The 49295-nt window shown below is 46.1% G+C and carries 64 protein-coding genes; 43 read left to right on the forward strand and 21 right to left on the reverse strand.

All coding sequences use genetic code 11. From position 1 onward, the window contains the following. Nucleotides 1-120 precede the first annotated feature (120 nt). Nucleotides 121-939 (reverse strand): hypothetical protein, encoded by an 819-nt coding sequence (locus Q338_RS02935; protein ID WP_034291796.1) that lies wholly within the window; start codon nt 937-939, stop codon nt 121-123. 2 nt (nt 940-941) lie between these two features. Then, complete coding sequence (gene galT, locus Q338_RS02940) at nt 942-1979, reverse strand: galactose-1-phosphate uridylyltransferase (RefSeq protein WP_034291797.1); 1038 nt, start codon at nt 1977-1979, stop codon at nt 942-944. 311 nt (nt 1980-2290) lie between these two features. On the opposite strand from galT, the gene mglB reads away from it, so the two are divergent. From mglB to mglC, 3 genes are all read left to right on the forward strand, one after another. After that, nucleotides 2291-3343 carry a galactose/glucose ABC transporter substrate-binding protein MglB gene (gene mglB, locus Q338_RS02945; RefSeq protein WP_034291798.1) on the forward strand — a complete coding sequence of 351 codons (1053 nt, stop codon included), beginning with the start codon at nt 2291-2293 and terminating at the stop codon, nt 3341-3343. A 218-nt stretch (nt 3344-3561) separates the two neighbouring features. Beyond that, entirely contained in the window at nt 3562-5076 is a 1515-nt protein-coding gene (gene mglA / locus Q338_RS02950; protein WP_034291799.1) for a galactose/methyl galactoside ABC transporter ATP-binding protein MglA, read from the forward strand. Nucleotides 5077-5234: 158 nt separating this feature from the next. Next, nucleotides 5235-6245 carry a galactose/methyl galactoside ABC transporter permease MglC gene (gene mglC / locus Q338_RS02955; RefSeq protein WP_034291800.1) on the forward strand — a complete coding sequence of 337 codons (1011 nt, stop codon included), beginning with the start codon at nt 5235-5237 and terminating at the stop codon, nt 6243-6245. 234 nt (nt 6246-6479) lie between these two features. Here the strand turns inward: mglC and Q338_RS02960 are convergent, their stop codons facing one another. The 14 genes from Q338_RS02960 to Q338_RS03025 form a co-directional block, all read right to left on the reverse strand. Beyond that, on the reverse strand, nt 6480-6923 hold the full coding sequence (locus Q338_RS02960) for a phage virion morphogenesis protein (RefSeq protein WP_034291801.1): 444 nt from the start codon (nt 6921-6923) through the stop codon (nt 6480-6482). Continuing rightward, on the reverse strand, nt 6920-7831 hold the full coding sequence (locus tag Q338_RS02965; protein ID WP_034291802.1) for a phage head morphogenesis protein: 912 nt from the start codon (nt 7829-7831) through the stop codon (nt 6920-6922). Before Q338_RS02965 ends, Q338_RS02960 begins: the two co-directional genes overlap by 4 nt. Further along, nucleotides 7824-9284 (reverse strand): DUF935 domain-containing protein, encoded by a 1461-nt coding sequence (locus Q338_RS02970; RefSeq protein WP_342345610.1) that lies wholly within the window; start codon nt 9282-9284, stop codon nt 7824-7826. The genes Q338_RS02965 and Q338_RS02970 overlap by 8 nt, the downstream gene beginning before the upstream one ends. A 3-nt stretch (nt 9285-9287) precedes the next feature. Further along, nucleotides 9288-10802, reverse strand: a complete 1515-nt coding sequence (locus Q338_RS02975; RefSeq protein ID WP_034291804.1) for a terminase large subunit domain-containing protein — start codon at nt 10800-10802, stop codon at nt 9288-9290. Continuing rightward, nucleotides 10799-11353 (reverse strand): DUF3486 family protein, encoded by a 555-nt coding sequence (locus Q338_RS02980; RefSeq protein ID WP_034291805.1) that lies wholly within the window; start codon nt 11351-11353, stop codon nt 10799-10801. Before Q338_RS02980 ends, Q338_RS02975 begins: the two co-directional genes overlap by 4 nt. 1 nt (nt 11354) lies before the next feature. After that, nucleotides 11355-11672, reverse strand: coding sequence for a hypothetical protein (locus tag Q338_RS02985; protein ID WP_034291806.1), 318 nt, complete (start codon nt 11670-11672; stop codon nt 11355-11357). Next, entirely contained in the window at nt 11669-11989 is a 321-nt protein-coding gene (locus tag Q338_RS02990) for a hypothetical protein (RefSeq protein WP_034291807.1), read from the reverse strand. Before Q338_RS02990 ends, Q338_RS02985 begins: the two co-directional genes overlap by 4 nt. Next, complete coding sequence (locus Q338_RS02995) at nt 11982-12215, reverse strand: hypothetical protein (protein WP_051968446.1); 234 nt, start codon at nt 12213-12215, stop codon at nt 11982-11984. Before Q338_RS02995 ends, Q338_RS02990 begins: the two co-directional genes overlap by 8 nt. Then, entirely contained in the window at nt 12169-12564 is a 396-nt protein-coding gene (locus Q338_RS03000) for a hypothetical protein (protein WP_147293700.1), read from the reverse strand. Before Q338_RS03000 ends, Q338_RS02995 begins: the two co-directional genes overlap by 47 nt. Beyond that, the gene (locus Q338_RS03005) at nt 12548-12826 is read right to left on the reverse strand and encodes a hypothetical protein (RefSeq protein ID WP_084693500.1); all 279 of its coding nucleotides are present in this window, start codon (nt 12824-12826) and stop codon (nt 12548-12550) included. The genes Q338_RS03000 and Q338_RS03005 overlap by 17 nt, the downstream gene beginning before the upstream one ends. Nucleotides 12827-12891: 65 nt before the next feature. Then, on the reverse strand, nt 12892-13083 hold the full coding sequence (locus Q338_RS03010) for a hypothetical protein (RefSeq protein WP_034291809.1): 192 nt from the start codon (nt 13081-13083) through the stop codon (nt 12892-12894). A 12-nt stretch (nt 13084-13095) separates the two neighbouring features. After that, the gene (locus Q338_RS03015; protein ID WP_084693497.1) at nt 13096-13761 is read right to left on the reverse strand and encodes a glycoside hydrolase family 19 protein; all 666 of its coding nucleotides are present in this window, start codon (nt 13759-13761) and stop codon (nt 13096-13098) included. 153 nt (nt 13762-13914) lie between these two features. Beyond that, nucleotides 13915-14172, reverse strand: coding sequence for an excalibur calcium-binding domain-containing protein (locus tag Q338_RS03020; RefSeq protein WP_034291810.1), 258 nt, complete (start codon nt 14170-14172; stop codon nt 13915-13917). A gap of 31 nt (nt 14173-14203) precedes the next feature. After that, the gene (locus Q338_RS03025) at nt 14204-14890 is read right to left on the reverse strand and encodes a S24 family peptidase (protein ID WP_051968448.1); all 687 of its coding nucleotides are present in this window, start codon (nt 14888-14890) and stop codon (nt 14204-14206) included. A gap of 122 nt (nt 14891-15012) precedes the next feature. Between Q338_RS03025 and Q338_RS03030 the strand changes: the two genes are divergently transcribed. The 40 genes from Q338_RS03030 to galK all read left to right on the forward strand — a co-directional run bounded on the left by Q338_RS03030 (nt 15013) and on the right by galK (nt 43825). Further along, a complete protein-coding gene (locus Q338_RS03030; protein WP_034291873.1) occupies nt 15013-15204 on the forward strand; it encodes a DNA-binding protein in 192 nt (63 codons plus the stop codon). Continuing rightward, a complete protein-coding gene (locus Q338_RS03035) occupies nt 15191-15481 on the forward strand; it encodes a helix-turn-helix domain-containing protein (protein ID WP_034291811.1) in 291 nt (96 codons plus the stop codon). Before Q338_RS03030 ends, Q338_RS03035 begins: the two co-directional genes overlap by 14 nt. Nucleotides 15482-15526: 45 nt before the next feature. Continuing rightward, a complete protein-coding gene (locus Q338_RS03040) occupies nt 15527-16384 on the forward strand; it encodes a DUF3102 domain-containing protein (protein ID WP_051968450.1) in 858 nt (285 codons plus the stop codon). A 5-nt stretch (nt 16385-16389) separates the two neighbouring features. Further along, nucleotides 16390-18177, forward strand: a complete 1788-nt coding sequence (locus tag Q338_RS03045; RefSeq protein WP_172540023.1) for a DDE-type integrase/transposase/recombinase — start codon at nt 16390-16392, stop codon at nt 18175-18177. Nucleotides 18178-18182: 5 nt separating this feature from the next. Further along, entirely contained in the window at nt 18183-19301 is a 1119-nt protein-coding gene (locus tag Q338_RS03050) for an ExeA family protein (protein ID WP_084693502.1), read from the forward strand. Between the two features lie 3 nt (nt 19302-19304). Continuing rightward, on the forward strand, nt 19305-19466 hold the full coding sequence (locus Q338_RS14335) for a hypothetical protein (RefSeq protein ID WP_156961026.1): 162 nt from the start codon (nt 19305-19307) through the stop codon (nt 19464-19466). 55 nt (nt 19467-19521) lie between these two features. Next, nucleotides 19522-19692: a hypothetical protein gene (locus Q338_RS03055; protein ID WP_156961027.1), complete on the forward strand. Its 171-nt coding sequence runs from the start codon at nt 19522-19524 to the stop codon at nt 19690-19692. After that, nucleotides 19689-19859, forward strand: a complete 171-nt coding sequence (locus Q338_RS14340; protein ID WP_156961028.1) for a hypothetical protein — start codon at nt 19689-19691, stop codon at nt 19857-19859. Before Q338_RS03055 ends, Q338_RS14340 begins: the two co-directional genes overlap by 4 nt. Next, nucleotides 19856-20326, forward strand: a complete 471-nt coding sequence (locus tag Q338_RS03060; RefSeq protein WP_034291814.1) for a hypothetical protein — start codon at nt 19856-19858, stop codon at nt 20324-20326. Before Q338_RS14340 ends, Q338_RS03060 begins: the two co-directional genes overlap by 4 nt. After that, nucleotides 20323-20844, forward strand: a complete 522-nt coding sequence (locus tag Q338_RS03065) for a hypothetical protein (protein WP_174905285.1) — start codon at nt 20323-20325, stop codon at nt 20842-20844. The genes Q338_RS03060 and Q338_RS03065 overlap by 4 nt, the downstream gene beginning before the upstream one ends. Then, a complete protein-coding gene (locus tag Q338_RS03070) occupies nt 20841-21449 on the forward strand; it encodes a DUF3164 family protein (protein ID WP_034291815.1) in 609 nt (202 codons plus the stop codon). The genes Q338_RS03065 and Q338_RS03070 overlap by 4 nt, the downstream gene beginning before the upstream one ends. Before the next feature lie 2 nt (nt 21450-21451). Next, a complete protein-coding gene (locus Q338_RS03075; RefSeq protein WP_169815838.1) occupies nt 21452-21808 on the forward strand; it encodes a DUF1653 domain-containing protein in 357 nt (118 codons plus the stop codon). 76 nt (nt 21809-21884) lie between these two features. Continuing rightward, nucleotides 21885-22157 (forward strand): HU family DNA-binding protein, encoded by a 273-nt coding sequence (locus tag Q338_RS03080; RefSeq protein WP_034291817.1) that lies wholly within the window; start codon nt 21885-21887, stop codon nt 22155-22157. An 81-nt stretch (nt 22158-22238) separates the two neighbouring features. After that, nucleotides 22239-22670: a regulatory protein GemA gene (locus tag Q338_RS03085; RefSeq protein WP_034291819.1), complete on the forward strand. Its 432-nt coding sequence runs from the start codon at nt 22239-22241 to the stop codon at nt 22668-22670. A 110-nt stretch (nt 22671-22780) separates the two neighbouring features. Continuing rightward, on the forward strand, nt 22781-23128 hold the full coding sequence (locus Q338_RS03090; RefSeq protein WP_172540024.1) for a Mor transcription activator family protein: 348 nt from the start codon (nt 22781-22783) through the stop codon (nt 23126-23128). Nucleotides 23129-23350: 222 nt separating this feature from the next. Then, entirely contained in the window at nt 23351-24484 is a 1134-nt protein-coding gene (locus Q338_RS03095; protein WP_034291883.1) for a hypothetical protein, read from the forward strand. 22 nt (nt 24485-24506) lie between these two features. Continuing rightward, a complete protein-coding gene (locus Q338_RS03100) occupies nt 24507-25439 on the forward strand; it encodes a major capsid protein (RefSeq protein WP_034291821.1) in 933 nt (310 codons plus the stop codon). Nucleotides 25440-25493: 54 nt separating this feature from the next. After that, the gene (locus Q338_RS03105) at nt 25494-25826 is read left to right on the forward strand and encodes a DUF2190 family protein (RefSeq protein WP_034291823.1); all 333 of its coding nucleotides are present in this window, start codon (nt 25494-25496) and stop codon (nt 25824-25826) included. A gap of 3 nt (nt 25827-25829) precedes the next feature. Beyond that, nucleotides 25830-26114 carry a hypothetical protein gene (locus tag Q338_RS03110; protein ID WP_034291825.1) on the forward strand — a complete coding sequence of 95 codons (285 nt, stop codon included), beginning with the start codon at nt 25830-25832 and terminating at the stop codon, nt 26112-26114. A 3-nt stretch (nt 26115-26117) separates the two neighbouring features. After that, nucleotides 26118-26573, forward strand: coding sequence for a gp436 family protein (locus Q338_RS03115; RefSeq protein ID WP_034291827.1), 456 nt, complete (start codon nt 26118-26120; stop codon nt 26571-26573). After that, nucleotides 26570-27076 (forward strand): Gp37 family protein, encoded by a 507-nt coding sequence (locus tag Q338_RS03120; RefSeq protein ID WP_034291829.1) that lies wholly within the window; start codon nt 26570-26572, stop codon nt 27074-27076. The genes Q338_RS03115 and Q338_RS03120 overlap by 4 nt, the downstream gene beginning before the upstream one ends. After that, nucleotides 27073-28461: a phage tail sheath family protein gene (locus Q338_RS03125; protein ID WP_034291831.1), complete on the forward strand. Its 1389-nt coding sequence runs from the start codon at nt 27073-27075 to the stop codon at nt 28459-28461. The genes Q338_RS03120 and Q338_RS03125 overlap by 4 nt, the downstream gene beginning before the upstream one ends. A 5-nt stretch (nt 28462-28466) precedes the next feature. Next, nucleotides 28467-28985 (forward strand): phage major tail tube protein, encoded by a 519-nt coding sequence (locus tag Q338_RS03130; protein ID WP_034291833.1) that lies wholly within the window; start codon nt 28467-28469, stop codon nt 28983-28985. Between the two features lie 81 nt (nt 28986-29066). Then, on the forward strand, nt 29067-29390 hold the full coding sequence (locus Q338_RS03135) for a phage tail assembly protein (protein ID WP_034291835.1): 324 nt from the start codon (nt 29067-29069) through the stop codon (nt 29388-29390). Between the two features lie 19 nt (nt 29391-29409). Continuing rightward, a complete protein-coding gene (locus tag Q338_RS03140; RefSeq protein WP_034291837.1) occupies nt 29410-29547 on the forward strand; it encodes a GpE family phage tail protein in 138 nt (45 codons plus the stop codon). 162 nt (nt 29548-29709) lie between these two features. Then, nucleotides 29710-32298, forward strand: a complete 2589-nt coding sequence (locus Q338_RS03145; RefSeq protein WP_034291839.1) for a phage tail tape measure protein — start codon at nt 29710-29712, stop codon at nt 32296-32298. Continuing rightward, a complete protein-coding gene (locus Q338_RS03150; RefSeq protein WP_034291842.1) occupies nt 32298-33194 on the forward strand; it encodes a phage tail protein in 897 nt (298 codons plus the stop codon). Before Q338_RS03145 ends, Q338_RS03150 begins: the two co-directional genes overlap by 1 nt. Next, nucleotides 33194-33412 (forward strand): tail protein X, encoded by a 219-nt coding sequence (locus tag Q338_RS03155; RefSeq protein ID WP_172540025.1) that lies wholly within the window; start codon nt 33194-33196, stop codon nt 33410-33412. The genes Q338_RS03150 and Q338_RS03155 overlap by 1 nt, the downstream gene beginning before the upstream one ends. Then, nucleotides 33400-34509: a phage late control D family protein gene (locus tag Q338_RS03160; protein ID WP_034291846.1), complete on the forward strand. Its 1110-nt coding sequence runs from the start codon at nt 33400-33402 to the stop codon at nt 34507-34509. The genes Q338_RS03155 and Q338_RS03160 overlap by 13 nt, the downstream gene beginning before the upstream one ends. Continuing rightward, nucleotides 34472-35083, forward strand: coding sequence for a phage baseplate assembly protein V (locus Q338_RS03165; RefSeq protein ID WP_244773657.1), 612 nt, complete (start codon nt 34472-34474; stop codon nt 35081-35083). The genes Q338_RS03160 and Q338_RS03165 overlap by 38 nt, the downstream gene beginning before the upstream one ends. A 91-nt stretch (nt 35084-35174) precedes the next feature. Further along, nucleotides 35175-35540 carry a GPW/gp25 family protein gene (locus Q338_RS03170; RefSeq protein ID WP_034291850.1) on the forward strand — a complete coding sequence of 122 codons (366 nt, stop codon included), beginning with the start codon at nt 35175-35177 and terminating at the stop codon, nt 35538-35540. A 3-nt stretch (nt 35541-35543) separates the two neighbouring features. After that, on the forward strand, nt 35544-36680 hold the full coding sequence (locus Q338_RS03175) for a baseplate assembly protein (RefSeq protein ID WP_034291852.1): 1137 nt from the start codon (nt 35544-35546) through the stop codon (nt 36678-36680). Next, nucleotides 36673-37251 (forward strand): phage tail protein, encoded by a 579-nt coding sequence (locus Q338_RS03180; protein ID WP_034291854.1) that lies wholly within the window; start codon nt 36673-36675, stop codon nt 37249-37251. Before Q338_RS03175 ends, Q338_RS03180 begins: the two co-directional genes overlap by 8 nt. Beyond that, nucleotides 37252-39141 (forward strand): phage tail protein, encoded by a 1890-nt coding sequence (locus tag Q338_RS13670; protein WP_051968453.1) that lies wholly within the window; start codon nt 37252-37254, stop codon nt 39139-39141. A 20-nt stretch (nt 39142-39161) separates the two neighbouring features. Further along, nucleotides 39162-39944 carry a tail fiber assembly protein gene (locus tag Q338_RS03190; protein ID WP_051968454.1) on the forward strand — a complete coding sequence of 261 codons (783 nt, stop codon included), beginning with the start codon at nt 39162-39164 and terminating at the stop codon, nt 39942-39944. After that, the gene (locus Q338_RS03195) at nt 39941-40423 is read left to right on the forward strand and encodes a hypothetical protein (protein ID WP_034291855.1); all 483 of its coding nucleotides are present in this window, start codon (nt 39941-39943) and stop codon (nt 40421-40423) included. The genes Q338_RS03190 and Q338_RS03195 overlap by 4 nt, the downstream gene beginning before the upstream one ends. A gap of 138 nt (nt 40424-40561) precedes the next feature. After that, the gene (locus Q338_RS14750; RefSeq protein ID WP_169815839.1) at nt 40562-40711 is read left to right on the forward strand and encodes a hypothetical protein; all 150 of its coding nucleotides are present in this window, start codon (nt 40562-40564) and stop codon (nt 40709-40711) included. 80 nt (nt 40712-40791) lie between these two features. Further along, entirely contained in the window at nt 40792-41652 is an 861-nt protein-coding gene (locus Q338_RS03200; RefSeq protein WP_034291857.1) for an SAM-dependent methyltransferase, read from the forward strand. Between the two features lie 239 nt (nt 41653-41891). Next, the gene (locus tag Q338_RS03205; RefSeq protein ID WP_051968456.1) at nt 41892-42680 is read left to right on the forward strand and encodes a substrate-binding periplasmic protein; all 789 of its coding nucleotides are present in this window, start codon (nt 41892-41894) and stop codon (nt 42678-42680) included. 11 nt (nt 42681-42691) lie between these two features. Beyond that, nucleotides 42692-43825 carry a galactokinase gene (gene galK / locus Q338_RS03210; protein WP_051968458.1) on the forward strand — a complete coding sequence of 378 codons (1134 nt, stop codon included), beginning with the start codon at nt 42692-42694 and terminating at the stop codon, nt 43823-43825. Nucleotides 43826-43886: 61 nt separating this feature from the next. Here the strand turns inward: galK and pseG are convergent, their stop codons facing one another. The 5 genes from pseG to pseB all read right to left on the reverse strand — a co-directional run bounded on the left by pseG (nt 43887) and on the right by pseB (nt 49143). Beyond that, nucleotides 43887-45491 (reverse strand): UDP-2,4-diacetamido-2,4,6-trideoxy-beta-L-altropyranose hydrolase, encoded by a 1605-nt coding sequence (gene pseG, locus Q338_RS03215; protein WP_034291859.1) that lies wholly within the window; start codon nt 45489-45491, stop codon nt 43887-43889. Beyond that, nucleotides 45488-46051, reverse strand: coding sequence for an STM3941 family protein (locus Q338_RS13675; RefSeq protein WP_051968459.1), 564 nt, complete (start codon nt 46049-46051; stop codon nt 45488-45490). The genes pseG and Q338_RS13675 overlap by 4 nt, the downstream gene beginning before the upstream one ends. 13 nt (nt 46052-46064) lie before the next feature. After that, entirely contained in the window at nt 46065-46757 is a 693-nt protein-coding gene (gene pseF / locus Q338_RS03225; protein ID WP_034291861.1) for a pseudaminic acid cytidylyltransferase, read from the reverse strand. Between the two features lie 2 nt (nt 46758-46759). Beyond that, the gene (gene pseC, locus Q338_RS03230; RefSeq protein WP_034291862.1) at nt 46760-48073 is read right to left on the reverse strand and encodes a UDP-4-amino-4,6-dideoxy-N-acetyl-beta-L-altrosamine transaminase; all 1314 of its coding nucleotides are present in this window, start codon (nt 48071-48073) and stop codon (nt 46760-46762) included. Nucleotides 48074-48144: 71 nt separating this feature from the next. Beyond that, on the reverse strand, nt 48145-49143 hold the full coding sequence (gene pseB, locus Q338_RS03235) for a UDP-N-acetylglucosamine 4,6-dehydratase (inverting) (RefSeq protein ID WP_034291864.1): 999 nt from the start codon (nt 49141-49143) through the stop codon (nt 48145-48147). Nucleotides 49144-49295 lie beyond the last annotated feature (152 nt).

The following is a 49295-nucleotide window of genomic DNA, read 5'->3' on the forward strand; positions in this document are numbered from 1 at the left end:
CATATTGGATTAGTCGTGAGAAAATTAATACGATACCACTGAATTGATGCGGACTTATTTTTTTATTGTACTTTTTTTGTCGTGTACTGAAAGGCAGCCTGAAACTGCCTTTTTGCCATTTTATCGTTGTTTCAAAGGGGTTTCTTGCAAAATGGGTAAACCTGTGGCTTGGGCAATTTTTTGCGTGAGATTTTCCAAAGGATTGAAACTTGAAATTAGGTGATGGGCATGAAATTGCTTGTCAATCAATTGTATGCAATAAACTTGCTTTTCAGGCTGCCACACCGTACACACGCCCACTTGGTTGCGTAAATCAAATTGCTTACTTTGCCAAATTTTTTCACTATCCCTTTGTTCTAAAATTAAAATATCTTGTAAATGATGGTAGTGTAAACGCATTGCCTGATTTCGCATATTCCGATACAAGGCACTCATCGCAAGAGAAAAAATGAATATTTGATAAATATTAATCAAATCATATATAATCAATAATAAAAATAGAAATATTGTAAAAATAATCAAAGATTTATTATTTAAAATATGTTCTATTTTTTCCTGCCAGATTTGCGCTTGCGGACGTGCCCAAAACGTTTGCCATGAAAATGAATTTTGTGGCAACTGGCGTGTCGGTATGGGCATAATCGCTATTTCCTGCTTGATTTTGGGTAAATTTTGCCCATTTTTGGCTAAACGCCATGCGCGATACAAAGCATATCCACCATAACTCGCCATGGCTGCAAAAACAAAAAACATCAAAATCAAACCACTTATATTTGGATAATCTTCTTGTTCCTGCAAAAGCCACACAAAACCCAACGCAATCAACACCGAAATCAGCAACACAAAAATTGCCCACACGCCATACAACAGCAAAAATAGCCAAGACGCCGTTTCAGGCAGCCTGCGATGATAAGGGCTTGAAATTATAGGATTCATCATTTTCAGGCTGCCTGTTTGTAATGCACATCAGGCAAAGCCGCCAAGCGTTCCGCCGCCTGTTCGGGCGTTAAATCGCGCTGGCTTTCCGCCAACATTTCGTAGCCAACCATGAATTTTCGCACGGTTGCCGAACGCAAAAGCGGCGGATAAAAATGCGCGTGGAGCTGCCATTCGGGGTGGTCTTTGCCGTCAAAAGGCGCACCGTGAAAACCCATGGAATACGGAAAACTGATTTGAAATAAGTTGTCGTATTTAATGGTTAATTTTTTCAGGCAGGCTGCCAAATCTTGCGCTTGTTCGGCGGTCAAATCGGTCATGCGCTGCACGGCAATTTTCGGTAGCAGCAAAGTTTCAAACGGCCAAGCCGCCCAATACGGTACCACCGCCATAAAAAATTCTGTTTCACAAACAAGGCGTTCGCGCTTTGTCAATTCGGCTTGCGCGTAATCCAGCAACATGGCGCGACCGTGTTGCGTGAAATATTTTTTCTGCGCCAAATCCGCGCGTTGCGGTAAATCGGGCAGGAAATCGCTAGCCCAAATCTGACCGTGTGGGTGCGGATTGGAACAGCCCATCACCGCGCCCTTGTTTTCAAAAATTTGCACCCATTGGTATTTTTCGCCCAGCTCAACACATTGATTTTGCCACAATTTAATCACGGCAGCGATTTCATCTACCGACAATTCAGGCAGCGTTTTGGCGTGGTCGGGCGAAAAACAAATCACGCGACTGACACCGCGCACGCTTTCGCTTTGAAACAAGGGATTATCGTGATTTTGGTATTCGGGCGTGTCGGGCAGCAGCGCGGAAAAATCGTTGGTAAATACATAAGGTTCTGTGTAATCGGGATTTTTTTCGCCGTTAATCCGCGTGTTGCTCGGACACAAATAGCACGTTGGGTCGTAGGACGGTTTTTGTTCGGTGTCGGCGTTTTCTTGTTGCCCCTGCCATGGGCGTTTGGCGCGGTGGGGGGAGACCAAAATCCATTGTTCAGTCAATGGGTTGTAGCGGCGGTGGGGGTGGTCGGTGGGGTTGAACATGGCATTTTCTCTTTCTGTGTGGAAAAAACGTCAATTTAAACAAATTTAACATTCAAAGCAAGCAACTTTCAGGCTGCCTGCATATTGTGTGGCTAAAAATATGTTTTTTAAACATATTGTTACTTTTGACTACATATTCAGGCAGCCTGCAAACATAATAAAATTAAATGGGGTAAATCACTTTCATTTGAATTATGTAAAAAATCATTTACAAAATCTTTTTTTTAATTCAAACTTCAAATCGCATGGTTTTTCAACCCGTTTTGGGTGGGCAATCATCAACACATTATTTTATTTTTGAGGAGTTTTCCATGAAAAAATTAAGTACCATGAGTTTGGCTTTGGCAATGGTTTTGGGTTTGAGCGCGTGTGGTGGCGAAAAAGCGGCAGCACCTGCTCAATCTGGCGGCAGCGCACCTGCGGCTGCGGCACCTGCTGGTGATGCGGTGAAAGTTGGTGTAACCATTTATAAATACGATGATAATTTCATGTCATTAATGCGTAAAGCTTTGGAAAACGAAGCTTCTACCCACAAAACAGCCGAATTGTTGATGAACGATTCACAAAACAACCAATCTGAACAAAACAATCAAGTGGATGTTTTGTTGGCAAAAGGTGTAAAAGCGTTGGCAATCAATTTGGTTGACCCAGCCGCCGCCCCCACCATCATTGAAAAAGCCAAAGGGGCAAATGTGCCTGTGGTGTTTTTCAATAAAGACCCAGGGGAAGCGGTTTTGAAAACCTATGAAAAAGCCTACTATGTTGGCGCAAACCCACAAGAATCAGGCGAAATTCAAGGCGAATTGATTACCAAAACATGGAAAGAAAACCCAGCTTGGGACTTGAATAAAGATGGTGTGATTGATTATGTGTTGCTCAAAGGCGAACCAGGACACCCTGATGCGGAAGCGCGTACCAAATTCGTGATTGAAAAATTGAACGCCAACGGCATCAAAACCAATAAATTGCAAGAAGACACAGGCATGTGGGACGCTGCTCAAGGCAAAGACAAAATGCAAGCGTGGTTGTCTGGTCCAAATGGTAAACAAATTGAAGTGGTCATCGCCAACAATGACGGCATGGCAATGGGTGCGGTGGAAGCGATGAAAGCGGGTGGTAAAGTGTTGCCCACATTTGGTGTGGACGCGCTGCCTGAAGCCTTGCAAATGATTAAAGCCGATGTGATGAAAGGCACGGTCTTGAATGATGGCGAAAATCAAGCTAAAGCGGTTTATGCTTTGGCTGTGGATTTGGCAAACGGTAAAGACCCGAAAGCCAACGCCGCCATCAAATTGGAAGGCAACCAAATCCGTATTCCTTATGTGGGTGTGGACAAAACCAATTTGGATAAATTCTTGAAATAATTGAATTTATAAAATGAGCGGCTGGCTTTTGTGAAAGTCAGTCGCTTATTATTGTCAGGCTTTCAGGCTGCCTGATGTGTAGGGTGCGTATCACGCACCGATTGATTGTATTAATTGGCATTTTTTGGTGCGTGGTACGCACCCTACATTATTGGGTTGCACATTTTCAGGCAGCCTGAAAAAAGTTTCTCCATAAATTCAATAACAAAGGAAGCAAAATGAGTACACCTCAACCCTCCACAGGCGAAATTTTGCTGACCATGACGGACATTCACAAAGCCTTCCCCGGTGTGAAAGCATTGGACGGTGTGAATTTACAAGTCCGCGCCCACTCGGTTCACGCGCTGATGGGCGAAAATGGCGCAGGCAAATCCACGCTGCTCAAATGCCTGTTTGGGATTTACGCCAAAGATTCAGGCAGCATACAATTTTTGGGCAAAGAAGCCAATTTTACCAATGCCAAAGAAGCATTGGAAAACGGCATTTCTATGGTACATCAAGAGCTTAACTTGGTGAAACAGTTGAGCGTGATGGACAATTTGTGGCTCGGTCGCTATCCCACCAAAGGGATTTTCGTGAACCACAAAAAAATGTATGACGACACCAAAGCGATTTTTGATGAATTGGACATCAAACTTGACCCGAATGAAAAAGTCGCCAATTTGACCGTGTCGGAAATGCAAATGATTGAAATCGCAAAAGCATTTTCGTATAACGCCAAAATCGTGATTATGGACGAGCCGACTTCTTCATTGTCTGAAAAAGAAGTGGCGCATTTGTTCACAATCGTGCGTAAATTGAAAGAGCGCGGCTGCGGCATCATTTACATTTCGCACAAAATGGAAGAAATTTTCCAACTGTGTGATGCGATTACGATTATGCGCGATGGCAAATGGATAGACACCGTCAATTCGGTGGACACGAATATGGACGATTTGGTGGCGAAAATGGTGGGACGCAGCCTGACGCAGCGTTACCCAACCAAAGAAAACGAAATCGGCGAAGTCATCTTGCAAGTGAAAAATTTAAGCGCGAAAAATCAACCGTCTATCCAAGATGTCAGCTTTGAACTCCGCAAGGGCGAAGTGTTGGGCATTGGCGGTTTGGTGGGCGCGAAACGCACGGATATTGTGGAAACGCTGTTCGGTATTCGTGAACGCGCTGGCGGCGAAATCATCGTGAACGGCAAAACGGTGCAAAACGCCACGCCCGTGGAAGCGATTAAAAACGGTTTCGCGCTGGTAACGGAAGAACGCCGCAGCACGGGCATTTTCGCTGGCTTGGACATTAATTTCAACTCTTTGATTTCCAATATTAAAAAGTATGAAAAAGCCTTTTTATTGAACAACAGCGAAATGGAAAAAGACACGCAATGGGTGATTGATTCCATGCGCGTGAAAACGCCGAACCAAGCCACGCGCATTGGCTCGCTGTCGGGAGGCAATCAACAAAAAGTGATTTTGGGGCGTTGGCTTTTGACCCACCCCGATATTTTGATGTTGGACGAACCCACGCGCGGCATTGATATTGGCGCAAAATTTGAGATTTATCAACTGATTGCGGATTTGGCGAAACGCGGCAAGTCGGTGATTATGATTTCTTCGGAAATGCCCGAATTGCTGGGCGTGAGCGACCGCATTTTGGTGATGAGCGCAGGCAAAGTCGCAGGCATTGTGGAAACGGCAAAAACTTCACAGGAAGAAATTTTGCAGTTGTCGGCGAAATATTTGTAAATTGGGTTTCAGGCTGCCTAAAAAATGTAGGGTGCGTACCACGCACCAAATCATTCAAATAATGTGGTATTTCGGTGCGTGATACGCACCCTACATATTACCCACAACTAGGCGAAGGCAGCCTGAAAACAAAAATCCATTTTTTAAAGGAAAATAAAATGAGTGCAACTCAATCCAACAAAGCGATGGAGATTTTTAAAAATTACGCTTTGTATTTTGTGTTATTGATACTGTTGGTCGTAATTGTGGTGAAAGACCCCAGCTTTTTGAGTTTGACCAATTTCAGTAATATTCTGACGCAATCTTCGGTGCGGATTATCATTGCGCTGGGGGTGGCGGGGCTGATTGTTACGCAGGGAACGGACTTGTCGGTCGGGCGGCAAGTGGGTTTGGCGGCGGTGGTGTCGGCGACTTTGCTGCAAGCCACGTCTAATGTGAACAAGGTGTTCCCCGATATGGACGTTGTGCCGATTCCATTGGTGATTTTATTGGTGTGCGTGGTGGGTGCGCTGTTGGGTTTGATTAATGGCGTGATTGTAACCGTATTGAATGTTACGCCGTTTATCGCCACTTTGGGCATGATGTTGGTGGTTTATGGCATTAATTCATTGTATTACGATATGGTGGGTTCTGCGCCGATTGCGGGTTTGGACGCAGGTTACACGGCATTTGCACAAAACTTTATTGCCTTTGGCGATTTTAAATTGTATTACACGACCATTTACGCGGCGATTGCGATTGCGCTGGTGTGGGTGATTTGGAACAAAACCCGTTTTGGCAAAAACATTTTCGCCATTGGCGGCAATCCTGAAGCGGCGCGTGTGTCGGGTGTAAATGTTACGTTGAATTTGCTGGGTATTTACACCTTATCGGGCATTTTCTATGCGTTTGGGGGCTTTTTGGAAGCGGGGCGCATTGGTTCGGCGACCAACAACTTGGGTTTCATGTATGAATTGGACGCGATTGCGGCGTGTGTGATTGGTGGCGTGTCGTTTAGTGGCGGTGTGGGTAAAGTGATTGGCGTGGTGTTGGGCGTGATTATTTTCACGCTGATTAACTACGGTTTGACCTACATTGGCGTAAACCCCTATTGGCAATACATTATCAAGGGCAGCATTATCATTATGGCGGTGGCAATTGACTCCTTGAAATATGCCAAGAAAAAATAAATAGTGAATATGGTTTCAGGCTGCCTTATATGTTTAGGCAGCCTGAAATTTATGGTGTCAAAATGGGAAATTTGATTTTTTGATTTATGAACCCATTTAATATAAATACCCAACACCCAGCAAGATAAATGGGACAAAACGGGATAAAACAAAACAAAGTGGGATAAGCAAACTGAAACAGCATTGCACAATGTGAAACAAAAGCGGACAATAAAAAAGTCCGCTTTTTTTGATTTATATGCCGCGAGCCAGCGCGTCTTTCACAATATCCAAAATCCGCTTTTCGCCATCGGCTTGCAAATTACCTGAACCGTCAATCGGCAAGTATGGTCGCGCTGGTAAACTGACCTTATGCCCACGCCCTGCTTGCCCACCTAAATGATGAATTGCAGCGTAAACTTTGTTTGAGCCAATTCGCGCAAAATCATTACCCGACTGGGTTGTCAGGCTCGCAGCAAGTTGTCCCGACTTTTGCAGCGTTTTACCGCCTTCGTTTTTGGCGCGTTTACTGTCTTTCCATTTTTGACCGCCCCAACTTTCGCTTTCAAAATTGTCTTCTGTCATGGATTGCAATTCGGCTGCTACGCTCGTCATCATTGGGCGGCGGTTTTGTACGTTTTGCAAGAGTTGCGACAAACCGCGTTCCAAATCACGGCTGTCCACGCTGATTTTTATCATGGCGTTAATCCCAGTAATTCTGCCACCCAAGCCAGTTCCGCCAAAGTTAAGGCGTTGCGGAATTTTTCGTTTTTCATCATTGCACCCACCGCAACTTTCGCCAATTCAGGCGGTGCGCTTTGGGCTTTTTCTATGGCTGTTCGGGCGGTACGCTGCAAGAATGTTGCGCCTTGATTGGCATTGAAACCAGCATTAGGCGCAATAAACTGACCGTCCACGCGAATGCCTGTGCGTTGCGCGTAACGCTGTTCGCCTGTGTGTTTGTTTTCGCCAATATCTACGGTTATGGTTTCCAGTTTTGGGCTTGGTAAAACCTGTTTTTCGCCACGTTCACGCGAGAGCGGACGGACACGACAACGGCAACGGTAATCCAATGGCGGATACAGGCTGCCCCAAACTGCGTCATCAGCCGAATACACGTGACCATGCAATTTGCGATGGGTTTCGCGTGTGCGTTTGTCGTTGATGGCGACATATTGCCAGTATGGGTGCGTGTCTTTGGCGGCAACCATTTCGGCGTAACGCCCTGCCATATAAGCCGATTGCAAATTGGTTAAATAAATGGTTTTTAAACGGTATGGCGTTCCCAAAGTAGCTGCCTGAATTTCGCCTGTGTCGGGATTGGGTACATCTTTTTTGCCCCACCAGCCTTTGTTTTCCAAAACTGGGCGCAATTCGCCTTCAAAATCTTTGAATGTTTGCCCTGTTTCAGCAGCTTTCACAACGGCTTGATAAATGTCGTTTGCCACGTCCAAACCTGCTGATTTGGCAATCGTGAACGCGGAAACATGGGCATCGTCCAGCATATCTTGCCAATCCCACGACACATCAACACGCTTTTGTTTCAGGTAGGCAATGGCGGCTTCGGGTGTCATGTTGAAAATGGCTTGAATATCCACATCATTCATCTTTTAGCTCCGCTTGCACTTCCAAACGCCCGACCAAATCGGCTAAAAAAATCAAACGTGCTAATTCATCTTGTAAGGCTTGGTCATCTAATTTTGGATAAGATTTTGCCAACTGATTTAACACGGTTTCGGGTGTCACTCCGTCTTTCAGGCTGCCTAAAAATTGCGTAGTCAAATCTTGCCCTTGTTGGGTTAAATCATCTTTCAGGCTGCCTGAAACGCTGTTTTCAAAGGTTTGGTAAACATCGTTTTCGGCAAAATCCACATTTTCAGGCTGCTTTTCAGGCGGCAATAAATCATCATCACGCAAACCGTAAGCGCGTTTGTAATAGTGATTGGAAAAACGTGCACCCATTTGGTGCAATAGTTGGTCGCGCTGGGCTAATTCGGTTGAGCCGTATTCTTCGGCTTCGTGCAACACAAATTTTGGGCGCACCACATCGCCGAAATTCAATTCACAAATCCAATCAATCAACTGATTAAATGTGGTTTCAATTATTCGGCTGTCGCTGTCGCGGATGTCTTCGGTTACTTCTAACCCAACCATTGCACTGGCGTGGTTGGTGTTGGCTTCGGTGGTTTGGTCTTGACCCAAAAGCGCAATGTTGATTTCCGAGCGGCAATAGCGGATTAACTTGTCGTAGGCTTCCACGCTGGCGGCTTTGCCTGTTGCTTCGTAGATTTCCACACTGCTGTCATTCGGGATTGTGCCGACTGCGTTGCCGTGCAGGGCTTCCAAAGCGTCCAAGAGTTTGTCGGTGTCGGATTGGGTATTGGAACGCGGTTCTTTGCCAATTAACCATGGGCTGCCGTATTTTTGGGTAAATTCTGCCCAAAATTTTAAGCCAGCGCGTTTGAATGTAACCGCCCAAAACACAAGCCCCAAATCGCCCAAACCGTAGGGATTGTCATAACTTGCTTCTTGTTTTGGACACAAAAACTTGTATTCAGGCAGCTTTTCATTGTGCAAACCTTGTTCAATAAAATACATTGCGCCGTCTTCATTAAAGCCGAACCACTCTTGCGGTTTGGCAATGATTTTTTCAGGTAGCCACAATTTATCGCGTTGCCACACGATTTCTATCGGCTGATAGCCAAACAAGGTCGCGTTCAGCATATCTTTGATTAAGTTGAAAATATCCAAACTTTCAAAGGCTGCCTGAACGGTATCGCGCACATTTTGCGGTACATCATCACCATCAAGTCGCCATTCTAGCCGTGCCACCGCCGCTTTGCGTCTGCGAACCTGTCCGCCCACCAACGGGTCGCGCAACAATTCGCGGTACACGTCAATTTGCCGACCCATTTTGCGTAAAATTGGGTCGGGATTGGGCAACCAGCCGTTAAAGCCGTGCATACCAAAACGCGCAGATACGGCAATTTGGCTGGACATTTGTTCGGGCGTGGGCGCGATTATGCCGTTGGGGGTTTTGAGTTTGATGTGGGGTTTCATGATTTAGTAACCTTTTGTAAGACGACTGTTTCTTTTCACTTTGCGGCTGGACACTTTGACCGTGCCAATATTCAATTCACGACTGGCGTAATGCGCCAATAACAGCGCAATGCCTGTGTCGCCGTGTCGGGTTTTGCCGTCTGTGCCTTTGCTGCGCGTGTCGGGAATGCGTGGCACGCCGCGCACCAATTCAAAAGCGCGTAAATCCGCCAAAATGTTTTCATCGCGTGGCAAACCGTCCAGCGTGCCGTCTTCCAGCGCGGCTTTAAATGGCGCGGTGTGGGCGCGATACCAGTTTTCCGACAGCATAACCGCTTGAATGCGGTCGTGTCCGAATTGGTCTTGCATGGCTTCCGCTAAACTTTGACCGTTGCCGCGAGCGTCAAATGCCGCACCCAGCAAATTCGGCAAATGCGCCAAAATAAAGGCGTTAATCTGTTCTTGCTGTTTGAACGGCATATTGCCCAATTCCAAGATAAAGGGCGTTTTCAAATTTAAATTGCTTTCACGGATAAGCGGCACAATCGCGGTGCGGTCGCCACTTCGGGCAAAGTCCACACCCACAAAGCTATGGCGCGATGTGTCCAATTCGTCCAAATACGGTTTCAGGCTGTCTGAAAGCCATTCAGCGACTTCGGCAGCGCGTTGGTGTTCGGGCAGCAGGGCAAATTCATCGGTTTGGTCGTAACGCAAAACAGGCGTAAACGGCGACATTCGGCTTTCAATCAAAGCGCGGTTCAGCCATTTGCCTCCGCCATTTTTCGGTATGCAGTCCAGCTCTTCGCTTGCGTCTTCACCGTAGCTGGCTCGGATTTGCCCCACCCAAGTGGGTTCATTTTCGGGAGCAAACGGGATATTCAAACGCAAACAAATCCGTTCATACAGACCATCAGCAAGTGCATCGTCAAAGCTAATGCGATGTACGGAATACGGTTTTTTGCCAGCGCGACTGTCGTTAATCAATTCGTTAAATGGATTATCCACACCATTGTGTGTTGAGATGATGTGGACTTGTCCGCCCCACATCAGTAAAGCCATTGCTGCTTTGAGCAATTCGGCTAAATCATCGTGGAACGCGGCTTCGTCCAAAATCACGCGACCTTGTTTACCGCGTAAGTTATTGGGGCGAGAAGATAATGCAGTTATCCGAAAACCGCTTGCAAAACGAATGACATAAGCCAAAATCGCCTGTTTTTCATCGCCTTCCACAAACACTTCTTCGGTTTCCTGAATTTCGCCAGCCGCCAATCCATAAAATTTTGCCCAGTTGCCACAATCGTTGATGAACTCCAATGCCATGTCTTTGTTGTAGCCAATGTACCAAACATTCATGCCATTGGTTTGGGCGGCTAAAAGTGCGCTGTCCGCCGCTTCCGACCAAGTCAGACCAATGCGACGTGATTTTTCACACACTTTCACTTGGGATTTGTCCGCCAACCAGCGTTGTTGATACGCCAGCAAAACCATAGGGGTTCGGCTCATGCCTGTTTCAGGCTGCCTAAAATCATCTGAACTCATGTGGCAATTCCCAAAATTTGACGGCGAATTTCATCTGCTGTTTCATCGGACAACCCGCCTTTTTTCACGGTTTTGGCGACTTCATCGGCAGCAGCTTGGGCGCGTGATTTGACTTTGTTTTGGTATTCTTTCAGGCGTGTGGACGCATTCACAAAACTGCCAATGCGTTTCGCCCCTTCGCTGATTAAATCAAATTTCGCCAATGGGTTGAGTTTGGTTTTGTCATCTTCATCTAATTCGCTGATGTCCACCAAGACTTCAAACAATTCAGATTGCAACATGGCAACAATGGCTGCGCTGCGGTGGTCGTGTTCATCGTTTGCGCCATCTGCAATCAATTTCGCTGCTTCTGTGCTGGTTTTGATTTTGGCAAAACGCCGTTCCATTTTCTGCCCGTAGCGGTGTGCCGCCGAGCGGCTGATTTGGTAGCCTTGTGAATTGAGCCAATCCGCTAATTCCGTATAATTGGCAAAACCATTGGCAATCAAACGGCGTTCAAATTCACGGCGCACGTTTTCAGGCAGTGTTTCCATACTGCTACGAGGTGCCATATTACCCCCACACTTTTTCAGGGCGAGCGATACCTGCACGGCATTCCACCGTGTATTCGGCAATGTCCACGCCCAAACTGGTTAAATCGGCAAACCACAAGCCATGCGGTGTTTTGTTCAAATCCACCAATTTGCGGTCGGCAAGATAATCAAGCTGTTGGCGCAATTCCAATGCTGTGGTTTGCGGATAAATCGCATTCATGATTTCCAGCAAAAAGGTTTCGCAGGTGGTGTGTGGACGCGCTTTGTGCAGGGTGTTGATGATGTTCCAACGCATACCTTCGCGGCGTTGTTTGGCAATCAATTCTTCGCTAATCATTTCTTTTGACTTTCCATTTTGTATAAATCGGTCAGCGTTTTTTGAATGCTGTCCATTTTGGCTTCCAGCACAACTTGGTTGCGAATGTAGTCATCACGCAAAACATAATTCAAGGGCAAGGTGGCATGAAGTTCGGATAATTGCGATTCAAAACCTTCTACTTTCTGTTGCAACCGTTCTTGTTGTTTTTGCCGTTCGTCTTGTTGCGCCTGAAATTGCGCTAATAGCATTTTGCCAAAGCCCCAACACACGCCCAAAAACGACAACAAAAAACCAACGAGTTGCCAAAATTCAATCTTGATAAACGTGTCATTCATGCTTCGGATTTCCTTGTTGATACCACGCCTGCCAACCCGCAACCTGATTGGCGAGCTTTTGACAATACGCACCGTAACGCACGGCGTGATTTAAAAGTTGTTCGGGCGAGCCGTTTTCGGGCGGTGCGGGTCGGTTGTGTTGCAGCAATAATTCTGCTGCAACAGGTTTTTCAGGCTGCCTAATCGGTGTAACCGAGTGATTTTCGGTAGTGGCGCAAGCCGTCATTGCCCAAACCATTGAAAGTAATGCCGCCTGAATTGTCTTTTTGAATAACATTTGGGATTTCCTTTTGCTGTTGCGCCGCTTGTGCATCCAATTTCTGTTGCATTTGCGCGATTTGAATGCTTTGCTGTTGCGCGAATTGCTGCCATTTTTGCTGTTCGGATAAGGCAGCCTGAAACTGTTGTTTGGCTTGCTGCTCGTGTTGCAATAACTGGGCGATGTGCGCGGCTTTCAGGCTGCTGATTTTGTTTTGATAAACCGAACGTGCCATACCATAGCCCAATGTCCAAGCGGCGGCGATAAGCAATAAGGCTATGGCAGCCTGAAAACGGTATTTAATCAGCCACATCATCTTTCCCTTTCTGCTGCGCGATTTGTGCCATTTGTGGAATCACCGCCATACCGCGTTTAATCAGCGCATAACCGCCGACCATTGCACCGTATGCCCACCAAAGCCATTCGGGGGCATTGGGCGTAGTGGCGAATTTGTATGTCATGGTTGCGCCAGCGATGTTTGCCCAAAGTTTTGTGTGTGAAATTTGCCCTGTGGCTGGATTGGACACCAAACCTGACAGCCAATGGATAAACCCTTTTTTGGGTGTTTGTTGTGGCACAGTTTCTTGGGTGTTTTGCGTTTGACTTACTTTGGGCAATATGCCCTTGGGTGTGGGTAAATCGGTCATGTTTTTGCCTTTTTGCGCTTTTTTGCCATGCGCCGATTGGCTGCTACACCGCTATGCCGATGTTTGCGAATAACGGCGTGAGCCAATGGCACGGATTGTGTGAATTTAGGCGTTGGAATGCTGACTGGTTTGCTGGCAACGGCTGCTGATAAAGCCAATGCCAATAATTGAACAGAATGGCGTTTCATTTACAGTTCCCCTTAAACCGCGTTTAAAGCGGTTTCAAAAATCCGTGCATAACGGGCAATTTGGTCGGCTTTATCTACACCGTTCACGATACGGCGAGCATTTACATAATCATCACGATGGTCGTTGATATAGTCAGATAAGCGTTTACCTGTGAACCAGCCGTTTTCCATACCCAAGACGATGATTTTGGCAGAGATGTCGGTTTGTAAAGCTAAATCAGGGTCAGTAATCAAATCCACGCCCAACTGTTTACCTGCGTACAAGTAATTGTCAAACCATGTCAATTGCACATAACCGCGACCATAAAACAGATGTGGACATTCTGTTTGAATGTAAACATCAGCAGCCGTACTGCCATTTTTCGGGCAATATTGCACCCCTACACTATTTGTCTGCCATGTACCATATTTGCGCCCAGCACCACGACCATATTCGCGTACAGGCTGCATGGTGCGAGCGGTTTCGTGATACGCTGTTGCTAAAACATAGGCGTGTTTTTGTACGCTTAAACCATGTTCTACCCCAGCTAAAATCAACGCATTAATCCCGTCCACCTGTTCCTGTTTCAGGCTGCCTGAAAATAATTTATCGCGGATATGGTTAAAAAAGGCGGTATTGGCAAGTGTGCTAGCAATACTTTGTTGTGCGAGTTGGGTTTCATTTTGAGTTTCAGACATGGTATGTTTCCTTGATGTTGGTTAGTCAAAAAAATCAACAATATGTATTTCAGAAAACACCCAGTTTAGAGAAATAGACTGCAAACTGCTTTTAAAGTGCATTAAAAAATCCCTGCGGAAAATCCACAGGGATTGATTGGTATAAAAGGGAATTTATTTGCGTTTTGCACGTTTCACGGCTTTGCTTTTTTTGAATTTTCCTGATTTGGCGAATGATTTTGAACCACCGTGCCCTGTTTCGCAAGCAATGCCATCGCGGTCGCGGTCTAATTTTTTGTAGCCTGATTTTTTTGCGTTGAAATATTGTTGCGCTTGGGCTTGGCTGCTGAATGATTTGCAGGAAACTGCCATTGCCGATGTGGAAAATGTGAGCAATGTGGCTAAACCCATAATTGAAAATAATTTTTTCATTTTAAAATCCTGAAATTAGAGTAGGTGAAAATCAATGGATGTCTTTTGAAACATAAATCACTTGTCCGATGACTTGTGCGTTGGAATTGGTTTTAAAATCCAATGGCATTTTTTCATAAGCTGGGTTGTCTGAAATTAACAACAAAACGCCATCTAGCTGAATTTGCACACGTTTCACCCAAAATGTATCTCCATTACGCAACACATAGATTGAACCGTCTCTAGGGGTGGTTTTACTGGTGTCAATCAACATGGTGCAACCATTTGGTATGGTTTCGCCCATGCTGTCGCCAGTTGGCGAAGCGGCAATCAAATCATCTGAATTAAGTCCTTTTGTTTTCAGCCAATCTTTTCTAAATGCCAAATATTTTTTAGGTGTGCCACCCAATGCACTATTCACGCCTAATCCTGCGGAAATTTCCATTTGATAGTATGGAATTAAGACAAAATCAGAATTTTGTTCAACCTTTTCATTGTTGATATTTTCTTGAACTTCGCCTGTTAGGATGTACAAAATATTGAACCCCATTTGCAATAATTTAGCCATTTGAATGCTATTTGGGGACGTTCCGTCTTCTTTTTCCCAATTAATTACGGTGGTTTTACCCACTCCAACACTTTCTGCAACTTGTGCCTGTGTTAAGTTAAGCCTTTGTCTTTCAAGTCTAATTCTTTCGCCTTGCGTATTGATTAAAAAATTTTGCACTTCAATGTTCATAAAATTGCACCAACGGTGTTTACAGGTTCAAAAAATTGGATTAAAATAGGTTCAATATTTAAACAAGAATGTTTAAAGATTTAAACATTCAATTCTATCACGAAAAAACTTGGAGACAAAATATGCAAGCAGAGCAAGTGAAACAAGGCTTCAAAAATCGTGGAGAGACCATTAAGTCATGGTGCGAAAAAAGGCATTACGACCCGACTTATGTTTCACGCATTTTGAACGGTAGTGTGAAAGCCAATCGCGGTAAAGCACATCAAATTGCTGTTGAATTGGGTCTGAAGGAGCAACCCGATGGCAGCCAGTAAAAAAGGCAGTCGTGTGTTAAAGGTTTTCAAAGCGTTGGAAGCCCACCCAATTATCGGTTTGAGCAACAAAGAAATTGCCGATGGCTTGGGTTTGACACCGACACAAGTGAGCCGTGATTTAGACGATTTGATTGCCGAAGGCTTGGTTGTGAAACTGGAAAACGGCAATTTTGCTTACAGCGTAAAAACCTTGCAGATTGCAGAGCGGTTTCGCAAGCAGCAAGAGCGGTTGCAAAGCAAAATTCAGGAAATCGGCAGACGGATTGAAGTTGAATAAACAATTTTAAAAAGTTCCGACATCGGAACTTTTGGAGATAACAAAATGAGTAATCAAGTTGAAGTTATTGATGCGGACGGTGTAAGCAAACACGCTGCTATGCACAGTATTATGGTTATGGAACAGTGGGGTAATGGCGAAACCTACAATGAAGCGACTTGGGTTGAGCGTGGTCGCCAAGCAGTTCATAAAACACTTGAAGGAATGTTTGAATTAGGTCGTGCCTTGATTATTTTAAAAGAACACACCGAACATGGGCGATTTGAAAGCATTGTAAAAGAACAGTTTGGCTTGGGTAAAGCGGAAACATCTCGCCTGATGTCAGCAACCAAACGCTTTGCCACCCCACAAATGCAAAAAGCCCTGCCAAAGTTAATGGATTTGGGCAAATCCAAACTGCTTGAATTACTTGTGGAAGAAGACGTTACGCTAACAGGCTTGGCAGAAGGCGAAGAAGTAAACGGCATGACGTTGGACGATGTAGACCGCATGACGGTGCGTGAACTGCGTGTCGCCCTGCGCGAAAACCGCGAACAGCTTGCCGCCAAAGACAAGGTTTTGGGCGACAAAAACGCCAAAATTGATGAGTTGGCGGAAAAGTTGGAAAAGTCCAAGAAAAAAAGCACAGTTAAAGAGCCTGAACCTGCTGATGTTGCTAATGAATTGCACATGATGGTGGGCAGTAAAGAAGTGGCAATCCGCAGTCAAGTGGTGCAACTGGGCGAATTGTTTGGGCAAATGGCAGCGCATGAAACGGCACACGGTTTGTCGCACCGAGCCAAAATGGTGGGCGTGATTAACCAAATTGTGATGGATTTGAACCATTTGCGCGATGTGTACAACTTGCCAAACGACATTCCCGAAGACGAAACGCCCGAATGGTTGCAGCCTGAAAGCGAGTAAACACCATGAATGCGGTATTGAATGAGCGGTTAAATGCCATTGCCGCGCAACTGGGCAAACTGCCACACGGTACAAAATCGGCTTTTATGCAAAAAGAAGCGGAAAAACTGAATATGAGTGTGGCAAAACTCTATAAAGAATTGGAGCGTGTGATGATGAAACCCGAACGCAAACGCCGCTCGGATGCTGGCAAAACGGCTTTGACTTTGTTGGACGCGCAAATGATTTCTGCGCTGATTTTGGAAACAATGCGGAAAAACGGCAAACGCCTGATGACGGTAGAGCGAGCCGTAGAATTGTTGATTGCCAACAAGGAAATTGACCCCACGCGCGTGGACAAGGAAACAGGCGAAGTGCATACGCTGTCCACCAGCACGATTATTCGGGCGTTGAAATTGTATAAATTGCACCCCGACCAGCTTTTGCAGCCAGCCCCTGTTAATGCCATGCAATCGCTTTACCCCAATCATGTGTGGGAAATTGACGCGAGTTTGTGTGTGCTGTTTTACCTGCCCAAACATGGCAAAGACACGGGTTTATGCATGATGAATGCGGACGAGTTTTACAAAAACAAGCCAAAAAACATCGTCAAAATTGAACAAGATAGGGTTTGGCGGTATGTGATTAGCGACCATTGTTCAGGCTGCCTGTTTGTGTGGTATGTGTTTGGTGGCGAGAACAGCGAAAACCTGTGCGAAGCCTTTATCCAAGCCATGCAGCCCAAGTCGGACATTTTGAAAGACCCTTATCGTGGTGTTCCCACCGATGTGATGTTGGACGCTGGCTCGGCAAATACAGGGTACGGTTTTCAGAATTTGTGTAAGCAGTTGGGCGTGAATGTGCTGATTAACAAAGTGGGTAATCCGCGCAGTAAGGGGCAAGTGGAAAACGGCAACAATCTTGTTGAGTTGAATTTTGAAAGCAGCCTGAAACTGATACACATTGAAAACATTGAACAGTTGCAGGGTTTGGCAAACCGTTGGATGCGCTATTTTAACGGTCAAAAAATCCACAGCCGACACGGTAAAACGCGCTATCAGGCGTGGCAAAAAATCCAACCTGAACAGCTTATTTTACCGCCCCCTGCTGAATATTGCCGTGAATTGGTGTTGAGCAAACCCGAAACGCGCAAAGTAAAACCCGATTTGACGGTGGATTTTGAAGGGCGTGAATTTGATGTCAGCAAAGTGCCGTTTGTGATGGTGGGCGAAAAAATCACGATTGCCAAAAACCCATGGCAACAGTATTCGGCGCAAGTGCAATGTTTTGATGAACACGGCAAAGAATATTGGCTGGTTGCCCCCGAAGTGGTACGCAATGAGTTTGGTTTTCGCGTGGACGCAGCGATTATTGGCGAGCAGTTTAAACAACACGCTGATACACCAGCGCAAACCCATGCCAAAGAGTTGGAAAAACTCGCCATGCAAGCCGACACTTTGGAACAAGCCGCGCAAAACCGCAAAGCAAAAGCCTTACCATTTGGCGGACGGATTGACCCCTTTGCCCACCAAGAAAAAGTTTTGTTGGAAAGCAAAACGGCTTATATCCCCAAGCGTGGCTCGCAAATGGATTTCAACAAAATGGACATTAAGGCTGCCGTGTTGAATGCGGTTGAGTTACGCAAAATCATGAAACAGCGCATTGATGAAATGGGTTTAGATTGGGATTTGGCTTTGCAAAGATTGAAAGACGATTACCCCAACGGTGCGCCTGAAAGCGAGCTGGAAACCGTGTTTGAACGCATTACACGCCCGAAACTGAACCTTATTTCACGAACAGGAACGGACGGCTGATTATGTTGAAAACCGAATTTCAAAAATTGGGGAAATCGTTTGCGAAAGTGGCTGATGAGATTGGTTGCAGCAAACCGACTTTAATCAATATCGTCAATCACGGCACGTTTCCCAAGCGCAATGAAACCGCTTTGCGCGACCAAGTTTTAAACTATTTTAAACAACATGGCGTTGATGTTGCCGATAAACTCACGCCCAAAGTCAAAAAGGACAACGATATGTTACTTCGCAAATCTGCCTTATCCCAAGCCACGCGCCAGCATTTTGGTTTAACACGCGACCCATTTCACGATGAAATCCGCCAAGCGCAAGATGTGTATCTCACGCCCGATGTGCGTTATGTGCGCGAAGCCCTGTTTCAGACAGCCACGCAAGGCGGATTTGTGGCGGTGGTGGGCGAAAGTGGCGCAGGTAAATCCACCTTGCGCGAAGATTTACACGACCGCATTCATCGTGAAAATCGCCCGATTGTCGTGATTGAGCCGTATGTGTTGGCGATGGAAGACAACGACCAAAAGGGCAAAACGCTGAAAGCCGTCCACATTGCAGAGGCGATTTTGGCGGCGGTTGTGCCTGATGTGTCGCCCAAGCGCAGCCCTGAAAGTCGTTTCCGCCAAGTCCACCAAGCCCTGATTGAAAGCGCGAAGGCTGGCAACAAACACATTTTGTTGATTGAAGAAGCGCACAGTTTGCCGATTCCGACTTTGAAACATTTGAAACGCTTTTTTGAATTGAAACAGGGTTTTGAGCGTTTGATTGGCATTGCTTTGATTGGGCAGACCGAGTTGGCGCAAAAATTATCCGAGAATAATCCATCGGTGCGTGAAGTGGTGCAGCGTTGCGAAGTGGTAACTTTGTTGCCGCTCACGGACGGCAAATTGCAAGGCTATCTGAAACACAAATTTGAGCGCGTGGGCGTGAAACTGGAAGATGTGTTGGACGAGAGCGCGATTGACGCGATTGCTGAACGCCTGACGTTTACCCACCGCAATGGCAAAAATCAGTTGCAGCAGAACAGTTTGCTGTATCCGCTTGCTGTGAATAATTTGGTAAGCGCGGCAATGAATGAAGCGGCTGGTTTGGGTTTTGAGCGTGTGGACGCGGACATTGTGAAAGGGATTTAAATCATGGAATTGCTGTATTACTTATCCGCCATGACGTTTTGGGAAACTGTGGAACTGTTGATTAAGGTGTGCGTGTTGGGTTTGGCTGTGCGTTTTGTGTTGAAAGTTTGCGTGTTGCAGCCTTTGTTGGAAACGTGGGCGAAACGTCATGGGTTGGGTGGTTAAAAAATTTTTGCCCATTTATTTAAATAACTATTTGATTTTATGGTATTTAAACAAAATGAAAACATACACACGCCAATGGCTCAATCAAAAAATCCGTGAATTGGAACGGCACATTGAACAAATGCCTACCGATGATGAACGTGTTGATGATGAGCGCGAATACCTGCAACGTGAACGCGACAATTATCAAAAATGGTTGCGTGATTTGGGAGACGATACCCAATGATAACAACCGAACAATGGCTTTTAAAAGAAATCCAGCTTTGGCAAAAACAACTGAATGAAGCCCAAGATGAGGCAACACGGTTTGCTGTCAAAGAAATACTGTGGCTGCGCCGTCATTGGTTGGCATTGGTTCAGGCAAATCAAGCCAAGAAAGGTACAAAATTATGAAAACCCGTTGCCCTTGTTGCGGTGCAGAAAATTCGCTTGATGCCCTGCTCGCCCACGATGAAGCGCGTGTCGCGGTGTGGACTGTGGCGCAGGTGAGTGGTGAATTGGGGCGGTTGGCTGTGCAATATGTTGCGCTGTTTCGCCCCAGCAAAACGGCTTTGACGTTTGACCGCATGGCGAAATTGCTGAATGAAATTTTGCCCGATATTCAGCGCGGTGCAATTAACCGCGACCGCATTGAATATCCAGCCCCAGCCGAAGCATGGATTTATGGCTTTCGGGAAATGTTGGCAAAACGCAATTCAGGCAGCCTGAAATTGCCGCTTAAATCACACGGTTATTTGTATGAAGTGATGAGTTCGTGGCAGGGGCAAGGTTTACAAGTTTTGCCGCAAGATGATTTCAGGCAGCCTGAAACCAGCCAAACACTTAACGCTGCGATGACTTTACAAGGATTACGCCGATGAATACCCCACGCAAAATGCCCGATTGGGCTTACAACCAAATGATAGACGGTTTGCAAAAACTGTTGGTTTTGCGGCTGCAAGGCGCACCGCCAGCCGACACGATTACGGCGTTGGCAACGGTTTGGGAAGAAGCCTTAACCCCAATCACATGGGCATGGACGCAAGAGCAAGACGGAGCACGTTTACCAACTGCTTTTTCGCGCTTAATTCAAACTGCGGTGCGGTGGGTGTCGCCAGCGCAACTGATTGAACAAATCCCTAAACGCCCTGTACCCGTGATTTCGGGTTTATTGGAAAGCAAACGCGCCCCCTTAAATGAAACCGAAAAAGCGGAACACCAAAAGCGTATGCAGAAAATGTTTGCCGATTTAGCCAAAATCCGCGAAGAGCGCAGCCTGAAACCACCGCCACCTAAAACAGCAGATGATTTGTTGTATGAATGTTATCTCGTTTACGACCCGAAAACAGGGCAAAAACGCGACCAACCTTTACCCGATAAACGAAAGAAAAAATCATGAATGAAATTGATTTGAGCCAATACCGCCAAGACGCTCGCGGTAACTTAATCCCGATTGCCAACATCAAAGAAGTGGATTTGTTGCGCGATGAGTTGGTTATGGAAATTGTGAACACGCTGAACCCTTTGTTTCAAGAAGTGCGAGAAGCCAAAGCCAATGCGATTGCCGATGTTCGTGCTTTTGTGGATTTGTCTGCCGAAAAATACGGCGTGAAACCGAGCAAAAAAGGCAATGTAACGCTGTACAGCTTTGACGGCAAATGGCGCATTACCCTTGCAATGAACGATGTGATGACGTTTGACGAACGTTTACAAGCCGCCAAAGCATTGATTGATGAATGTTTGAACGAATGGACAGAAAACAGCCGTGATGAGTTGAAAATCATTGTAAACCAAGCGTTTGATGTGAACAAAGAAGGCAAAATCAGCGTAGTTAAAGTTCTGGGTTTACGCAAGCTGGAAATTCAAGACGAGAAATGGCAACGTGCTATGACCGCCTTAACCGACAGCGTTCACACCCAAGCGACACGCGAATACATTCGTTTGCACAAACGGCGCGATGAAACAGGCGAATATGTTTTGATGACGGCAGATTTGGGGAAATGAAAATGGAAAACAATCGTTTAACTGACCGTGTAGCCAGTTTGGAGATGTTGTTACGCAGTCCCAGCATTCAGTCAAAAGTTTTGGTTGCGGTATCCGCCCAACAATGGCGTTTGATTAACAGCATTACCAACACCAACCACCCAAGCCACACCCACAGAGCCAAGCAAACACAATACACCTTATTGCACATGGCAAAACGTGAAAGCGATGGCGAAGAAATGGCGGTTTACATTGATGAAAACAACCAAGTTTGGGTGCGCCCTATGTCAGAATTTCAAGAAAAATTTACGGAAAACCCAGTTGTGTTTGTGCCACCACCTGAATTTTCTGATGAAGACGATGACGATTGGGATAAGTAATTTGCAATAAACCGTAACGGCGGAGCGGTTTTCAAATCCGCCGACTTTTAAACATTTTTTAACGGAGTTTTAAACCATGAATAAATCTGAATTGATTGAAGCGATTGCCGAACGCGCTGCAACGAGCAAAAAGCAAGCAGAAAATATGCTGAACTCATTTTGCTATGCGGTTGCTGATGAATTGGAGCGCGGTGGCGAAGTGAACATCACGGGCTTTGGTAGCTTTACCGTTGCCCAACGCGCTGAACGCATTGGGCGCAATCCCAAGACTGGTGAGCCGATTGCCATTGCTGCCAGCAAAACCGTGAAATTCAAAGCTGGTAAAGCCTTGAAAGATGCAGTTGCTTAATTTTTAATCACTAACCAATGGGCGTTTTGGGTTTGCTGTTTTCAGGCAGTCTGAAACGCCCCAAATACAGGAAAAAGCATTATGGCAAAAGAAACCAACGCCCAACGCAAAGCGCGTTTAATCCGCTTAATTCACATCGGCAAGAATGAAATCAAAATGCCTGAAAGCGAATATCGTACTTTGATTGCGAATGTGTCGCAAGGCAAAACCAGCAGCAAATTATTGAATATGGCACAACTGGAAACCGTGTTGCGCCACATGAAAGCGCAAGGGTTTCAAGTCGCCGTAACCACGACAAATGGGCAGGTTTCGCAACAAGACCAATCTGCCCAGCAACGCAAAATCCGCTCGCTTTGGCTTGAATTGCACGAAATGGGCGTTGTCCGCTCGCCAGCCGAAAGCGCGTTGAATGCGTATTGCGTGAAATACGGCGGTGAAAATTGGCAAAACGATGTGATAACAATGCGTGATTTGATTGAACGTTTGAAAAGATGGAAAGCGCGTTTTGAATGAAAAAATACAGGCTGTCTGAAAGCTATTCAGGCAGCCTGATTTCATTTATAATATTGATTATATTATTTATTTTTGTAACAGCGTTTTACATTGTGAAAAAAGGACAGCTTATGGCAGACAACCGCATACCCGAACTGGTTGCCGATTTGGAAGCGCAAACGGCGGCTTTTTTGCTTTCCGAATTGAATTTGGACAATCAGCAAGCACAAATCATCAGCAAAAAACTGTCGCGCCACATCACAAGCAACTGGGGCGGTCAGTTGATTTACATTCCGAAAAATCAGGGCGGCAAACTGGACGAGCGCGACCAGCAAATTTACGCCGAATTTAATGGCAAAAATCATTTTGACTTGGCGAAAAAATACGATTTGGCTGTGCAGCAAATTTACAAAATCGTGAAAACAGTCGGTCAATATGAAATGGCGCAACGCCAACGAGGGCTGTTTGATGATGAATAAAATCCCCATCAAAAATAAAAAGGCGGTCAGGTTTGTTTCTGACCGCTTTTTTTGCGCGTTGAAAATGTGGGATAGGGGTTTGCTTGGGTCAAGCCGAAAACGCGCTTAAAACGCAAAATAAACGCCTTTTTTAAAATGGGCGTTTTTTTAATGCGTGTTAAAAGTTTTTCAGGCTGCCTGAAACCATAATCCGCTTATCAAATGATTTTTGAAAGTATTGAAATGCAATACGAAATCTTTCGGGCTGGTACACGCAAAGATGCGAACGGCAACCTGATTACCATTACAGCGCAAGATTTGCACGATACCGCCCAATCCTACAACACCCAATTCCACGAAGCCCCACTTGTGATTGGACACCCCAAACACGATGCCCCTGCATTTGGTTGGGTGGCGAAACTGAATGTGAACGGCGAAGTTTTGACCGCCGATTTTTCGCAGGTTGATGATGAATTGGCGGAACTTGTCCGCAAAGGGCATTACAAAAAAGTATCCGCCAGTTTTTATCCGCCGCAACACCCAAACAATCCCGTTCAAGGCAAATGGTATTTGCGCCACGTTGGCTTTTTGGGCGCGCACCCACCAGCCGTGAAAGGCTTGGCTGCCATCAACTTTGCCGATGATGAAGACGGTATTGTGTCGTTTAGCGAGAGTGAATGGCTGTTGGCGCGTGTGTTGCGCGGTTTGCGCGAGTGGATTATCGGCAAAGACGGCATTGAAACCGCCGACAAAATTATCCCCGATTGGCAAATTGATGATTTAAAGCGCGTGGCGGAGATGCCGTCTGAACCGTTACCCCAATTTGCCGAACCTGATTTATCAACCCCACCCAATAAGGAAAATGAAAACATGGCAACCGAACAAGAATTAGCCGCCGAAAAAGCGGCGCGTGAAAAAGCCGAGCAGGAAGCGGCAAATGCCAAAGCCGAACTTGCCAAATTGCAAGCCGAACAAGAACAGGCTTTGTGCGATGCCGACCACAAAGCCAATGCGGATTTTGCCGAAAATTTGGTGCGTTCAGGTAGCCTGAAACCAGCCGACAAAGATTTGATTGTGCAAGTATTGGATTTTGCCGAACACCCCGAACACGTTACCGCCGATTTTGGCGAGGGCGACAACAAAAAATCGCTGTCTGCCGCGCTGAAAGATTTTCTGAAAAATGGTGCAACGATTTTGCCAACAGGCGAAACGGCTACGGCAAATCGCGCTGGCGCAAAAACGGTTTCAGGCAGCCTGAACAAGTCTTTTGCTGAATTTGCCGAGCCGAATGCGTTAAGTCATCACGAACGCGCATTGGCTTTGGCTGCAAAAGAAAACATCAGCTACGAAGAGGCGGCTCGCCGCACGGTTCAATAATTTTTTGATTAAAGGAAAAAACATGAGTGCATCTCGCTTACGCAAATTGCGCGGTCAAATTGACCCCGTCTTAACCAATTTGGCTTTGGGTTACAAACAGGCGGAATTTATCGGCGAAAAGATTATGCCTGTGGTGTTTACCGATGTAGAAGGTATCCAAGCACCTAAATTCGGCAAAGGCTCGTTTGTGGAATATCAAACGGAACGCGCTGTTGGTGCTGCCAGCAATGTGATTACGATGGACGTACCCAGCTATTTGCCTGTGGTGTTGGAAGAACACGATTTGGCGGCTGGTGTGGATTATCGTGAAGAAGCCGAAAGCCTGTTTGACGAGCAAGCCAAAGCCACACGCCGCGCCACATCAGGCGTACAACTGCGCCAAGAGATTGAAACCGCCACTTTGTTGCAAAGTCAATCGGCTTACGAAAGCGGTCATTACAAAGATTTGTCAGCCGCGACCAAGTGGAGCGACAAAACAGCAGACCCTGTGAAAGACATTGCAGATGCAAAAGAAGTGGTTCGTGCGGCTTGTGGTGTACGCCCGAATGTGTTGGTGTTGGGTGCGACTGTGGCGCACCAATTGGCATACCACCCAGCTTTGCAAAATGTGTTGGGCAGCAATGAGCGCAAATTGATTACGCCTGAATTGATGAAAGTCATCTTTGATGTTGATGAAGTCATCATCGGCAATGCGGTTTCTACGCCAGCGCCGAATAAGCAAACCAAAGATGTGTGGGGTAATTTTGCCGCCTTGATTGTGCGCCCCAAAGTGATTGCATCGGGCAATGACGAAGGCGAACCTGCATTCGGCTACACATTCCGCCGTAAGGATATGCCTGTGGTAGACCGTTATTCAGAGCAAGGCAACAAAGTAGAATTTTCGCGTTATACGGACATTCGCAAAGTGGCTGCTGTGGGCGGTGCGTGTGGGTTCTTGTTTGATAAAGCAGTTTAATTTCACATTTCAGGCTGCCTGAAATCAAAGGCAGCCTGAAAGAAAGGGATAAAAATGACACCAACTAAAAAAGTGGTATTGGTAACGACCTTAACCGCTACCGCGCCAATTATTGAAAACCGCTTTATTGGTTTTGACGGCAAGCAAGCCAAAGCCAACACGCCTGTGTTTGGCGTAACACCACGCGAGGCAGACGAAGGCGACAGCGTGGGCGTGGAATGTGTGGGCATTGTACTGGTGGAAAGCGGTGGCGCGATTGAAGTCGGCGCAAAAGTGGCATCGGACGCACAAGGTTGTGCGGTCGCTGGCGAAAACAATGCGGTCGGTTACGCGGTTTCGGCTTGTGCCGAAGCTGGCGAACTGGTTGCGGTTTTGTTGAAAGGTTAAATCATGAAACATTATTTGGTAAATACACCTTTGATTTTGCAAGATGAAAATGGCGAAGATGTGCGCGTGGAGCGGGGCGAAATCATTGAATTGTCGGACACGCAATATGCGGAAGTAGCGGCACACGTTACGTTTGCGGAATTTCACGGTGGCGTGTCCAAAGAAGAAATGGCGCATTTGATTGATGGGCAGCCTGAACAATCAGATGAACATCAGTCTGAAACCGCACCTGTGCCGTCTGAAACCACCGACAAACCCAAACGCGGTAAAACGAAAGACGCGGAGTAAACCATGTACATCAGCCGTTCCGACTTGGAAAAAGCCATCAGCCGCGCCGAATTGGTGCAACTGACCCAAGATGACATCAGCAATTACAACGCGACCGAACCCGATTGGACGATTGTGGACATGGCGATTGCAGAGGCTTGTGAATTGGCGGATGGCTATTTAATGGGGCGTTATACCGTGCCACTTGAACCTGTTCCGAGCTTAATTGGCACAATTTGTCGGACATTGGCGCGACATTGGTTGCACAGTCGGCGTATTAACACCGCCGAATTTCCCAAACCTTTACAGGCTGCCTATGACAATGCCATCAAATTATTGGAACAAATCCGCGATGGCAAAGTTCACATCGGCGTGAAAAGTTTGGAAGCCGAAAAAGCGGCAACAGAGCGTTGGCAATCTGAACGCGGTGCGTACCATGTTCGCGCTGGTGTGAAACACGATTGGAGCGATTATCCATGAGCGTAACCGTCCCCATTTTGCAGGATTTAACGGCACACATTCAGGCTGCCTTGCCCAATTTGGAAGTGCGTTTGTTTCCCGACCGTCCCAGCGAATACCGTTTTATGCACCCAGTTGGAGCGGTGCTGGTGCAATATTCAGGCAGTCAATTTGAACCGCCTCGTGCATTGCAAACCATTGTTCAGCAAAGAATACTGAAAATCCATTTGACGGTTTTTGGGCGCAATTTGCACCATGATTTTGGTACATTGGATTTATTGGACAAAATCCGTTTGGCGGTGGTGGGACACCGTCCTGTTGATTGTAGCCCCATTCATTTGCTGTCAGAAGGCTTTTTAGATGAAACCGCAGGGGCATGGCAATACGAATTGCGCTTGCAAACCGAAACCGAGCAAATTCAAGTTTGCCAGCCTGATAATCGTCCGCGCTTAACCAGCGTGTATGTGCGACAAGATGGCGACCCACTCAATCCCCATATTCAACTCAAAGGAAACACACCATGACTTATCATCACGGCACAGAAACCAAGCGCATAGACGGCGGTTCGAGCCCTGTGTATGGCGTTCCCAGCGCAATTACGGCTTTGATTGGCACGGCACAAAGTGGCGCGGTCAATGAATTAACCGTTTGCCAAACCGTGAAAGATTTTGCCCAATTTGGCAATATTGTTGGCGCAGGATTTACCATTGCCGATGCTGCCGATATTTTAACGCGCTACAAAAGCGGTAAGGTGTATGTGGTTAATGTATTAGACCCTGCTCGCCACAAAACCGATGTGGTGGATGAAGTCTTGACCCAAGATCCCAATACGCTGATTGCCAAAACGCGCAAACCTGCTTTAACTGCTGTTGCCAATGTGAAAGATGGCACAACCGTTTTGACCGCCAACACCGATTACACGGTAAACATGACAACGGGCGAAGTACAGTTTAAAGCTCGCCGCGCTGCACCCAAAATCAGCTACACCCATTTAGACCCAAGCAAAGTTACCGAAGCCGACATCAAAGGCGCGTATGTCGCGGCAACAGGTAAACGCACAGGTTTGGAACTGGTTCGTGAGGGCTATACGCTGTTTGGTTCAGACGCGAAAATCATCATCGCCCCTGAATTTGACAAAACAGCTACCATGCGAGCGGCTTTGGGGGTGTCAGCAGAACAGTTAAATGCGATTGCCTATGTGTCAGCACCCAAAGGCACAAAATTAAGCCAAGCCATTCAAGGACGTGGCGTGTCAGGCAGCATTAACTTTTACACTTCATCTGACCGTGTTCATTTGTTTTATCCCCATGTGAAAAATGGCGATGTATTGGAAAGTTTGGCGGTTCACGCGGCTGGTTTACGCATGAAAACCGATGTAGAACAAGGTTATTGGTTTTCCACATCCAATCGTGAATTATTGGGCGTAACAGGCATGGAATTTCCGCTTACCGCTCGCTTGGATGACAAGCAGTCTGAAACCAATCAACTGAACGAAGTGGGCATCACGACCGTATTCAATTCGTTTGGAACAGGCTATCGCTTATGGGGCAACCGTTTGGCTTGTTTCCCGACCACCACCCACATCAAAAACTTTGAAGTGGCACAACGCACGGGCGATGTGATTGATGAAAGCATTCGTCAATTTGAATTGCAATACATGGATTTGCCAATTGATGACGCGCTGATTGACAGCTTGCTGGAAGGCATTCGCACCTATTTGGGTACGCAAAAAAGTTTGGTGGGTTTCAGCGTAGAATTAGACCATGACTATGATTTGGTGGACGCATTCAGCAAAGGGCAAGTGCCGTTGAAATACGATTACACGCCAAAATTGCCGATGGAACGCGCCAGCAACACCAGCGTGATGACGCGCAAATATTTGATTAACTTGGTTTCCAATAAAGGATAAGCGAGATGAGTGTTTCCATTAACATTATCAGCAACGCCAATGTTTATTTAGACGGCGTAAATTTTGTGGGGCAAGCTGGCGAAATCAAGCTGCCTGAAATTGAAAATGAATTTGAAGAATATAAGGCTTTGGGCTTAATCGGCACACCGTCTTTGCCTATGGGTTTCAAAGAGATGGAAGGCGAAATTGAATGGAACAGCTTTGACCAGCGTGCCAAAGTCAAAATGTACAATCCCTATAAAGCCGTGCAATTGATGGTACGCAGCAGCGTGGAAACCTACAATGCGCAGGGCAGATTGGCGGAATTGCCGTTGGTAACGGTGTTGGGCGTGATGTTCAATAAAGTCGGCTTGGGGACGTATAAACCCAAAGAATTGGCGGATATGCCCAGCAGTTTCAAAATTCACAGCATTAATCAGAAATTGGGCGGTCGTGAACTGTTGCATTTTGATGTGTTCAACAATCAACTGCGTGTAGATGGTGTAGATGTTTTGAGCCAATGGCGCAAAAATTTGGGCGCGTAATTTTTTAATCAACTTTAAAAGTTTCAAGCAGCCTGAAACACTAAACTCACTTTGTTTTTCAACAACAAAGTGAGTTTTTTCATGCAAAATCAAGTCAAACAAATCCGTGAACAAATTGGTATCACACAAACCATTCAACTGAACGTCCCTGTGCAACTGGCAGACGGTCGTGAACTCAATCAAGTAACCATGCGCCGTGCCAAAGTAGGCGATTTGCGCTCGGTGTCTCATTATCAAAACGAAGCAGAACAAGAAATTGCGCTGATTGCGCGATTGGCAGGGCTTATCCCCGAAGATTTGGAGGAATTGGATTTAAGCGATTATGTCCAGTTGCAAGACTGGTTTCGCCAATGCCAGCAAAAACCGAAAACAGAAATCCCAAAAATCCAAAAGTCTGAACAGTAAAGCATTTTACGCTCAATTATTGTCGGCTTGCGCGGACACTGCGTGGTGGTATGGCTGGGGCATTCAAGAAATTGATGATTTAAGTGTTGATGATTTTATGGTGTTTCAGCAAGAAGCGAGCCGCCAAATCAAAGCAGGTTATCGCAAAGGCTTGTGATTATTTACCAAACAAGACTTTGGCACTTAAAAACAAACCGTAAATTGCCCCAGCCATAATCGCCAATAAAGCCAACGCCCCAAACACAAAACCGAATACGCCAATAAACGCCATTTTTCAGTCCCTTTGTTTTAAAAATTCATATTTTTCATAGGATAAACCATGTCAGCAGAATTATCAATAGTCGTCAAAATTGGGGCAGCCGTAGGCGGCACAATGGCGGCTTTTCGTTCGCTGTTGCGTGGCAATACCGATTTGAGAAACAGCACGGCTTTATTGCAACGCGAATACGATGTTTTGGGGCGAGCCATACGGCGTAATGCCCAATCAGGCAGCCAAGATATTCAACGTTTGCAACGCCAACACGAGCGTTTGGGACAAACTTTACGCGGCGCAAACCGCGCCCAATCTTGGAAACAAGGTGTGCAAACCAAGCTAGGCAATGCACGTGAATACCGTGAACAATTGCGCTCGGAAGCGATTGGCGCGTTTGCTGGCATGGGGTCGGTGCTTGTGCCTATTCGCATGGCAATGGATTTTGAAAGTGCGATGGCGGATGTAAAAAAAGTCGTGGACTTTGACACACCCCAGCAGTTCAAACAAATGGAACAGGATTTGTTGAACATGACCCATCGCATTCCAATGGCTGGCAAAGAATTGGCGGCGATTGCGGCAAGTGGCGGACAATTGGGCATTGCACGACAGGATTTGGCGGCTTTCACAGAAACAGTTGCCAAAATGTCGGTGGCGTTTGATATGTCCGCCGAACAAGCTGGCGACAGCATGGCAAAACTCGCCAATGTGTACAAAATCCCCATTAAAGAAATTGGCAAATTGGGCGATGCGATTAACCATTTGTCCAATAATAGCCCTGCAAAAGCCAGCGATATTGTGAACACGCTTGGGCGTGTGGGTGGTATTGCAAAACAATTTGGCTTGACAGAATTGCAAACCGCGTCTTTATCTAATGCCCTTATTTCATTAGGTAAAACGCCCGAAGTCGCTGGTACAGCTATCAACGGTATGCTGACAAAATTGATGACCGCCGAAAAAGGCGGTAAAGATTTTCAGGCTGCCTTAAAAAGCATGGGCATTTCCGCCAAACAGCTTAAAAAAGACATTGCCCAAAATGGCGAACAAGCCTTAATGGACTTTTTGAAAGCCATCAACAAATTACCCAAAGACCAGCAAATGGGGACATTGGTGGATTTGTTTGGTTTGGAATACGCCGATGATGTAGCGGTGTTGTCGGGCAGTTTGGAAACCTATCAAAAATCCATAGATGCTTTGCAATCCAAAGGCAAAGACGGCAAACCCAGTTTTTCAGGTAGCATGGACAAAGAGTTTGCCGCTCGTTCCGCGACCACCGCCAACAATTTGCAGTTATTCAAAAACCAAATGGCGCATTTGGGCATCAATATTGGCTCGGTCATGTTGCCAGCCGTGAATGCTTTATTGAATGAAATGAAGCCTTTGGTGGACAGCTTTATCCGTTTTGCCGAAGCGCATCCCAATTTGATTAAAAACATCTTTTTGGGCATTGCAGCATTGGCAGCGTTTAAAGTGGGTAGCTTGGCGGTGCGTTTTGGTTTGAGTTTGCTGGGTAGCCTGTTTTTTGGCACGGCTGGCAGAATGTTGGGTTTTGCTGGTTCGCTGTTGCGTGTGAAAGGGGCTTTACAACTGTTGAGCGTGGGGCGCAGCGTGATGGCTTTGCGCTTACTGGGTTTATCGGCGGTACAAGCACGAACCATTTTGGCTGGATTGGGACGTGTGGGCGCGTGGGTGTCGGCTGGTTTTCGTTTGATTGGCTCGGCTTTTGCGGGTGTGGTGCGTGTGGGCGGTATGCTTATTCGTTTTCTGCCTATGGTCGGTCAGGCGTTTATGGCATTGGGGCGTTTTCTGTTGATGACACCCATTGGCATGGCTTTGGGCTTGTTGGCAACGGCGGCATATCTGCTTTATACACGGTGGAGCGGTGTAGTCGGTGGGGCAAAATTGCTGTGGCAAGATTTGTCTAATGTGGTCGGCAATGTGGCTCGCAGCATTAGCCAGTTTTTTCAGGCTGCGTGGACAAGTATCAAAGCGGTATTCAGTCAAGGGATTGGTTTTATTTCATCGGCGATTATGGGCTTTTCGCCTTTGGGTTTGTTTCGGGCTGTGTTTGCGCCTGTGATTGGCTGGTTTGCCAGCTTGCCGTCTCAATTTGCTGGTTTTGGGCGTAATTTGATGCAGGGCTTGCTCAATGGCATTCAGGCTGGTGCAAGCGCGGTTTTGGGACGCATTCAAAGTTTAGCCAGCAACATCAAATCTAAATTCCAAAGCATGATGGGCATTCACTCGCCATCTCGTGTATTTGGGCGATTTGGTGGCTGGCTGATGGAAGGTCTGAACATCGGTATTTCACGCAAAGAAAATCAACCGATTTCGCGCATGGGGCAATTAGCGGACAATTTGAAACAGCGTTTCACAAATGGCGTAGGCAGCCTGAAAACCAATGTATCAGGTGTTTGGGGCAATGTGAAAGCAGATTTTGCTGAAAAATTAGGCAAATCCACGCAAGCTATTCAACAAGCTCGCCAACATACCCAAGCGCAAAACGGCGCAATTACGGTACATTTTAATCCGACCATTAACATCAACGGTGGCGGTAATGTGTCGGCGCAAATGCAACAAGGTTTACAAATGTCATTGCATGAATTTGAAAAAATGCTGGAACGTGTGGTGGCAGAAAAAATGCGGAGGGCTTATTGATGTTTGCTCAACTGGGCGGTGTTCGTTTGGAAGTCTTGAACAGTTTTACATCGTTTGAAGAAAGCCATGCGGCGAATTTTGCCAAACATGATGTACTCAAAGGCAGACCGCGTTTACAAGCGATGGGCAATGATTTGACGACATTGCGGTTTGAAGTGCGTTTGCATTGGCGTTTGGGCGATGTGGACAGGGCTTATCGTGGTTTGGTTAGCGCGAAAGAAGCGCAACAAGCCGTATCGTTGGTGTACGGTTCGGGGCGATTTGTTGGCTGGTTTGTGATTGGGCGATTGACATCGCGCACCACGCAAATGGACGGATACGGTCGCACGGCAGCGCGTGAGTTGGATATTGAACTGACTGAATTTGTCGGCGACCCAAACAATCCTTTGCCCACGCCAGCCGTGATGAGCGGTAAACAAAATCCCTTATTATCCATGCTGCCTGAAAGTGTACGCGGTCAGGTTTTGCCCATTGTTGAAAATGTACAAAAAGCGGTTAAAGTCTATCGCACGGTAGAAAAAGAAATCGGGCAAATGCAGCACTTGGTTTATCAAGCAAAAGAATTGCGCCATGACCCTGCTGGGGCATTACACGCGATTTCGGACGCGCTGAATATTGGTGGTTCGGCTTTGGGTAAATTGAATGGGCTGCCTGAAATCACGGATAAATTGGGCGATTTGGCTGGTGTGGCGACTTTTGTGGCGCAATCGGCACAAGCGACTTCACAATTGGGCAATGCTGTGGGTTTATTGCGACAAGGTTTTGAAAGTAATCAAATTGGCTCGTGGTTGGATAGTGGCATTCACTCGGTAGACCAAGCAGTTGAAAGTTTACAAAACGGCGCAAGCGCGGTGCAAACGCTGACTGCCTTTATTGCCACGCGAAAGGGTAGCTGATGAATGGTGTTTTAATCTATACCACGAGAGACGGCGACCGTTGGGACACGATTTCGCATAAACATTATGGCACAGCATTTGAAATCAATCGTTTGATTGCGGCTAATCCACATTTGTCATTGGCTGAACAATTTGAAAGTGGTTTAACGGTGTTTGTACCCGTTATTCAACAAACAAGCAATCAACAACAGCAGGATATGCCACCATGGATGCGCTAAATTTGGTTTCAAATTTGATTTCAGGCAGCCTGAATGCCAATCAACACCCTGTTACACGCCCTGATTTTTTGTTGCAATACGAGCAGAAAAACATCACGGCAGATGTTGCCCCTTATTTGCTTTCGGTGATTTACACCGATTATTTAGCAGAACAATCAGACGAGCTACAAATTGAGTTTGAAGATGTGGACGGTCGCTGGTTGCGGTCTTGGTATCCCGAACAGGGCGATAAATTGACGATGAGCATGGGCGACCAATTCACGGGTTTGATTAAATGGGGCAGTTTTGAAATTGCCGAAATTGAATACAATCAAGAAAGTAGCGGTCATCGTGTATTACTAAAAGCATTGGCAACGGGTATCAGCAAAGCCAACCGCACCAATCAACCCAAATCGTATGAAAAAACCACGTTGGCAGAAATTGTCCGCACGGTTGCCAAACGCTTGAAATTGAATGTGTCGGGTACGGTGCGCGAGATTAAAATTGACCGCGTTACCCAATACCAAGAGCGTGATGTGGAATTTTTAACACGCTTGGCGAAAGATTACGGACACAGTTTCAAAATCGTGGGCGATACATTGGTGTTTGCCGACCGAGCTGAATTAGTGGAACGTGAAGCGGTGGCGGTGTTAGACCCAACTGATGTGTTGCGTGTGCGTTTGCGTGATTTGATTAAAGGCGTTCCGCAAGCGGTTGAAGTGCGCGGTTACGACCCCAAAACCAAGAAAACCGTTACAAGCACCAAACACGCCAAACCGCGCCGAAAATCCGCCAAAAAACCAACCACCACCGACACACTCAAAATCACGGCAAACAAAGGCGAAAGCCAAGCGCAATTAGACCAACGCGCTCAATCTGCCCTTGATGACGCGCAAGATGAACAATGCGCTGGCACGATTACGCTGTTTGGTAATGCGAAATTGGTTGCTGGACAAATGATTGAGTTGAAACGCTATGGCAAATTAAGCGGTCGTTATTTGGTTAAACAAGCGCGGCATGAATACAATCGGGCGAGCGGTTATTTGACGGAAATTGAAGTCAAAATGATTGAATACATTGATGAAGAAAAGGAACAGCAAAATGTTCAGGCAGCCTGAAAATCATGATTTTGGCGCAACCTTGCAATTTGGCACGGTTGCGGAAATTGACGATAAAAAACACGCTGTGCGCGTGGTTTTGCCAGCTTTGGAAAATCTGCAAACCGACTGGTTGTCCGTCATCACTTTGGGCGCAGGGGGTAACCAGTTTTATTGTTTGCCTGATATGGGCGCGTTGGTTGTGTGTTTATTGGACGCTCGCGGCGAAAATGGCGTGTGTTTGGGCGCAATTTATAATGACAGCGACCCTGTGCCAGCCACGAGCCGTGATTTGCACGTTTTGCAATACAGCAATGGCACACGCATTCAACACAACAGAAAAACTGGCGATGTATTGATTAAAACAAGCGGCGTGGTTACTGTGGACGCGGATTGCGTGGTACAAAAAACCTTGACCGTAAACGGTTTACTGACTTACACGGCTGGCATGAGCGGCTCGGGCGGTGGCGCAAACGCGGCAACGATTACAGGCAGCCTGAAAGCAACAGGCGACATTTCAGCAGGTACAATTTCATTGCAAAATCACGTTCACACAGAGCAAGGCGATGGTGCGCCGACCAGTTCCGCACAATAATTTCTTCTCAAAAAAGCCCTACGGATTATCCGCAGGGCTTTTTTAATGCGCTTTAAAAGCGTTTCAGGCAGCCTGAAACGATAATTGTCCCATGAATTACGACACCCCTATCTCTAAACATTGGCAACTTGCCCCCAATGGCAACGGCATCACGCAAGGCGCGGACGACATTGATTTGTGCATACACCATATTTTGTCCACGCGCAAAGGCGCAGATGTGTTGCGCCCCGACTTTGGCTCAAACCATTTTGACTATTTGGACACGCCCGAAGATGTGTTTATCCCCAATGTGGTGCGTGAAGTGGTTTTAGCCATTCAGACTTGGGAAAAACGAGCGGTAGTGGAAAACGTGAAATTTGAAGGCAATGCACCACACATCACCATGATTGTGCAATGGCGCGTGGCTGATGAAATTTGGGGCGAATTGCACCAAACGCGGATTTATTCGGGGAAATAACACATGAACATGAAAGATTTGCAACGCGAAAACGTCAAAATCGTGGACGACAATCCCGAAAAAATCCTGTCCGAGATGATTGCCGATTATGAGCAGCGAACAGGCAAAACTCTGCAACCAGCGCACATTGAACGCTTACTGATTAACACTTTCGCCTACCGAACCACATTGACCCACCAGCAAATCAACGAAGCCTATCGCCAACAGCACGTCCGTTTTGCCACAGGTTTGATGTTGGATTTGTGTGGTGATGATGTGAATACGCCACGTTTAGAAGCGAGCGCGGCGCGTTGCACTTTGCGTTTTAGCGCGACTGAATTTGTGGGCGAAGTCAATATCCCGATGGGTACACAAGTTTCGGTGGGCGATGTGGTGTTTGCCACAATTGAACAGGGGCAATTATCGCCAAATCGTCCGCAAATGGATTTACAGGCAGCCTGTTTGGAAACGGGTTTGCGCGGTAATGGCTGGGCAGTAGGACAAATCAATACGCTTATCACATCGCTCACAGGCGCACGAATGACCGCGCACAATATTTCTGTGCCGACTGGTGGAGCGGAAGTGGAAAGCGATGATGCCTACCGCGAGCGCGTGTTGCTTGCACCTGAAAGTTTCTCGGTCGCAGGTTCGGTGGGTGCGTATCAATATTGGGCGCGAGCGGTGTCGCCAGCGATTTGTGATGTTCATGTTGCCAATGCGTTGGACAATTTGGGTAACGCGATTGGTGGCACGGTGGCGGTTACCGTTTTAACCAAAACAGGGCTGCCTGAACGTGAATTGTTGGCGCAAGTTCAAACTGAATTATCAGGCGAAAAGAAACGTCCACTCTGCGACACGGTTTCGGTGCGTGCGCCTGAAACGGTGGATTATGCCTTGAACGCGGAATTGGTTTTATTCACAGGTGCAAATGCGCTGGAAGTGAAAGCAGCAGCCGAAAGCGCGTGGGCAAAATACGAAAGCCAAAGACGTGAAAAATTGGGCGGCGACATTGTGCCGCTTGATATTCAAAAGGTTTTACAAGTGGCTGGCGTGTATAACGTGATTTTGAATGCACCGACTCTGCGGATTATTCAGCCTAATCAATGGGCACGATGCACTTCCGTTCGCATTTTAATCAAAGCGGAGCAGCAAGATGGCTAAATTAAGCTATGCAGAAATCATTGAACGCGACCAACGCTACAAAATTTTAGCGGATTTGGGTTTGCGTTTGGATTTGGTGGATACGCCAAAATTGATGCCGCGTTTGGTGGATTTGCTTGCACCTGAACACCTTGAATTGCTTGCCGAAAGCCGAAGTATTTTGAATGAAGATGGCTACTGGCTGGCGGAAAGCGACAGCGCAAGGCGCAAATTGATTAAAGGTGCGTATGAATTGCACAGATACAAGGGGACACCGTGGGCGGTGCGTGAAATTGTACGGCGTTTGGGATTTGGCGAAGTGCAGATTATAGAAGGGCTAGGCAACAAAAAACACAATGGTGAAATTACTCGTGATGGAAAATATGTGTATGGACATCATGACCGATGGGCGCATTACCGTATTCTGATGAGTTACCCAATCACAAATGACCAATCCTTTTTACTTCGTAAAACATTAGCAGCATTTGCACCAGCGCGTTGTGTGTTAGCAGCTTTGGATTTTCAGGCTGCTGCTTTAAAACATGACGGTAGAGCCCAACGCAATGGGCAATTCAACAGAGGAACAGCATAAATGGCAAATTTACGCGAAACAGCAACATGGGAAGCAGGGATTTATCAATGGGAAACGTCCGATCCAGTAATGGGAGGCGAAAACGGTATTGATAATAGACCCACACGTCAATTGGCAAATCGTACTTTGTGGCTAAAAAATGAGATTGCGCGAGCCATCGCGCTTATCGGCACAAATCAGCAAACCGCAACCCAACAATTTGCGCTAAAAACCACCAGTTTGACTGCTGGGGCTGGTTTATCGGGCGGTGGCGTGTTGCGCGACAACATGACTTTGTCGCTGGGTACGCCGTCAAAAATCACAGCGACAAGTCAAAACAGCGCGGTTTCTAATACGCATACACATGAAATTGATAAAGCAACGACAAGCGTAGCGGGTATTGTTAAATTAAACAATACTTTAACAAGTGATGCACAAAATGAAGCATTGACTGCAGCGCAGGGGAAAATTTTAGCAGAACAAATTGCAGCAAAAACGTGGGACGGAATTGTTGGTAAACCAGTTTTGCAACAAGTACAAGATATGCGCTCACCTGTCCCAAGTATTACACCTGTCGTGGCATTTCAAGATGCCACCCCCGAGCAATTACCAGTGGGTGTATATGAGGGCTTTTCTGATAAAGCGAAATTAACTAATGTGCACATTAATGGTAGCTTGAAAACAGTTAAATTGTGGCGTGATCGTACTGGTGCTGTGGCAATTTATCGTGAAAGTAAACTGCCTAATGGCGAAGTATGGCGGCAATACGCAAATGGAAATTTGTCTGGCTGGGGTGAGGCATTTCGCATAGATGGTGTGGATTGGGCGAATATTCGTGATAAACCGAACACATTTTCAGGTTACGGCATTACAGGCAGTCAATCGTTGAGCGGTAGTATTGAATTGACAAATGCCTATCCTGCGGTGGTCTTGAAATCTACAGCGACAGGGACAACAAAAAAATGGCTGTTTGAAGCAAGTGCAGACAATGCTTATTTTGTTCAACGTGATAGTGCCGCAAATTCAGGTGGCGTATTACTGAATTTACCAACACGCGCTGGTACGCTTGCACTAGATGGCGATGTCGTTAAATTGTCAGGTAATCAAACAATTGGCGGCGAAAAAACCTTTTCAGGCAGCCTGAATGTATTGTCCGCTAGCGGTGTATCAGTAAAACATAGCGATAGAACATTTGTGTTCGCAATTGGTACGGATAGTTGTTACTTGCATAATACAAAATCAAGTAAAACATTGCGATTGAAAGACAACGGTACGCTTACTTATGCTGAACAGCCTGTTTACCATGGCGGCAATAAGCCTACTTGGGCGGATTTGGGTTATGCCCCTGTGCAACAAGGTGGTGGTGTTGGGCAAAATAATAACGCAATAAAAATTGGTTGGAGTGGCTCGCGCTTAAAAGCACAAGTTGATAACACAGATTTGGGCAACATTGTTTTTGATAGTCAATTAGATAATGCCGTGCCGAGCGGCACAGTTGTCTATTTTTTGGGTACAAATGCCCCGTCGGGCTGGTTAAAGGCAAACGGTGCAGCGATTTCACGCACAACATACTCACGATTATTTGCTGCAATCGGAACGCATTATGGCGCAGGTGATGGCTCAACGACATTCAATATTCCTGATTTGCGTGGTGAGTTTTTGCGTGTGTGGGACGATGGGCGTGGTAATGATGCGGGGCGTATTTTGGGTAGTTGGCAGGGCGATGAATTGCGCTCACATAGCCACGGAACAAACTGGGGTTTGTATCACGAGGCTGGTGTTACGGATAATGCAATCGCAAGCGGTAATATTGGACGTTGGGAAGGTTCATTCAATCTTGCTACAGCACACACGGGGGGCGGCGAAACTCGTCCACGCAATATTGCCCTTTTAGCTTGCATTAAAATTTAATTAAATCAAAGGAAAATAAAATGGATTATTCAAAATTAGACTGGCAAAAAATCTTTTATAAACCTGTTTGTCAATTAGATGAGAACGGCGTATTTCTGTTTACAACGACCGCCGAATTGGATTGTTACGCAAAAGATGGAAGCTATTTAATTCCTGCAGGTTGCTACGAAATTACGCCGCCTGAAGCCAAAGATGGATACGCCGCACAATATGATTTTGCAAACCAAGTGTGGATTTATCAACCCGACCATCGCGGCGAAACCGTTTATAACACCGCAACAGGCTTGGCACAAATCATCACACAAATCGGCGAATTGCCTGAAAATGTAACAACAGAGCCACGCCCCAGTGAACATCACGAGTGGGACGGCACAAAATGGACTATTCCCACCGAAACAGCCTACCGATTAGCAGCAGAAAGTTTTCAGGCTGCTAAAGATAAGCGCGTTCAAGAACTCAATACAGCAGCGCAAAACTTTATCGCGCAAGCTGCTGGCACGAATAAAGTGCCAGAGTTTGAATTGCAATCATGGAATTTACAAGCAATTGAAGCGAAAGCATGGGCGCAAAATCCTGAAGTACCAACCCCGATTTTAGACAAAATCGCGGCAGCGCGTGGTGTACCAGCCGATGCGCTGAAACAGGCGGCATTGCGTAAAACCCAGCAATATGAAGCATTGACAGCGTTTGTTGTGGGACAACGCCAAGCATTGCAAACACAAATTGAAGTGGCAAAAACATTAGATGAATTGAGCGCAATTGAAATCGCGTTCAGGCTGCCTGAAAGTGGGGCAGCAGCATGAGCGAATTTTACTTGGCTTGCTACAAAGGCAAAAAGCAAGGTAAAGACCTGAAAACTTTATTATTCAAAAGTTTGGATTGGCTCGTGCGAAAAGCCACAGGCGGCGAATACGCACATTGCGAAATCGCCGTTTCACGCCATGATGGACAATTTGATTGCTATTCAAGCAGTTTGCGAGATGGTGGTGTGCGTGTCAAAACCATGCACCTGCCATCGGATAAATGGGATTTAATCCCCATTCAGCAAGATTATTTGTCTTTGATTTATCGCTTGAATACGCATTTTGGCGCGACCAAAGGGCAAAAATACGATTATTGGGGTGCAATCGGTGTGGTTTGGCGAATCGGACGGCAACATCCGAAACGCTGGTTTTGCAGCGAGTGGTGTGCCAAAGTGCTGGGCTTGGAAAATTCAGCGCAATATAGCCCAAACAGCCTTGCTCACCGTTTCCAACTGATTAACAGCTTTACCCGAAAATAAAAAAAGACGGCTGCGCGGCGGTGTCGTAACCACCGTTCTCCGCGCCAGCTTTCGGCAGCAGTCCCTGCGTTCAGCCTTTTTAACCGTACTCTTGCAAGAGCGGTTGAATTGTCGCACAAGACACAGGATTTTCACAATATGCAACATCGTTACAAAAACGCTTTTCCATCATATCGCGCCTTAATTTGCCAAGATTGCAAACGCAAACTTGGCGAAGCCACAGGCACAGATTACCAAATCATGATGAAATGCAGACGTTGTAAGCACTTTAACACTTTTAATGCTTAATTTTTTTCAGCGTACCTTTGCGTACCCAACCAGCGCGTGTGTTTGGACACAGGCACACGCGCTTTCTTTGAGGGCGCAATATGACGCAAAATTTTTATCAAGCACCGCTCCCTTTCACAGGGCAAAAACGCCGCTTTTTAACGGCATTCAAACAGGTTTTAAACCAATGTATCGCCGATGATGGTGTAGGTTGGACAATTATTGATGTGTTCGGCGGTTCAGGTTTGCTGGCACACACGGCAAAACGCGGCAAACCTGCTGCTCGCGTGATTTACAATGATTTTGATGATTATGCCACGCGTTTGCAAAACATCAACGATACCAATCGTTTGCGACAAATCATTTTTGATTTAACCCAGCACATTCCGCGCAATCAAAAGCTGCCTGAAAATACACAAAAACAGGTTCAGGCAGCCTTAAAATCATTTGACGGCTATGTTGATTTGCACAGCGTGGCAAGTTGGTTGCTGTTTAGTGGTCGGCAAACGACTGATTTAGATGATTTGTTGCACAATCACACTTATTACAATGGCGTTCGCATCAGCGATTATCCACAGGCAGACGGCTATTTAGACGGTCTGGAAATCACATCGCAATCGTATGCCGATTTATTGCCCCAATGGATTGGGCGCGACAAGGTACTGTTTTTGTTTGACCCACCGTATGTTTGCACCGCGCAAGGCGCATATCGTAACGAAACCTACTTCGGAATGGTGGAATTTTTGAAATTGATGCGTTTGGTGCGACCGCCATTTGTGTTTTTCAGTTCCACGCGGTCGGAGTTCTTGGATTATTTGAACTTGGTTATTGGCTACAAATTGGACGGCTGGGAACACTTTGCTGGCTATCGCAAAATCAATGTTCAGGTTCATTTGAATAAAAACGCGCAATATGAAGACAACTTGGTGTATAAATTAAATAGTGCATTTGAGATAGCTTAAACAACAAACAGCAAATACGACGGTATCATCGCATTTGCTGTTTTATTTTTGTAATGGTATTGCAGATAGTGAAACAAATTACAAGATAATTTATCTTGCCAAGATAAGAGTAAATTTCGTGCATGGCATCAGATTTAGCACAAAAACGCCATGTTCAAGTTATCAATCGTCATAAAAATTATTGTATACTTTGTAATGTAGTGTAATTTTTCAAATATAAAATGATATGGAGAACACAAATGAGCAATTATATTGCCAAAATGACCTTATTATTGGGGATTTTCGCATTGACCGCTTGCGAAAAAGAGCAAGCCAATCCAAACACACCGCCCAAAGAAGTCAAAAGCGTTTACCGTGTTGCCAGCGAATTATCCAAATTTCCTGTGGTGATGCACGACACCAAAACGAATAAAGTAGAAGGTTTTGAAGCTGAATTGCTGCAAGCCGTTGCCGAAAAACAAGGTTTTACGGTGGAATACACCATTGATACTTGGCAAGGTTTATTAAATAAATTAGATAATAATCAAGCGGATATGTTATTAGGTTCCATAACCATTACCGATGAACGCCGCCAAAAAATGGATTTTACCGACCCCGTTTTGCCTTACAAAACAGGTGTGATGGTTATACCCAAACTGGCGCAAGCCAAATCATTCAGCGAGTTAAAAGGCAAAAAAGTGAATTTGCGCCAAAACACTGTTTACGAGAAATTGACACCGATTTTTGCCAATGAATCGGGTTCAAATATGGTCTATCCCGAGAGCGTGTGGGGGCAGGTGAAAAGCCTGATTAGCGGCGAATCCGAAGCAATGGTGGGCGCGAGCATTACTTTGGAATATTATAAAACCAGATACCCTGAACACAATTTCCACATTATTTACGAAGCCAATTCGCCCATTTCGCATTACGGTTGGGCGGTGAAAAAAGGCGATAATGAATTGGTACATCGCTTGAATATGGGCTTGAATAAAGTCAAACAAGACGGCACCTACGACAGAATTTACCAAAAATATTGGTCTAAACAATAAGGGATAAGGAAATGAATTTAAACGATATGTTTGCAAAACAATTTTTCAGGCAGCCTGAAATGACCGTCCGCGCACACGGTCGCGTGAATTTAATCGGCGAACACACCGACTACAATGACGGTTTTGTGTTCCCCTGCGCGATTGATTTTTACACCGATGTTGCCGTTGCAGCGAATGAAAACAGCCAAGTGTCTGTTTACGCAGTAGATTATGACGAGCGCGATGAATTTGATTTGCGCGAAGCCATTGCATCATCAGATAAACAATGGGCAAACTATGTGCGTGGCGTGGTGTGGGCATTGCAGCAGCAAGGTTTTGATTTTCCGAAAGGTTTTCAAATGGCGGTACACGGCAATGTGCCGCAGGGCGCAGGTTTGAGTTCATCGGCGGCTTTGGAAGTGGCTGTGGGCAAAGCGATTTCGCAACTGTTTGATTTGAAATTGGAAAACGCACAAATCGCCAAAATCGGACAATTTGCCGAAAATGAATTTGTCGGCTGCAAATGCGGCATCATGGACCAACTGACCAGCGCGTGTGGCGAAACCGATTGCGCTTTGTTGATTGATTGCCGCAGCCTGCAAATCCAAGACATTGAATTTCCGAAACATTTAAGCGTGATGATTGTGCATTCTCATGTAAAACGCGGCTTGGTCGGCAGCGAATACAACACGCGCCGCGAACAATGCGAAACAGCAGCAAAACACTTTGGCGTGAAAGCCTTACGCGATGTGTCGCTGGCTGAATTTGACGCAGGCAAAGCGGGTTTGGACGAGATTGCCGCCAAACGCGCGCGCTACATCATTCAGGAAAATCAGCGCACTTTGGACGCAGCAAAAGCATTGCAAAACAATGATATCGCCACTTTGTCGCGCCTGATGGCGGAAAGCCACATCGGCATGTGCGATGAATTTGAAATCACGCACCCTGCTGTGGATTTGTTGGTGGATTTGATTGGCGAAATCGTTGGCGAACGCGGTGGCGTGCGCATGACAGGTGGCGGTTTTGGCGGTTGTGTGGTGGCGTTGTTGCCGCATGATTTGGTTAATGATGTGAAAAATCATTTGGCGCAACATTATGAAAAACAAACGGGTTTGAAAGAAGAAGTGTTTGTTTGTACGGCGCATTCTAGGGTTCATGTTTTGTAAATGATTCAGGCAGCCTGAACGGTTTAACGCCCGATAATGATTTTATCGGGCGTTTTGTTTTTTAAAATAAAAATTGATGTGAAAATAATGAAAAATCAACCATTTCCGCATTTTCAGGCTGCCTGAAAAAGCCCAATTTTTCATGCAAACGCAAACTCGCGCCATTGTGCGGCAACACGCGCCCACGAATTTCACACGCTCCCAGTTCGCCAAACGCCCATGCCAATGCCAAATGCCCCATTTGTGTGCCATGCCCACGCGGACAATCGGGCGCGGTGTAAAAGCCCCATTCCCAACAATCTGTTTTTTCAGGAATTTGGGTAAAACTGATGTAGCCTTGTGGCATTTGATTGACCGTGTAAATCAACATTTTGAAATTGGGGTTGCTTAATTGTTTTGTAAACCAATTTTGATGATTTTCCCAAATCAATTCATCTTGTTGCAACATGAATTGGCGTATGCTGATGTGGTTGCGCCAGTCAAAAATCATTTTCATATCATCATGTTGTGCGGGGCGGATTTGTGTGTGGTCGGTTTGATGAGTGATGTTCATGATTTGATTGATGACACGCGCCACGCCTTTGCCATCACACAGCTTTTTGGCATTTTCTGCCATTTGCGACAGGTTTTCAGGCTGGCTGAAAGTCGCCAAAGCCTTTTGCCATTTTGCTGAACCGATTTCTGCCACATCAAATGCCAATGCTGCGCCAACTGATTGTAATTGTTGGGCAATAGGGCGTTGATTATCCGCCAAAACCAGTAAAATGGTGGGCAAACCCAAACAACAACGCTCCCAAGATGTGCTGCCTGCCGCGCCAATCGCCCAATCCGACTGCGCCATCAATTCAGCCATATTGTTTGCATTAACAATCACTTGGCAGGGGAAAGGTGCATTTTGGGCAAAATGGTGAATGCTGGCAATATGCGGTGCGCTCGCGCCCATGACCACGGTTAAATCAAGCGTATTTTTGCCATTTTCTGCCAAATTTTGCAAGATTTTGAGTGTGATGTTGTCTTTGTCCACACCGCCCAAATTCAGCAAAACCTTTTGCAGGCTACCTGAAAATGCTTTTTTTACTGATATTTCAGGCATTTTATTGCGCCAAAATGCAAATTCTGGGCGCAACAAAGCATAGCGCGTACCCGCCAAAACGCGACAATGGGGCGGCAACAAATCGGCATAATCTTGGGCGCGGTGTCCCCAATTTTGGTCAATTAAAACATCGGCTTGGTGTGGGCGGTCGTGCAAATCGTCTATCACGGCGATTTTGGTTGGGCAAATTTTTTGCGCGAGATTTTGCCATGTCGCGTCCAGCGCGTAGTGGTCGCAAATAATCCAATCGGGTTGAAAATCAAGGATATGTGGTTCGCATTCGGCAAAATCGCGTTCTTGCGTTGTGCCTAGCCACGCGGCATGTTTCAGGCTGCCTGAAAACCCATGTTTTCCCTCCCCTGCTTGCGAGGGAGGATTAGGTTGGGGGCAAGGCAACAAAATACATTCAAATCCTTGTTTTTCAATCAAATCTGCCAAATGCCCCACATGGGCGTGTGTGATGAATTTTGCCGTATGCCCTTGTTCGCGCAAGGCATTTGCCAAAGTCAGGCAACGCATGACGTGTCCGCTCCCGATTTGTAGGGAAGCGTCTGCTCGGAAAAGGAATTTCATTTTTTCTTTTTCTTAAAATAACTTAATTGCTTTTGTGCTTTATTTAATCGCGTTTCTCTAAAATGATTTAAGCGCGTTTTCATTTCAGTCATGATTTGTTCTGTTGAATGATTCCCCGCTGCTACATTGAATGTAATGAGTGGAAATCCCCATTTTTTATTTAAAAGTATCAATTTTCTTTTGATACCCGATGTGCGTGCCAAAAAAATGCTTTCATCATACACATCAATACAAATGAATTTTTGCCTTTGTATCGCGATGGTGCTGATAAAGGCGATGTCTTGCCATTGAATTAGCCCCCATGTATTACTGTGGTCAATGATGCCCTGTGCATTGATTTCCAATATGGGGCGATTGCGCTGTAACAGTTTGATGAACCCCATTATGCTGCACAAAGCAAACAATGCGCTACATCCCACCCCAATCATGACCTTTTCCATATCGTTTTTATTTAAACTGTCTGTGATGATGACAACGCCAATAAGCACAAAAGCCATCGCCCCTAATATCGAGAAAGCCAATTTGGTTTTTGAAGGATAAATGTAAATGGTTTCACTCATTTTGTTTTCCTTTTCAGGCAGCCTGAAAAATTTTCGCCAATAATGCTGCGCGTTCCCAATCATCAGGCGTATCAATATCTTGCACCCGATAACGCGGCAATTTCACACCCACGCTTTTGCTGTTGAAAATCGGTTTTTGTGCCAGCCAAGCACTTGTTTTTCCCCAATAAAATTGCCCTGCGTCATGCCAAGCGGTTGCCAAATCTTGCGAACGCACGGCAAACATTTCAGGTTGGAACATCGCCACTTCGCCCGCATCGTCCAATTTCAAAGCGCGTTGAATGGGGAAAGCGTAATCGGTTACGGAAAAGGTAAAATCCGCGCCCGTTTCACGCAATTTTGTTGCGCCAATTTGCAAATCGACTGCCTGAATAAAGGGCGCAGTCGCATAAATGCAGCAAGCGATGTCGCCATGCCAGCCGCCTTGTTTTTGCATAAAATCAACCGCATGGGCGATGACTGCGCCCGTGGTGGCAAAATCGTCCGATAATTCGGCTGGGCGCGTAAATGGCACTTCCGCGCCATATTGTTGCGCGATTTGGGCGATTTCATCGTCATCGGTGGACACGATAATGCGTTCAAAGCAGCCTGAATGTTGCGCCACCAAAATACTGTGGGCAATCATGGGTTTGCCATTGAATAATTTAATGTTTTTGCGTGGAATGCGTTTGCTGCCGCCACGCGCTGGGATAATCGCTAGGGTCATGTTCAGGCTGCCTGTAATGCGCGTTTCAATGTCTCAACCACTTGTTTTTGTTCATTATCTGATAAATCAAAATACAAGGGCAAACTGATTGCCTGTGCATAATAATGTTCCGCATTGGGGAAATCGCCGTGCGCGAAACCGAATTGTTCGCGGTAATACGGCTGCGTATGCACAGGAATATAATGCACATTCACGCCAATGCCATTTTGTCGCAAATAAGCAAATACTTGACGGCGTTTTTCTGGCGCAACCAGCACGGGATACAAATGCAATGCTGACACATTTTCAGGCTGCCTGAACGGTAAGCCCACAGGTAAATCCGCCAATAAATCATCATATTGTGCTGCCAATACATGACGGCGTGCCACAAATTCGTCCAAACGCGATAATTGGCTTAAACCCAACGCGGCTTGCATTTCGGTCATGCGGTAGTTATAGCCTAAATCAATCTGTTGATAATACCAAGGGGGCGGAAAATCATTTGCCAAACGCTCATTTTGCTGACATAAATCCGCCATAACTGCGTTGGAATTACTCGCCAATGTGGCGCATTGGCTCGTATTTCCGCCTTGTTCTGACGAATTTCTGCCATCAAACTGAACATTCGTCAAACGATTTTCCGCCCCTCCATCTGATTCGCCGACCATTTCGCTGTTTTCGCGTGTAATGCCATGTGAACGCAGTCGCGCCATTTTGTTTGCCAAATCAACACTATTGGTGGTTGCCAAGCCCCCTTCAGCGGTGGTGATGATTTTCACAGGGTGGAAACTGAATACGGTAATGTCGCTAAATTCGCAATTCCCCACCTTACCACCGCGATAGCTTGCGCCAATCGCATGAGACGCGTCTTCAATGATTTTAAAGCCATATTCGTCCGCCAATTGTTTGATGGCTGCCATATCGCAAGGTTCGCCACACAAATGCACAGGCACGACAATTTTCGGCAGACAGCCTGCGATTTTGGCTTGGGCTAATTTTTCGGCTAAATGATTGATGGAAATATTAAATGTTTTCGGGTCTATGTCCACAAAATCCACGCGTGCGCCGCAATACAGGGCGCAATTGGCGGACGCGACAAAGGTGGTCGGCGTTGTCCACAACACATCGCCCGCGCCCAAACCCAGCGCAAGACAGGCAATGTGCAGCGCAGAAGTCGCGCTGTTTACCGCAACGGCGTGTTTTGCGCCGCAATATTGTGCCAATGCTTGTTCAAATTCAGGAACTTTATTGCCTTGTGTCAGATAGGGGGATTTTAATGTGGCGACAACGGCGGCGATGTCGGCTTCAGAAATGGTTTGTTTACCGTAGGGTATCATCTTGTTTTCTCTTGTAAATCGTGAGTGAAACTTTTTTCAGGCTGCCTGAAATCATCAGGCAGCCTGAAAACTTAAATTTTGCCAATTTTATTCTGATTTGCTGAAATCCATGCTTTCAACTCATCTTGTGTCATCCACTCTTTATTGTTATCACTAGAATAAACAAAACCTTCAGGCACTTTTACGCCATCCTTAATGCGTTCAGGTGATTCTCCCCAGTTATTAATCACAGGCAAAATTTTAAAATGTTCGGGATATTCATAGGTGTAATAGGAATCTTCAGCACTAATCATTTGTTCATGCAATTTTTCTCCTGGGCGAATACCAATGATTTCTTGTTTACATTCGGGTGCGACTGCAGTCGCCAAATCGCCGATAGTCATAGATGGGATTTTCTTCACATAAATTTCACCACCAACCATATCTTCAAATGCATGCCAAACCAATTCCACGCCTTGTTCTAAAGAAATCATAAAACGTGTCATACGGCTGTCGGTAATCGGCAACACGCCTTTGTCTTTGATTGATAAGAAAAAGGGAATGACCGAACCGCGCGACCCCATGACATTGCCATAGCGCACCACCGCAAAGCGCGTACCGTGTTCGCCCGAATAGGAGTTGCCCGCCACAAACAGTTTGTCGGACACGAGTTTGGTTGCGCCATACAAATTCACGGGGCTGCTGGCTTTGTCGGTGGAGAGCGCGACCACTTTTTTCACGCCTTTGTCTATGCAAGCGTCAATCAGGTTCATCGCGCCATTGATGTTGGTTTTGACGCATTCAAAGGGGTTGTATTCGGCTGTGGGGACGATTTTGGTGGCAGCGGCATGAACCACATAATCCACGCCGTCCAAAGCGCGATACAGGCGGTCTTTGTCGCGCACATCGCCAATGAAAAAGCGGACGCGTTTGTCGTTGGCGAATTGTTTTGCCATGTCCCATTGTTTCATTTCATCGCGTGAAAAGATGATGATTTTCTTGGGATTGTATTTTGCTAAAGTCATGGGAACAAAGGTGTTGCCAAACGAGCCAGTTCCGCCCGTTACCAATATGGTAGAGTTATGTAACATAATGTTTTACCAGTAAAAAATAATAAATAAAAATGTGTTTCAGTTTTTCAGGCTGCCTTTCAGTACACGACAACTACATGTAGGGTGCGTATTACGCACCGAAATTTCAATTATTTGAATGATTTGGTGCGTGGTACGCACCCTACATTTTG

It is taken from the genome of Alysiella crassa DSM 2578 (genome assembly GCF_000745955.1).
Taxonomy (GTDB): Bacteria; Pseudomonadota; Gammaproteobacteria; order Burkholderiales; family Neisseriaceae; genus Simonsiella; species Simonsiella crassa.

What these genes read in the sequence shown, in the direction of transcription:
- Q338_RS02985 (WP_034291806.1), bottom strand. Translation starts at nt 11,672, where the DNA reads ATGATTAGCGAAGAATTGATTGCCAAACAACGCCGCGAAGGTATGCGT.
- Q338_RS03135 (WP_034291835.1), top strand. Translation starts at nt 29,067, where the DNA reads ATGCAAAATCAAGTCAAACAAATCCGTGAACAAATTGGTATCACACAA.
- Q338_RS03190 (WP_051968454.1), top strand. Translation starts at nt 39,162, where the DNA reads ATGGATTATTCAAAATTAGACTGGCAAAAAATCTTTTATAAACCTGTT.
- Q338_RS03035 (WP_034291811.1), top strand. Translation starts at nt 15,191, where the DNA reads ATGGCAGCCAGTAAAAAAGGCAGTCGTGTGTTAAAGGTTTTCAAAGCG.
- Q338_RS03105 (WP_034291823.1), top strand. Translation starts at nt 25,494, where the DNA reads ATGACACCAACTAAAAAAGTGGTATTGGTAACGACCTTAACCGCTACC.
- Q338_RS03055 (WP_156961027.1), top strand. Translation starts at nt 19,522, where the DNA reads ATGAAAACATACACACGCCAATGGCTCAATCAAAAAATCCGTGAATTG.
- Q338_RS03030 (WP_034291873.1), top strand. Translation starts at nt 15,013, where the DNA reads ATGCAAGCAGAGCAAGTGAAACAAGGCTTCAAAAATCGTGGAGAGACC.
- mglA (WP_034291799.1), top strand. Translation starts at nt 3,562, where the DNA reads ATGAGTACACCTCAACCCTCCACAGGCGAAATTTTGCTGACCATGACG.
- Q338_RS03025 (WP_051968448.1), bottom strand. Translation starts at nt 14,890, where the DNA reads ATGAACATTGAAGTGCAAAATTTTTTAATCAATACGCAAGGCGAAAGA.
- Q338_RS02995 (WP_051968446.1), bottom strand. Translation starts at nt 12,215, where the DNA reads ATGACGGCTTGCGCCACTACCGAAAATCACTCGGTTACACCGATTAGG.
- Q338_RS13675 (WP_051968459.1), bottom strand. Translation starts at nt 46,051, where the DNA reads ATGAGTGAAACCATTTACATTTATCCTTCAAAAACCAAATTGGCTTTC.
- Q338_RS02965 (WP_034291802.1), bottom strand. Translation starts at nt 7,831, where the DNA reads ATGAATGATGTGGATATTCAAGCCATTTTCAACATGACACCCGAAGCC.
- Q338_RS03100 (WP_034291821.1), top strand. Translation starts at nt 24,507, where the DNA reads ATGAGTGCATCTCGCTTACGCAAATTGCGCGGTCAAATTGACCCCGTC.
- Q338_RS03160 (WP_034291846.1), top strand. Translation starts at nt 33,400, where the DNA reads ATGGATGCGCTAAATTTGGTTTCAAATTTGATTTCAGGCAGCCTGAAT.
- Q338_RS03045 (WP_172540023.1), top strand. Translation starts at nt 16,390, where the DNA reads ATGAATGCGGTATTGAATGAGCGGTTAAATGCCATTGCCGCGCAACTG.
- Q338_RS03040 (WP_051968450.1), top strand. Translation starts at nt 15,527, where the DNA reads ATGAGTAATCAAGTTGAAGTTATTGATGCGGACGGTGTAAGCAAACAC.
- Q338_RS03175 (WP_034291852.1), top strand. Translation starts at nt 35,544, where the DNA reads ATGAACATGAAAGATTTGCAACGCGAAAACGTCAAAATCGTGGACGAC.
- Q338_RS03020 (WP_034291810.1), bottom strand. Translation starts at nt 14,172, where the DNA reads ATGAAAAAATTATTTTCAATTATGGGTTTAGCCACATTGCTCACATTT.
- galT (WP_034291797.1), bottom strand. Translation starts at nt 1,979, where the DNA reads ATGTTCAACCCCACCGACCACCCCCACCGCCGCTACAACCCATTGACT.
- galK (WP_051968458.1), top strand. Translation starts at nt 42,692, where the DNA reads ATGAATTTAAACGATATGTTTGCAAAACAATTTTTCAGGCAGCCTGAA.
- Q338_RS02935 (WP_034291796.1), bottom strand. Translation starts at nt 939, where the DNA reads ATGATGAATCCTATAATTTCAAGCCCTTATCATCGCAGGCTGCCTGAA.
- Q338_RS03155 (WP_172540025.1), top strand. Translation starts at nt 33,194, where the DNA reads ATGAATGGTGTTTTAATCTATACCACGAGAGACGGCGACCGTTGGGAC.
- Q338_RS03060 (WP_034291814.1), top strand. Translation starts at nt 19,856, where the DNA reads ATGAAAACCCGTTGCCCTTGTTGCGGTGCAGAAAATTCGCTTGATGCC.
- Q338_RS02980 (WP_034291805.1), bottom strand. Translation starts at nt 11,353, where the DNA reads ATGGCACCTCGTAGCAGTATGGAAACACTGCCTGAAAACGTGCGCCGT.
- Q338_RS03130 (WP_034291833.1), top strand. Translation starts at nt 28,467, where the DNA reads ATGAGTGTTTCCATTAACATTATCAGCAACGCCAATGTTTATTTAGAC.
- Q338_RS03075 (WP_169815838.1), top strand. Translation starts at nt 21,452, where the DNA reads ATGGAAAACAATCGTTTAACTGACCGTGTAGCCAGTTTGGAGATGTTG.
- Q338_RS14335 (WP_156961026.1), top strand. Translation starts at nt 19,305, where the DNA reads ATGGAATTGCTGTATTACTTATCCGCCATGACGTTTTGGGAAACTGTG.
- Q338_RS03000 (WP_147293700.1), bottom strand. Translation starts at nt 12,564, where the DNA reads ATGATGTGGCTGATTAAATACCGTTTTCAGGCTGCCATAGCCTTATTG.
- Q338_RS03180 (WP_034291854.1), top strand. Translation starts at nt 36,673, where the DNA reads ATGGCTAAATTAAGCTATGCAGAAATCATTGAACGCGACCAACGCTAC.
- mglC (WP_034291800.1), top strand. Translation starts at nt 5,235, where the DNA reads ATGAGTGCAACTCAATCCAACAAAGCGATGGAGATTTTTAAAAATTAC.
- Q338_RS03085 (WP_034291819.1), top strand. Translation starts at nt 22,239, where the DNA reads ATGGCAAAAGAAACCAACGCCCAACGCAAAGCGCGTTTAATCCGCTTA.
- Q338_RS14750 (WP_169815839.1), top strand. Translation starts at nt 40,562, where the DNA reads ATGCAACATCGTTACAAAAACGCTTTTCCATCATATCGCGCCTTAATT.
- Q338_RS03090 (WP_172540024.1), top strand. Translation starts at nt 22,781, where the DNA reads ATGGCAGACAACCGCATACCCGAACTGGTTGCCGATTTGGAAGCGCAA.
- Q338_RS02975 (WP_034291804.1), bottom strand. Translation starts at nt 10,802, where the DNA reads ATGAGTTCAGATGATTTTAGGCAGCCTGAAACAGGCATGAGCCGAACC.
- Q338_RS03125 (WP_034291831.1), top strand. Translation starts at nt 27,073, where the DNA reads ATGACTTATCATCACGGCACAGAAACCAAGCGCATAGACGGCGGTTCG.
- pseC (WP_034291862.1), bottom strand. Translation starts at nt 48,073, where the DNA reads ATGATACCCTACGGTAAACAAACCATTTCTGAAGCCGACATCGCCGCC.
- mglB (WP_034291798.1), top strand. Translation starts at nt 2,291, where the DNA reads ATGAAAAAATTAAGTACCATGAGTTTGGCTTTGGCAATGGTTTTGGGT.
- Q338_RS03080 (WP_034291817.1), top strand. Translation starts at nt 21,885, where the DNA reads ATGAATAAATCTGAATTGATTGAAGCGATTGCCGAACGCGCTGCAACG.
- pseG (WP_034291859.1), bottom strand. Translation starts at nt 45,491, where the DNA reads ATGAAATTCCTTTTCCGAGCAGACGCTTCCCTACAAATCGGGAGCGGA.
- Q338_RS03010 (WP_034291809.1), bottom strand. Translation starts at nt 13,083, where the DNA reads ATGAAACGCCATTCTGTTCAATTATTGGCATTGGCTTTATCAGCAGCC.
- Q338_RS03070 (WP_034291815.1), top strand. Translation starts at nt 20,841, where the DNA reads ATGAATGAAATTGATTTGAGCCAATACCGCCAAGACGCTCGCGGTAAC.
- pseF (WP_034291861.1), bottom strand. Translation starts at nt 46,757, where the DNA reads ATGACCCTAGCGATTATCCCAGCGCGTGGCGGCAGCAAACGCATTCCA.
- Q338_RS03120 (WP_034291829.1), top strand. Translation starts at nt 26,570, where the DNA reads ATGAGCGTAACCGTCCCCATTTTGCAGGATTTAACGGCACACATTCAG.
- Q338_RS03150 (WP_034291842.1), top strand. Translation starts at nt 32,298, where the DNA reads ATGTTTGCTCAACTGGGCGGTGTTCGTTTGGAAGTCTTGAACAGTTTT.
- Q338_RS03165 (WP_244773657.1), top strand. Translation starts at nt 34,472, where the DNA reads ATGAAGAAAAGGAACAGCAAAATGTTCAGGCAGCCTGAAAATCATGAT.
- Q338_RS03065 (WP_174905285.1), top strand. Translation starts at nt 20,323, where the DNA reads ATGAATACCCCACGCAAAATGCCCGATTGGGCTTACAACCAAATGATA.
- Q338_RS14340 (WP_156961028.1), top strand. Translation starts at nt 19,689, where the DNA reads ATGATAACAACCGAACAATGGCTTTTAAAAGAAATCCAGCTTTGGCAA.
- Q338_RS03145 (WP_034291839.1), top strand. Translation starts at nt 29,710, where the DNA reads ATGTCAGCAGAATTATCAATAGTCGTCAAAATTGGGGCAGCCGTAGGC.
- Q338_RS03015 (WP_084693497.1), bottom strand. Translation starts at nt 13,761, where the DNA reads ATGTCTGAAACTCAAAATGAAACCCAACTCGCACAACAAAGTATTGCT.
- Q338_RS03115 (WP_034291827.1), top strand. Translation starts at nt 26,118, where the DNA reads ATGTACATCAGCCGTTCCGACTTGGAAAAAGCCATCAGCCGCGCCGAA.
- Q338_RS02960 (WP_034291801.1), bottom strand. Translation starts at nt 6,923, where the DNA reads ATGATAAAAATCAGCGTGGACAGCCGTGATTTGGAACGCGGTTTGTCG.
- pseB (WP_034291864.1), bottom strand. Translation starts at nt 49,143, where the DNA reads ATGTTACATAACTCTACCATATTGGTAACGGGCGGAACTGGCTCGTTT.
- Q338_RS02990 (WP_034291807.1), bottom strand. Translation starts at nt 11,989, where the DNA reads ATGAATGACACGTTTATCAAGATTGAATTTTGGCAACTCGTTGGTTTT.
- Q338_RS03200 (WP_034291857.1), top strand. Translation starts at nt 40,792, where the DNA reads ATGACGCAAAATTTTTATCAAGCACCGCTCCCTTTCACAGGGCAAAAA.
- Q338_RS03095 (WP_034291883.1), top strand. Translation starts at nt 23,351, where the DNA reads ATGCAATACGAAATCTTTCGGGCTGGTACACGCAAAGATGCGAACGGC.
- Q338_RS03195 (WP_034291855.1), top strand. Translation starts at nt 39,941, where the DNA reads ATGAGCGAATTTTACTTGGCTTGCTACAAAGGCAAAAAGCAAGGTAAA.
- Q338_RS13670 (WP_051968453.1), top strand. Translation starts at nt 37,252, where the DNA reads ATGGCAAATTTACGCGAAACAGCAACATGGGAAGCAGGGATTTATCAA.
- Q338_RS03205 (WP_051968456.1), top strand. Translation starts at nt 41,892, where the DNA reads ATGAGCAATTATATTGCCAAAATGACCTTATTATTGGGGATTTTCGCA.
- Q338_RS03110 (WP_034291825.1), top strand. Translation starts at nt 25,830, where the DNA reads ATGAAACATTATTTGGTAAATACACCTTTGATTTTGCAAGATGAAAAT.
- Q338_RS03170 (WP_034291850.1), top strand. Translation starts at nt 35,175, where the DNA reads ATGAATTACGACACCCCTATCTCTAAACATTGGCAACTTGCCCCCAAT.
- Q338_RS02970 (WP_342345610.1), bottom strand. Translation starts at nt 9,284, where the DNA reads ATGAAACCCCACATCAAACTCAAAACCCCCAACGGCATAATCGCGCCC.